Annotated in this window: 54 protein-coding genes (1 of these 54 only partly in view); 24 read left to right on the forward strand and 30 right to left on the reverse strand. The window is 60.7% G+C overall.

The window, feature by feature from the left end:
- On the forward strand, window positions 1–2,483 hold a 2,483-nt coding region (locus NR126_RS09140), incomplete at its 5' end, for an RHS repeat domain-containing protein (protein WP_306218744.1).
- A 465-nt stretch (window positions 2,484–2,948) separates the two neighbouring features.
- On the opposite strand, the gene NR126_RS09145 is transcribed toward NR126_RS09140, so the two are convergent.
- From NR126_RS09145 to NR126_RS09210, 14 genes are all read right to left on the reverse strand, one after another.
- Complete coding sequence (locus tag NR126_RS09145) at window positions 2,949–3,935, reverse strand: amidohydrolase family protein (RefSeq protein ID WP_027619920.1); 987 nt, start codon at window positions 3,933–3,935, stop codon at window positions 2,949–2,951.
- Window positions 3,932–4,504, reverse strand: coding sequence for a 3-hydroxyanthranilate 3,4-dioxygenase (locus NR126_RS09150; RefSeq protein ID WP_027619921.1), 573 nt, complete (start codon window positions 4,502–4,504; stop codon window positions 3,932–3,934). The genes NR126_RS09145 and NR126_RS09150 overlap by 4 nt, the downstream gene beginning before the upstream one ends.
- Window positions 4,505–4,514: 10 nt before the next feature.
- On the reverse strand, window positions 4,515–4,940 hold the full coding sequence (locus NR126_RS09155) for a RidA family protein (RefSeq protein ID WP_027619922.1): 426 nt from the start codon (window positions 4,938–4,940) through the stop codon (window positions 4,515–4,517).
- Window positions 4,941–4,964: 24 nt separating this feature from the next.
- A complete protein-coding gene (locus NR126_RS09160; RefSeq protein WP_027619923.1) occupies window positions 4,965–5,735 on the reverse strand; it encodes a 2-keto-4-pentenoate hydratase in 771 nt (256 codons plus the stop codon).
- Complete coding sequence (gene dmpG, locus NR126_RS09165; RefSeq protein ID WP_027619924.1) at window positions 5,732–6,760, reverse strand: 4-hydroxy-2-oxovalerate aldolase; 1,029 nt, start codon at window positions 6,758–6,760, stop codon at window positions 5,732–5,734. Before dmpG ends, NR126_RS09160 begins: the two co-directional genes overlap by 4 nt.
- A gap of 10 nt (window positions 6,761–6,770) precedes the next feature.
- Window positions 6,771–7,706 carry an acetaldehyde dehydrogenase (acetylating) gene (locus NR126_RS09170; RefSeq protein WP_256830059.1) on the reverse strand — a complete coding sequence of 312 codons (936 nt, stop codon included), beginning with the start codon at window positions 7,704–7,706 and terminating at the stop codon, window positions 6,771–6,773.
- A gap of 11 nt (window positions 7,707–7,717) precedes the next feature.
- Entirely contained in the window at window positions 7,718–8,530 is an 813-nt protein-coding gene (locus NR126_RS09175) for a fumarylacetoacetate hydrolase family protein (RefSeq protein ID WP_027619926.1), read from the reverse strand.
- 14 nt (window positions 8,531–8,544) lie between these two features.
- Window positions 8,545–10,011 (reverse strand): 2-hydroxymuconic semialdehyde dehydrogenase, encoded by a 1,467-nt coding sequence (locus tag NR126_RS09180; RefSeq protein ID WP_105753840.1) that lies wholly within the window; start codon window positions 10,009–10,011, stop codon window positions 8,545–8,547.
- Between the two features lie 104 nt (window positions 10,012–10,115).
- Window positions 10,116–11,078, reverse strand: coding sequence for a LysR substrate-binding domain-containing protein (locus NR126_RS09185; RefSeq protein ID WP_105753839.1), 963 nt, complete (start codon window positions 11,076–11,078; stop codon window positions 10,116–10,118).
- A 72-nt stretch (window positions 11,079–11,150) separates the two neighbouring features.
- Window positions 11,151–11,864 (reverse strand): HNH endonuclease, encoded by a 714-nt coding sequence (locus tag NR126_RS09190; RefSeq protein ID WP_256830060.1) that lies wholly within the window; start codon window positions 11,862–11,864, stop codon window positions 11,151–11,153.
- Window positions 11,865–11,979: 115 nt separating this feature from the next.
- Complete coding sequence (locus tag NR126_RS09195) at window positions 11,980–12,504, reverse strand: Bro-N domain-containing protein (protein ID WP_105753837.1); 525 nt, start codon at window positions 12,502–12,504, stop codon at window positions 11,980–11,982.
- Between the two features lie 367 nt (window positions 12,505–12,871).
- A complete protein-coding gene (locus tag NR126_RS09200; RefSeq protein ID WP_027619933.1) occupies window positions 12,872–14,119 on the reverse strand; it encodes a ribonucleotide-diphosphate reductase subunit beta in 1,248 nt (415 codons plus the stop codon).
- Window positions 14,120–14,511: 392 nt separating this feature from the next.
- Complete coding sequence (locus tag NR126_RS09205; protein ID WP_027619934.1) at window positions 14,512–15,333, reverse strand: HDOD domain-containing protein; 822 nt, start codon at window positions 15,331–15,333, stop codon at window positions 14,512–14,514.
- 37 nt (window positions 15,334–15,370) lie between these two features.
- On the reverse strand, window positions 15,371–16,312 hold the full coding sequence (locus NR126_RS09210) for a folate-binding protein YgfZ (RefSeq protein ID WP_105753836.1): 942 nt from the start codon (window positions 16,310–16,312) through the stop codon (window positions 15,371–15,373).
- Between the two features lie 149 nt (window positions 16,313–16,461).
- Between NR126_RS09210 and NR126_RS09215 the strand changes: the two genes are divergently transcribed.
- Together NR126_RS09215 and NR126_RS09220 are read left to right on the forward strand one after the other, a co-directional pair.
- Window positions 16,462–16,716, forward strand: coding sequence for a succinate dehydrogenase assembly factor 2 (locus NR126_RS09215; protein WP_027619936.1), 255 nt, complete (start codon window positions 16,462–16,464; stop codon window positions 16,714–16,716).
- Window positions 16,700–17,149 carry a protein YgfX gene (locus tag NR126_RS09220; RefSeq protein ID WP_256830063.1) on the forward strand — a complete coding sequence of 150 codons (450 nt, stop codon included), beginning with the start codon at window positions 16,700–16,702 and terminating at the stop codon, window positions 17,147–17,149. Before NR126_RS09215 ends, NR126_RS09220 begins: the two co-directional genes overlap by 17 nt.
- Here the strand turns inward: NR126_RS09220 and nadB are convergent.
- Window positions 17,118–18,734 (reverse strand): L-aspartate oxidase, encoded by a 1,617-nt coding sequence (gene nadB, locus NR126_RS09225; protein ID WP_027619938.1) that lies wholly within the window; start codon window positions 18,732–18,734, stop codon window positions 17,118–17,120. The genes NR126_RS09220 and nadB overlap by 32 nt on opposite strands.
- 558 nt (window positions 18,735–19,292) lie before the next feature.
- On the opposite strand from nadB, the gene rpoE reads away from it, so the two are divergent.
- From rpoE to NR126_RS09245, 4 genes are all read left to right on the forward strand, one after another.
- A complete protein-coding gene (rpoE, locus tag NR126_RS09230) occupies window positions 19,293–19,874 on the forward strand; it encodes an RNA polymerase sigma factor RpoE (RefSeq protein ID WP_019692537.1) in 582 nt (193 codons plus the stop codon).
- A 31-nt stretch (window positions 19,875–19,905) separates the two neighbouring features.
- A complete protein-coding gene (locus NR126_RS09235; protein WP_027619939.1) occupies window positions 19,906–20,493 on the forward strand; it encodes a sigma-E factor negative regulatory protein in 588 nt (195 codons plus the stop codon).
- An 8-nt stretch (window positions 20,494–20,501) separates the two neighbouring features.
- A complete protein-coding gene (locus NR126_RS09240) occupies window positions 20,502–21,458 on the forward strand; it encodes a MucB/RseB C-terminal domain-containing protein (protein ID WP_027619940.1) in 957 nt (318 codons plus the stop codon).
- Between the two features lie 247 nt (window positions 21,459–21,705).
- The gene (locus NR126_RS09245) at window positions 21,706–23,136 is read left to right on the forward strand and encodes a DegQ family serine endoprotease (RefSeq protein ID WP_027619941.1); all 1,431 of its coding nucleotides are present in this window, start codon (window positions 21,706–21,708) and stop codon (window positions 23,134–23,136) included.
- Window positions 23,137–23,280: 144 nt separating this feature from the next.
- On the opposite strand, the gene NR126_RS09250 is transcribed toward NR126_RS09245, so the two are convergent.
- Entirely contained in the window at window positions 23,281–26,175 is a 2,895-nt protein-coding gene (locus NR126_RS09250; protein ID WP_027619942.1) for a ribonucleoside-diphosphate reductase subunit alpha, read from the reverse strand.
- Between the two features lie 728 nt (window positions 26,176–26,903).
- Here NR126_RS09250 and NR126_RS09255 point away from each other — a divergent pair.
- A complete protein-coding gene (locus NR126_RS09255) occupies window positions 26,904–27,629 on the forward strand; it encodes a response regulator (protein WP_027619943.1) in 726 nt (241 codons plus the stop codon).
- Window positions 27,626–29,242, forward strand: coding sequence for an ATP-binding protein (locus NR126_RS09260; RefSeq protein WP_027619944.1), 1,617 nt, complete (start codon window positions 27,626–27,628; stop codon window positions 29,240–29,242). The genes NR126_RS09255 and NR126_RS09260 overlap by 4 nt, the downstream gene beginning before the upstream one ends.
- Window positions 29,243–29,248: 6 nt before the next feature.
- Here NR126_RS09260 and NR126_RS09265 read toward each other — a convergent pair whose 3' ends face one another.
- Window positions 29,249–29,968, reverse strand: coding sequence for a 4'-phosphopantetheinyl transferase (locus NR126_RS09265; RefSeq protein WP_256830064.1), 720 nt, complete (start codon window positions 29,966–29,968; stop codon window positions 29,249–29,251).
- A gap of 155 nt (window positions 29,969–30,123) precedes the next feature.
- Between NR126_RS09265 and NR126_RS09270 the strand changes: the two genes are divergently transcribed.
- The 3 genes from NR126_RS09270 (at window position 30,124) to NR126_RS09280 (ending at window position 32,858) form a co-directional block, all read left to right on the forward strand.
- Entirely contained in the window at window positions 30,124–30,723 is a 600-nt protein-coding gene (locus NR126_RS09270) for a membrane protein (protein ID WP_027619946.1), read from the forward strand.
- Between the two features lie 114 nt (window positions 30,724–30,837).
- On the forward strand, window positions 30,838–31,515 hold the full coding sequence (locus tag NR126_RS09275; RefSeq protein WP_027619947.1) for a response regulator: 678 nt from the start codon (window positions 30,838–30,840) through the stop codon (window positions 31,513–31,515).
- Window positions 31,512–32,858: an ATP-binding protein gene (locus tag NR126_RS09280; RefSeq protein WP_027619948.1), complete on the forward strand. Its 1,347-nt coding sequence runs from the start codon at window positions 31,512–31,514 to the stop codon at window positions 32,856–32,858. The genes NR126_RS09275 and NR126_RS09280 overlap by 4 nt, the downstream gene beginning before the upstream one ends.
- 9 nt (window positions 32,859–32,867) lie before the next feature.
- Here NR126_RS09280 and NR126_RS09285 read toward each other — a convergent pair whose 3' ends face one another.
- Entirely contained in the window at window positions 32,868–33,866 is a 999-nt protein-coding gene (locus tag NR126_RS09285; protein ID WP_027619949.1) for an AraC family transcriptional regulator, read from the reverse strand.
- 335 nt (window positions 33,867–34,201) lie between these two features.
- Here NR126_RS09285 and NR126_RS09290 point away from each other — a divergent pair, with 335 nt between their 5' ends.
- Both NR126_RS09290 and NR126_RS09295 read left to right on the forward strand, forming a co-directional pair.
- Window positions 34,202–35,536, forward strand: coding sequence for a dicarboxylate/amino acid:cation symporter (locus tag NR126_RS09290; protein ID WP_027619950.1), 1,335 nt, complete (start codon window positions 34,202–34,204; stop codon window positions 35,534–35,536).
- Window positions 35,537–35,684: 148 nt separating this feature from the next.
- The gene (locus NR126_RS09295; RefSeq protein ID WP_027619951.1) at window positions 35,685–36,866 is read left to right on the forward strand and encodes a CaiB/BaiF CoA-transferase family protein; all 1,182 of its coding nucleotides are present in this window, start codon (window positions 35,685–35,687) and stop codon (window positions 36,864–36,866) included.
- Between the two features lie 6 nt (window positions 36,867–36,872).
- On the opposite strand, the gene NR126_RS09300 is transcribed toward NR126_RS09295, so the two are convergent.
- Window positions 36,873–37,367 carry a SprT family zinc-dependent metalloprotease gene (locus tag NR126_RS09300; protein WP_027619952.1) on the reverse strand — a complete coding sequence of 165 codons (495 nt, stop codon included), beginning with the start codon at window positions 37,365–37,367 and terminating at the stop codon, window positions 36,873–36,875.
- Window positions 37,368–37,495: 128 nt separating this feature from the next.
- A complete protein-coding gene (locus NR126_RS09305) occupies window positions 37,496–38,098 on the reverse strand; it encodes a Yip1 family protein (RefSeq protein ID WP_027619953.1) in 603 nt (200 codons plus the stop codon).
- Between the two features lie 245 nt (window positions 38,099–38,343).
- On the opposite strand from NR126_RS09305, the gene ttcA reads away from it, so the two are divergent.
- Both ttcA and NR126_RS09315 read left to right on the forward strand, forming a co-directional pair.
- A complete protein-coding gene (ttcA, locus tag NR126_RS09310) occupies window positions 38,344–39,168 on the forward strand; it encodes a tRNA 2-thiocytidine(32) synthetase TtcA (protein WP_027619954.1) in 825 nt (274 codons plus the stop codon).
- Between the two features lie 69 nt (window positions 39,169–39,237).
- Complete coding sequence (locus tag NR126_RS09315) at window positions 39,238–39,909, forward strand: DNA-3-methyladenine glycosylase I (RefSeq protein ID WP_027619955.1); 672 nt, start codon at window positions 39,238–39,240, stop codon at window positions 39,907–39,909.
- A gap of 32 nt (window positions 39,910–39,941) precedes the next feature.
- Here NR126_RS09315 and NR126_RS09320 read toward each other — a convergent pair whose 3' ends face one another.
- From NR126_RS09320 to arsC, 3 genes are read right to left on the reverse strand one after another with little or no spacing between them, the layout of a single operon-like run.
- Complete coding sequence (locus NR126_RS09320; protein ID WP_256830068.1) at window positions 39,942–40,367, reverse strand: DUF2069 domain-containing protein; 426 nt, start codon at window positions 40,365–40,367, stop codon at window positions 39,942–39,944.
- Complete coding sequence (gene wrbA / locus NR126_RS09325) at window positions 40,360–40,965, reverse strand: NAD(P)H:quinone oxidoreductase (RefSeq protein ID WP_027619957.1); 606 nt, start codon at window positions 40,963–40,965, stop codon at window positions 40,360–40,362. Before wrbA ends, NR126_RS09320 begins: the two co-directional genes overlap by 8 nt.
- On the reverse strand, window positions 40,962–41,315 hold the full coding sequence (gene arsC, locus NR126_RS09330; protein ID WP_027619958.1) for an arsenate reductase (glutaredoxin): 354 nt from the start codon (window positions 41,313–41,315) through the stop codon (window positions 40,962–40,964). The genes wrbA and arsC overlap by 4 nt, the downstream gene beginning before the upstream one ends.
- A 117-nt stretch (window positions 41,316–41,432) precedes the next feature.
- On the opposite strand from arsC, the gene NR126_RS09335 reads away from it, so the two are divergent.
- Window positions 41,433–41,900 (forward strand): TlpA disulfide reductase family protein, encoded by a 468-nt coding sequence (locus tag NR126_RS09335; protein WP_027619959.1) that lies wholly within the window; start codon window positions 41,433–41,435, stop codon window positions 41,898–41,900.
- 132 nt (window positions 41,901–42,032) lie between these two features.
- Here NR126_RS09335 and NR126_RS09340 read toward each other — a convergent pair whose 3' ends face one another.
- The 4 genes from NR126_RS09340 to NR126_RS09355 all read right to left on the reverse strand — a co-directional run bounded on the left by NR126_RS09340 (window position 42,033) and on the right by NR126_RS09355 (window position 46,758).
- Window positions 42,033–42,437 (reverse strand): META domain-containing protein, encoded by a 405-nt coding sequence (locus NR126_RS09340; RefSeq protein WP_027619960.1) that lies wholly within the window; start codon window positions 42,435–42,437, stop codon window positions 42,033–42,035.
- Window positions 42,437–42,871 (reverse strand): hypothetical protein, encoded by a 435-nt coding sequence (locus NR126_RS09345; protein ID WP_105753822.1) that lies wholly within the window; start codon window positions 42,869–42,871, stop codon window positions 42,437–42,439. The genes NR126_RS09340 and NR126_RS09345 overlap by 1 nt, the downstream gene beginning before the upstream one ends.
- 81 nt (window positions 42,872–42,952) lie before the next feature.
- Window positions 42,953–43,942, reverse strand: a complete 990-nt coding sequence (locus NR126_RS09350) for a 2-hydroxyacid dehydrogenase (protein ID WP_256830070.1) — start codon at window positions 43,940–43,942, stop codon at window positions 42,953–42,955.
- 65 nt (window positions 43,943–44,007) lie between these two features.
- On the reverse strand, window positions 44,008–46,758 hold the full coding sequence (locus tag NR126_RS09355; protein ID WP_256830071.1) for a response regulator: 2,751 nt from the start codon (window positions 46,756–46,758) through the stop codon (window positions 44,008–44,010).
- Between the two features lie 217 nt (window positions 46,759–46,975).
- On the opposite strand from NR126_RS09355, the gene NR126_RS09360 reads away from it, so the two are divergent.
- From NR126_RS09360 to NR126_RS09390, 7 genes are all read left to right on the forward strand, one after another.
- The gene (locus NR126_RS09360) at window positions 46,976–47,698 is read left to right on the forward strand and encodes a response regulator transcription factor (RefSeq protein ID WP_027619964.1); all 723 of its coding nucleotides are present in this window, start codon (window positions 46,976–46,978) and stop codon (window positions 47,696–47,698) included.
- The gene (locus NR126_RS09365) at window positions 47,685–49,046 is read left to right on the forward strand and encodes a sensor histidine kinase (RefSeq protein WP_033866302.1); all 1,362 of its coding nucleotides are present in this window, start codon (window positions 47,685–47,687) and stop codon (window positions 49,044–49,046) included. Before NR126_RS09360 ends, NR126_RS09365 begins: the two co-directional genes overlap by 14 nt.
- 117 nt (window positions 49,047–49,163) lie before the next feature.
- A complete protein-coding gene (gene cysM / locus NR126_RS09370) occupies window positions 49,164–50,066 on the forward strand; it encodes a cysteine synthase CysM (RefSeq protein ID WP_027619965.1) in 903 nt (300 codons plus the stop codon).
- Window positions 50,066–51,418 (forward strand): 23S rRNA (uracil(1939)-C(5))-methyltransferase RlmD, encoded by a 1,353-nt coding sequence (gene rlmD, locus NR126_RS09375; RefSeq protein WP_256830072.1) that lies wholly within the window; start codon window positions 50,066–50,068, stop codon window positions 51,416–51,418. The genes cysM and rlmD overlap by 1 nt, the downstream gene beginning before the upstream one ends.
- Before the next feature lie 114 nt (window positions 51,419–51,532).
- The gene (relA, locus tag NR126_RS09380) at window positions 51,533–53,776 is read left to right on the forward strand and encodes a GTP diphosphokinase (RefSeq protein ID WP_027619967.1); all 2,244 of its coding nucleotides are present in this window, start codon (window positions 51,533–51,535) and stop codon (window positions 53,774–53,776) included.
- A gap of 138 nt (window positions 53,777–53,914) precedes the next feature.
- Entirely contained in the window at window positions 53,915–54,748 is an 834-nt protein-coding gene (gene mazG, locus NR126_RS09385; protein ID WP_027619968.1) for a nucleoside triphosphate pyrophosphohydrolase, read from the forward strand.
- A 24-nt stretch (window positions 54,749–54,772) separates the two neighbouring features.
- Complete coding sequence (locus NR126_RS09390; RefSeq protein WP_027619969.1) at window positions 54,773–55,315, forward strand: DUF2058 domain-containing protein; 543 nt, start codon at window positions 54,773–54,775, stop codon at window positions 55,313–55,315.
- A 64-nt stretch (window positions 55,316–55,379) separates the two neighbouring features.
- Here NR126_RS09390 and NR126_RS09395 read toward each other — a convergent pair whose 3' ends face one another.
- The 3 genes from NR126_RS09395 to purN all read right to left on the reverse strand — a co-directional run.
- Entirely contained in the window at window positions 55,380–55,568 is a 189-nt protein-coding gene (locus tag NR126_RS09395; protein WP_027619970.1) for a hypothetical protein, read from the reverse strand.
- Window positions 55,569–55,833: 265 nt separating this feature from the next.
- A complete protein-coding gene (locus NR126_RS09400; protein WP_256830074.1) occupies window positions 55,834–56,553 on the reverse strand; it encodes a DUF3108 domain-containing protein in 720 nt (239 codons plus the stop codon).
- 8 nt (window positions 56,554–56,561) lie between these two features.
- On the reverse strand, window positions 56,562–56,838 hold the end of the coding sequence (purN, locus tag NR126_RS09405; protein WP_027619972.1) for a phosphoribosylglycinamide formyltransferase. 371 nt of this gene lie beyond the right edge of the window; the window shows 277 of its 648 coding nt (coding positions 372–648); the start codon falls outside the window, past its right edge — the gene reads right to left on this strand; it ends in the stop codon at window positions 56,562–56,564.

Consider the following 56,838-nt stretch of genomic DNA (forward strand, 5'->3'; position numbering starts at 1 on the left):
ACGGTCTGGGGCGCAGCACCGAAGAAACCGATGCCCTGAGCCGTACCACCCGTTACGGCTACGATGAGTTCGATCGCATGATCAAGAGCACCTTGCCAGACGACGTGATGGTGACACGACAATATTCTCCCCATAGCACTGGCGAGTTACCCATTACGATCCAGGTGACTCCCAACGAAGCCGGACAGCAGCCCATCCGGGTCGGAACACAAACATTCGACGGCCTTGAGCGACTCACTCAGCTCAACGTTGGCCCGCGTGTGGAAACCTATGAATACAGTGGCAGCCAGTTTCAGGTCAGCAAACGCACGACTCCCGCAGGCCAGGCCATCGATTATTTTTATGTGCCTGAACTGACGGAACAGCCGATCCGAATCGAAACCATCGAAGATAAACAATCGCGGTTCCATTACGACCCGAAAACGGCCTATCTGGGTTCATCCAGCAATGGCCAGGGCCAGCACGATTTTGACTATGACAGTGCGGGCAACGTGACAGAACATCGATGGAGGGTGGATGGCAACACCTGGACCAATCACTATCGTCATTCGTTGGGCGGTCGCCAGCTGATTCGCAAAGATGTCGGCGATGTCGATTGCCAATACTTCTATGAAAAAACCACAGGCCGGCTCCACACCCTGGACCACGGGTATATCCAGGCGCAATTCGAGTACGACACCCAAGGCCGCTTGCTGCGTACCACTTGTCGGGATTTGTCGGCCGGGGCCAGCCTGACCACCGAACTTGGCTACGACGATCTGGGCCGCGAGACATTGCGCACCCTCACGCCAAACGACCAGCCGCCGCGCATTCTGCGCCAGACCTGGCAAGCTGACGATCGCTTGCAAAGCCGGCATCTGCAAACAGCGGATGGACGCAGTCTGCTTCTGGAAGAGTTCGGTTATGACCAGCGTGGCCGTTTGGAACTGCACCTCTGCTCGGGAGATGAACTGCCCAGGGATCGCCATGGCAATGAAATCATCGAACAACTTTTCCTGTTCGATGCACTGGACAACATCACGCTGTGCCGCACGACATTCAAGGACGACAGCCGCGACGAGGCCGAGTTTTCTTACAGCAGCGATGATGCCTGCCAATTGTTGAAGGTCACGCATACTCACCCTTCCTACTTGCCGCAGAGCGTAGAGTTCGAGTATGACGCCAACGGCAACATGCTCAATGATGAACAGGGTCGCAGCCTGCAATATGACAGTCAGGGGCGCCTGGTTGCTGTCAGCGATAGACATGGCGTTGCCCTGACCGACTATCGTTATGACCCGCACAACCATTTGTTCGGCGTGAAAAACACCGGGCAGAACGAGACCTTGCGTTTCTATCAAAACGATCGGCTTAGCGACACGGTTCAAGGGCCGACGCACACTCAGTACCTTGCCAGCCTGAGGCAACCGTTGGGGCAGCAGCAACCCGACGACGCTGGACAAACCCTGTTACTGATGACGGATGGCAAAAGCAGCGTGATCGGCGAGACCCAGCAAACCACGCTGCGAACCGAGACCTACAGCGGCTATGGTGAGCGCGATGCAAACAGCACGATGAGAAGCCGAATGGCGTTCAATGGAGAAGTGTGCGAGGACATTACCCAGTGGTATTTGCTGGGCCGCGGTTATCGCGCCTACAACCCCTGCCTGATGCGCTTTCACAGCCCCGATTCGCTCAGCCCGTTCGGGGCTGGCGGGATCAATCCCTACATGTATTGTGCCGGCGACCCCATCAACTTCAGTGACCCAACCGGGCACTTCTTTGATTCCGGGTGGTTCCATGTATTTTTTGGCTTTGTGGAAGCTCTATCCGGGGCGGCAACCGGGAACGCGGTGCAATTACTTGCCGGGACAACCCAGATTTCGGCCGGTCTCGCAATGTTGACTACCGACAGCGACTCGGACAAACAAGCCCTCGGGCAGGTCGCCGGTATGGCTTCAATGATTGGCCTTCTTTCAGGCGTCGGTAGGTCCGGGGTTGTGTCACTGATTAAAAAACCTAAAGCAATCCCAAAAATAACCAATAAATTTTATACAACCAACAATCACTTCAACACCACTATTAACAGACCGCGCAGTGACAGCTCGCCCGCGATCCTGCAACGTGGCAAAGCAGCGACAAGAAACCAATCAACCATGACCGATGTCGCGCGAAGAGCCAGTGCACCCACACTCTCAAACAGCGATGATGTTTTACGCAGAGGCAGCATTTCGGTCTCGAATGATGCCCCCTTCACTACAAGTGAAGCCTATGTCGAGCAGGTTCTTAGTTCGAACAGGCTGCAAGCGCCTACGCCCCCGATTCCTGAGCAAATTGAAAGCTTCACCACGTCAAAACCGATGAAGGGCTTCAAAGCTCAGTCTGAGCTTACGGCCGACGTTCGACAAAACGCATATAGACGATCAGCAGGTCACAGTTACCCCCCGCCGGGCGCCGGCGTTTTTAATGGTGCCGGTGGAACGCTAGCACTTAGGAGGAATTAAGTAAGTCGCACCCCATTAATGCAATGATCTTTATTGCATTAATGGGGATTACTTCGAACACTGCAGGTCAGCCGCAACAACTGAGAGTTATCTCATATCCCCCCCCCTCCCCCCCCCCCCCCCCCGCAACCCCGGCAATTGCCGGGGTTGCGTCTTTTCTCCCGATCCTGGCAATGCGGCGTGAATAACACACCGCCTTCGCGAGCAAGCTCGCTCCCACAGGTACCGCTGAGTCAGACACAAACTCCGCATCCAACCTGCATCTACTGTGGGAGCGAGCCTGCTCGCGATGGGGCCGGCACATCCAACATTTGCATCGCCTGATACACCGCCATCCACCCTGTTCAGTGACTGACACACCGTCTTCGCGAGCAGGCTCGCTCCTGCAGAAGGCAATTGTGAGGCACGAAAAAAAGCCCCCTATCCGCACGCGAACAGGGGGCCAGGTGGCCGAGCCAAAGGAGATCAGAGGCCGAAAAATGCCTGGGCGTTGCCGGCAGTAATACGCTGCTTGTCGCTTGCAGAAAGTGTGGGGTGCTCAAGGACACCCGCACCGATTTGCTGCTCGCCCAGCGGGAAGGGCGCATCGGAGCCGAGCATTACGCGGTCGGTGCCCATCACCTCCACCAGCAGCTTGAGCGCACGCTGGTCGAAGACGGCGGAGTCGACATGGAAGCGCTTGACGTAGCTGGACGGCAGGTTCGGGCAGTCTTCGCGGACAATGTCGCGGTGGTGCCAGGCGTTGTCGACACGGCCGAGCAAAAAGGCGAAGCCGCCGCCGCCGTGGGCGAAACACAGACGCAGGGACTCGGGCAGGGTTTCGAAGGCGCCAGAGAGAATCAGCGAGAGGATGCCGAGTTGGGTTTCCGCCGGCATGGCAACCAGCCAGGGCAGCATCCACTTCTTCATGCGCTCGTGGCCCATCATGTCCCAGGGGTGAACGAGCAGAGGGATGTCCTCGCTGGCGCAATGGTGGAGGAAGGTGACCAGGCCGTCATGATCGAGATCGTGGTTGCCGACGTGGTTGCCGATCTGCACGCCTATGTGTCCGCAGGCCTTGGCACGGCTGGCCTCGCGGCAGGCGGCATCAATGTCCTGCAGCGGAACCTGGGCCAGCACCTTGAGGCGGTCCGGGGCATGGGCGGCCATTTGCAGTGCGCGGTCGTTCATCAATTGCGCCCAGGGCAGGGCGCGTTCAATGGGCTGGTCATAGCCGAACATCACCGGGGTGGCGCACATCACCTGGATATCCAGGCCTTGCTCGTCGAGATGTTCGAGGCGTCGTACCGGGTCCCAGAGCACATCATGTACCGGGCGGAAGGGTTTGTTGCCGAGCATGATCTGCCCGCGCCGACCTTCGGTACGCAGCCACGGCGCGCGCTCCGGGCTTAGGCGGGCAGCTTCCTCCTGGCTGATGGTGGGGAAGAAGTGGGAGTGGATATCGATCTTCATGCAGGGTGGAACTCCTGGAGTGTCTGGTGCCAGGTCTGCCAGTCACGGCCAGGATGAACCTCACCGCATCCCGCGCAGCGGCGCTCTTCGTCTGTTGTGGCGTAGAAGCGTTCGTACACCGGCGGCAGGTCGGCGACGATGCTTTCCAGTTGCATCTCATAGCGTTTGATCAGGTGGCCACAGCGGGCGCACGACCACTGCAGGGCATCGTGGAGGCCGGCCGGGCGCTTGCGCTCGATGACCAGGCACAGGCTGCCGGGCTCGGGGCGCTGGGGCGAATGAATGACATGGGGCGCCATCAGGTAAATGTCGCCCTCCTTGAGGTTGATCCGCTCGTACTGGTTGCGGTCCCAGATGTTCAGATAGGCGTTGCCCTTGAACTGGTAGAAAAACTCTTCCACCGGGTCGTCATGGAAATCGGTGCGCTGGTTGGGACCGCCAACCACCGTGACCATGAAATCGCTGCCTTGCCAGACCTGCTGGTTGCCCACCGGTGGCTTGAGCAGGTGGGCGTGGTCTTCGATCCAGCGATTGAAGTTGAGTGGCGGGCTGAAGTGGTGCTTGTCCATTATTATTCTCTCAGCGTAAGCGCGGCGCGTAGGCGATGGCCTTGATCTCGATGCGCAGGTGTGGGTGCGGCAGTTGGTGGACGGCGACCGTGGTGCGGGTCGGCCCGGTTTCGTCGAAGTATTCGGCATAGACCTGGTTGTAGCCGCCGAAGTCGTTTATATCGACCAGGAAGGTGCTGATCTCCACCAGGTTGTCGAGACTGGCGTTCTCGCTGGCGAGAATGTCACGGATGTTCTCGATCACCGCGCGGGTCTGCGCGCGGATGTCCAGGTTGGTGGTGCCCATCTCGTCCACTTCGACGCCGACGAAGCTGTTGTCCGGGCGGCGCGAGCTGGTGCCGGAGACGAACAGGAAGTCGCCGGCGCGCTTGATGTGGGGGAAGCGGCCGCGAGGCTTGGCCTTGCCGGCGACCACGGTGGCGCGATTGTCACTCATGATGAGGTTCCTTGTGAGTTCGGCTCAGGCGCGCACACTGAAGCTGCTTTCGCCCAGGCCCTGGATTTCGACGCTGACATGCATGCCCGGACGCAATGCTTCGGCGGCGGTAGCTGCTCCGGCCATCACCAGGCTACCGGCGGGCAACACCCGTTCGGCGTCGTGCAACAAACGCGAGGCCTGCACCAGGCTGCGCAGCGGTTGGCCGAGGATCGCGGCAGTGGAGCCGACCTGCACTGCGCGGCCGTCCAGGCGCATGACCACGCCGGCGTTGGCCAGCGCGGAAAAATCCCGCGACCAGGGGCCGACGGTCAGGCCGGAGGAGGAACAGTTATCCGCCACCACGTCCTCCAGGCTGAACTTGAAGGCCTGGTAGCGCGAGTCGATGATTTCCAGTGCCGGTGCCACGGCCTCCACGTAGTCCGCCGCCTCCAGCAGGGTCAACGGGCGGTCGATATCCCGGCGGGTGAGGAAGCACACCTCCGGTTCGGCGCGCGGGTGAATGTAGCGCGACAGGTCGACCAGGCCGCCGTCCTCTTCCAGCATGGCATCGGTAAGCCAGCCCCAGATCAAGCTGTCGACACCCATCTGGACCATCTTGGCGCGGCTGGTGAAACCCAGCTTGATGCCGATGCAGCGTTCACCGTCGTCGTAACGGTGCTGCATGGCGCCGAGCTGGATGCGGTAGGCGTCTTCCAGCGAGAAAGGCGTCTCGAGGCTGAACTGGGCCAGCGGTCGAGCACGCCGTGCGGCCTGGTCGAGTGCGCTGGCGATGCGGGCGATATCGGTGTTCATGGGCGGTTCTCCGGGCGCTGGGCCAGCAGATCAAGGGCGACGTCAACGATCATGTCTTCCTGGCCGCCGACCATCCGCCGCTTGCCCAGTTCGACGAGAATGTCGAGGGTCTTCAGGCCGTATTTGGCAGCGGCCACTTCGGCATGGCGCAGGAAGCTGGAATAGACCCCGGCATAGCCGAGGCCGAGGGTTTCGCGGTCGACCCGCACCGGACGGTCTTGCAGCGGGCGCACCAGGTCGTCGGCGGCGTCCATCAGGCGGTACAGATCAGTGCCGTGGTTCCAGCCCAGGCGATCCGCAGCGGCGATAAACACTTCGAGAGGTGCATTACCGGCGCCGGCGCCCATGCCGGCGAGGCTGGCGTCGATGCGGTCGCAACCTTCCTGCACGGCGACGATCGAGTTGGCCACGCCGAGGGACAGGTTATGGTGCGCGTGCATGCCGGTCTGGGTGTCGGGCTTGAGCAGGGCCTTGAAGGCGCGCATGCGGTCGCGAATGTCATCCATGTTCATCGCGCCGCCGGAGTCCGCCATGTAGATGCACTGCGCGCCGTAGCGCTCCATCAGTTGTCCCTGCCGGGCCAGTTCTTCGGCCGGGATCATGTGGCTCATCATCAGGAAACCGACGGTGTCCATGCCCAGCGTGCGGGCATATTCGATGTGCTGCCGGGCAACGTCCGCTTCGGTGCAGTGGGTGGCCACCCGCACCGAACGCGCGCCGGCGTCGTAGGCGGCTTTCAGGTCGTGCACGGTGCCGATGCCGGGGAGCAACAGCACGGTGAGGCGGGCGTGCTCGATGACGTCGGCCGCCGCCTCGATCCATTCCAGGTCGGTGTGGGCGCCGAAACCGTAGTTGAAGGACGAGCCTTGCAGGCCGTCGCCGTGGGTCACTTCGATGGAATCGACGCGGGCCTGGTCGAGGGCGCGGGCAATGGCCTGGACCTGTTCGAGGCTGTACTGGTGACGGATCGCATGGCTGCCATCACGCAGGGTGACGTCGGAGATATACAGCTTCTTGCCGTTCATGGGGCGTTCCTCAGGCGTTCAGCAGCGATTGCGCCATGCGCTCGGCGGTGGCCAGCGCGGCGGAAGTCATGATGTCGAGGTTGCCGGCGTAGGCCGGCAGGTAATGGGCGGCGCCTTCCACCTCGAGGAAAATCGAGGTCTTCAATCCGCTGAAGCGGCCATGGCCGGGGATGTTCAGTGGCGCCGACTCGGGGATCAGGTCGAACTGCACCTTTTGCTTCAGACGGTAGCCCGGCACGTAGGCCTGCACGGCGACGGCCATTTCCTCCACGCTGGCCTCAATGCGCGCCTGATCGGCGGCCTCGGACAGCACGAACACAGTGTCGCGCATCATCAGCGGCGGTTCAGCCGGGTTCATGACGATGATCGCCTTGCCCTTGGTGGCGCCGCCTATGACTTCGATGGCCTTGCTGGTGGTTTCGGTGAATTCGTCAATGTTGGCGCGGGTGCCAGGGCCGGCGGATTTGCTGGCGATGGAGGCGACGATCTCGGCGTAATGCACCTTGGCCACCCGCGACACGGCCGCGACCATCGGGATGGTTGCCTGGCCTCCACAGGTGACCATGTTGACGTTGAGCGCCTGCAGGTGCTGTTCCAGATTGACCACCGGCACGCAGTAAGGACCGATGGCGGCCGGGGTCAGGTCAATCAGGCGCAGGTTCGGCTTGTGGCTTCGCAGCAAGGCGTCGTTCTTCACATGGGCGCTGGCGCTGGTGGCATCGAAGACGATGTCGATCTCGTTGAAAACCGGCAGCCGGGTCAAGCCCTCGACGCCTTCGTGAGTAGTGGCCACGCCCAGGCGTGCGGCGCGGGCCAGGCCGTCCGACACCGGGTCGATGCCGACCATGGCGCCCATTTCCAGGTGCTGAGCATTGCGCAGCACCTTGATCATCAGGTCAGTGCCGATGTTGCCGGAGCCGATGATCGCGACTTTGAGTTTGCGCATGGGGACTCCTCTCAACTGCGGCTGGCAAAGGCGGCGCTGACGCTGCCCAGGCCCTGGATATGGGCGGTGAAGTGATCGCCCGGCTGGGCTGCGACCATCGGGCCGAGCGCGCCGGTCAGCAGGATGTCGCCGGCGCGCAGCGGCTCGCCGAGGCGGGCCATGGTGTCGGCGAGCCAGACGGCGGCGTTCAGCGGGTTGCCCAGACAGGCCGCACCGGCACCGACCGATACCGGATCACCGCGCAGGGTCATGCTCATGCCGCAGCGCACCAGATCCAGGCGGTCCAACTGCACGGGGCAAGTACCGAGCACGAACAGGCCGGACGAAGCGTTGTCGGCGATGGTGTCCACCAGCCGGATGTCCCAATTGGCGATGCGGCTGCCGACGATCTCAATCGCCGGCAGCGCAAAGGCGGTGGCGCGGATGAGGTCGGCCACGGTGTGGCGTTCGTGGGGCAGGTCGTGCTCCAGCACCAGGGCGATCTCGGCCTCGACCTTGGGTTGGGCGCAGTCCGCCCAGTCGATTGGCTGGCCATCGCCACGAGCCATGTCGGCCAGCAGCAGGCCGAAGTCGGGCTGGTCGACGCCCAACTGGGCTTGCACCGCCGGACTGGTCAGGCCGATTTTTCGCCCCACCGGGCGGCGCCCGGCGGCTATCGCGAGTTGATTGTTATGGCGCTGCACGGCGTAGGCCAGAGCCATCGCGTCGGCATCGGGCTGGTCGGCCAGGGCGGCGGCGATCAACTCGCGAACCGCTGGGCAGGGTTGGCCGCTCAGTTGCGCCTGGCGCAGGCTTTCAGCGGCTTGGAGGAGGGCTGCATGCATAGGAATTCTCCTGCTCAGGCGTTAACGCAGACGGTGGTGGCTTGGGAGTAGAAGTCCAGTGAGTGACGGCCACCCTCGCGGCCCAGGCCGGAGAGTCGTGCCCCACCAAATGGGGTGCGCAGGTCACGCAGGAACCAGGTGTTGACCCAGACCATGCCGACGCGCAACTGGCCGGACACCTTGTGCGCGCGCTTGAGGTTGGTGGTCCAGACGGCGGCGGCCAGGCCGTAGGCGGAATCGTTGACGCGGCGGATCACCTCATCGTCGCGGTCGAACGGGGCGACGTGACAGACCGGACCGAAAACTTCCTCACGCACGCAGTGGGCGTCATCGGACAGCCCGGTCCAGATCGTCGGTTGCACATAGGCACCGTTGTCGCGGGCGTCGCCGAAGTGCGGCACACCGCCACCGGTGACCACCGTCGCACCCTCGCGGCGGGCCAGTTCGAAGTAGCCGAGCACCTTGTCGCGGTGCTGGTGGGAGATCAGCGAACCCATGTTCACGCCGTCCTCGTCCGGGTAGCCGATCTTGAGCTTTTCAGCGCCCTCCTTGAGGGCGGCAACAAAGCGCTCGAAGATCGGTCGTTCGACGTAGACCCGTTCCGAGCACAGGCAGACCTGGCCGGAGTTGGTGAAGCTGGAGCGCAGCACGCCTGCGACGGCGGCGTCGAAGTCGCAGTCGGCGAAGACCACGGCGGCGTTCTTGCCCCCCAGTTCGAAGGACACTTCGCGCACGCCCTCGGCGGCCGCTTTCATGATGGTGGCGCCGGTGCGGGACTCGCCGGTGAAAGTAATGGCATCGACATCGGGGTGACGGGTGAGGAATTCACCGGCCGAGTTGCGCCCCAATCCATGCACCAGATTGAACACGCCGGCCGGCACGCCGACTTCCTGCATGACTTCAGCCAACAAGGTGGCGGTGCTGGGGGATTCTTCCGACGGCTTGACCACCACCGAGTTGCCGCACGCCAGCGCAGGCGCGACCTTCCAGGTCAGCAGCAGCATCGGCAGGTTCCACGGTGAGATGATCGCGACCACGCCGTGAGGTTTGCGCAGGGTGTAGCTGAAGACGTCGCTGGCGTCGGCGGTGCGCATCTCGTAATACTCGCCGCCCGCTTGGCGAATCAGTTCGGCGAAGGTGCGGAAGTTGTGCACGCCACGGGCGATATCCAGGGTCCGGGCCTGCTGGACGGGGCGACCGGTATCGGCCACCTCGGCGGCAACGAACTCCTCGAAGCGACGCTCGATGCCATCGGCAATGCGCACCAGCACATCCGCCCGCTGATCGGCGCTGTAGCCGGCCCAGGGACCGTCTTGAGCCGCTTTGGCCGCAGTGACCGCACTGTCCACCAATGCTGCGTCGGCCTTGCAGACCCGGGCCAGGGTTCGACCGTCGATGGGAGAAACCTTGTCAAAGGTCGCGGCGGTCGCAACGAACTCGCCGTTCACGAAATGGCGCAGCAGGGGCAGGGGATGGGTCACAGTAACCTCCGATTCTTGGATTTTCGGAGGAGTCTATGGGGTCTTTCTATTAGCGAGTAATCAAATGATCGCTGTCAGATATTAGTGATTGGAATAGTCATTGCTCAATCCTGCGGTGCGCCATGTTGCTCTTGAGCGGCCTGCTCCAGACACTCGCGGAACAACCGTGCGGCCGGCCCCAGTTCGCGGTTGCGAGCATGGAAATAGCCGATGTCGCCGAACTGCAGATGGGCGCCCAGGTCCAGGGTGGCCAGCAGCCCGGCTCCGGTGAATTGACGGGTGGCGTCCAGGGGCATGACCGCGATGGTCTGCTGGTCCTGCATCAGACTGATGTTGGTGAGAATCGACAACGACTCGACCACGTTGGGGGGGGCGGTTAATCCGGCGTTGTCGAAAAGACTGTCGACGGTGCGGCGCAGCAGCGAATCGCGGGTCGGCAGCACCCAGGGATAGTCGAGCAAGGCCTCGAGTTTGACCGGGTCCTGGCCCGCCAGCGGGTGGTTCGCGCCAGCAACGACGGCCAGCTCCTCACCATAAAGCACCTCCGCCGCCAACTGAGACGATTCGTGATACCAGCGCCAGTCATCCGGGACACGCCCCACCACCAGGTCGACCTCGCCCACGGTCAGGGCCGGGAACAACTGATCCATCTGGCCGACCCGCAGTGACACCAGCACCTTCGGCGCCCGTTGCTTGAGCAATTGCAGGGCGCGCGGCAGCAGCGAACTGGAGGCGGAAATCAGCGTGCCCACCAGCACCTGCCCCGAAGTGCCCTCCTGGTAGGCATTCACCTCGTCGGTCAACGAACGCAACTCGGCCAGCAGCGACTTGCTGCGCCGCGCCACCAACTCACCCAACGCCGTAGCCCTGACCCCCCGATTCCCCCGCACCAGCAAGGGCGCGTCGAAATAGGATTCCAGCTCGTGAATGATCTTGGTGACGGCGGGTTGAGTCAGGCTCAACGCCTGGGCAGCGCGCAGCAGGGAGCCACTCTGAAGGACCTGGTCAAACACCATCAACTGATAGAACTTGAGTTTGCGTGCGACGGACAGATGGGTGAACTGCATGCTAGACCTTCGAGTGACGGACTTTTTGTGGGGCGCAGCATTGCATATTTGGGGTGGGGGGGTTCAAGCCAACTACTCGGGTCTTAACCGTTTCACCTTAAGATAAAGCGAAGCGGTGAACGCATCCCGATCACTGGAATAGTGACAACGTCGGTGACAGTTCGGGCATAGCGCTACCGCATTGCTCGGACGATCGGAACCGTCCTGTGCCAAATGCCTAACGTGATGAACCTCGAGAAAGGGTTGGCCGGACTTTTCAAACGGAGCCGGTTCGCCGCAGCCTTGGCATATACCTTTAGCCTGTTGGCGCACCCACGCCCTCACTCCGGGATCGCGAACGAACGATTTACCGTTGGACTGAGTTTGCTCCGGTTTCTCAATGCCCTTTGGCTCGACTTCAATCGGTCGTCGCTCAAGCTTTAAAGCGCGCAGCTCCAGCGTTGCCTCGTCGGCTGTCGGGACCAAGTCCTCGGGAGTGATAGGGCCTGGAGCATTGAGGGCTTCACGAATGATCTTGGTAACGCGGGGGCCGACATTCTTGGCGGGTTTGTAGCCCTCAATGGGGCGACGCCCGAGTTCTTCCAACACGGTGGAAATGTTCTGCATCCGAAACTCAACAGAGCTTTTGGTCCGACCGGCCAAAGCGCCTTCGCGCAAGACGCGATTTTCATGAGCCTTGTTGATCGCCTGACCAGCTTGCTCGCGAGAAAGCATGTTGAGGTAGGCATCGACGGCAGCTTGAATTTCTACCTCAGTCCAATCGCTGTTGCTCTTTTTCGTATCCATACAATCGCCGAGGGTTAAATTCCCTCGGACGATACTGAGTGGCCACTACGGCTGTCTACGAAAATTCCTACATCAAGAAATGAGAAATCTCGCAAGTGGTCCTACAAGCTGCCGTCTAACCCATAGACGACTGAAACACGCGCGCAACCTTCTGCCACCAAGGCTTCGATGCAGGCATTCGCTGTTGTGTGTGATCGAGCAATAGATACGGCATGTCGCGCAGCCGAATCCAAGCTTCATCCTGCCAATGCAGCAGACTTAGCGACATCTGCGGCCAATCCAACACACTCAACAGCGGCCGATCCGTATTGTCCGACTGCTCCGCATCACGTAAGGCCGGGACCACTTGATGGGTAATCCACTCACGCAGCAACCGATTGGCGGGTGCGTAGTGATACACCAACAGCGCATACACACCAGACTCGCTGAGCATCAACTGCTGTTCCGGTTGCCGGTAATACTCAATACACAGTGTGCGGTGTTGGTCTTTGTCGAGCTTGTTGACCATGCGTTCGCTCAGATGGAAACCCATCAAGCGGCCGATATCCCGGGCGCAGAACCATGGTTGGTTTTCTAGGAGGAGGGCGTGGAGGGGGAGGTTGTGGCGGGTGAAGGCTGTTACAGGCAAGGAATCAGGCATATCCATTAGCTCTACGTATAGGTTTTTGAGAGCCTGACCCCCAACGTAGATTGGACTTAAGAAACTCCAACGAACAAAGCCTTTGCATGTCGATCGATAAATCACCGAGGTGATTGCGCGTCTTTGCAATTGGCTAAGCTTTCTACGTTGGGCGTTTCTTAGGCACCTGCGATAGAGGTTAGAGGTGCATCGGAAGTGCATCAATTCGGAGGTTGCCGTAAGTGCCGTAGGGCTTGTAGCGTTATGGTGTAGGGATGAAAAATGTTCAATCCCTCCCAATAAAAACAAAGCCCCGATCAGATCGGGGCTTTGTTTTTTTCGTTTTGACGATTCAGGTTTAACCGTCAAATCGGGATGAACTAGGCAATCAATCCCAGCTCAAAGCACCACCCGTTTGATATTCGATTACCCGAGTCTCAAAGAAATTCTTCTCTTTCTTCAAGTCCATGATCTCGCTCATCCAAGGGAACGGGTTAGTGGTCCCTGGGTACTCTTCCTTCAAACCGATCTGCGACAGGCGACGGTTGGCGATGAATTTGAGGTAGTCCTCCATCATCGCGGCGTTCATGCCCAGTACGCCGCGTGGCATGGTGTCGCGTGCGTATTCGATTTCCAGTTGGGTGCCTTGCAGGATCATTTGCGAGGCTTCTTCCTTCATTTCGGCGTCCCACAGGTGTGGGTTTTCGATTTTGATCTGGTTGATCACGTCGATGCCGAAGTTCAGGTGCATGGATTCGTCGCGCAGGATGTACTGGAACTGCTCGGCGACGCCGGTCATTTTGTTGCGACGGCCCATGGACAGGATCTGGGTGAAGCCGCAGTAGAAGAAGATGCCTTCCAGAACGCAGTAGTAGGCGATCAGGTTGCGCAGCAGTTCCTTGTCGGTTTCGACGGTGCCGGTTTCGAACTTCGGATCGGAGATCGAACGGGTGTATTTCAGGCCCCAGGTGGCTTTTTTCGCGACCGATGGGATCTCGTGGTACATGTTGAAGATTTCGCCTTCATCCATGGCCAGCGATTCGATGCAGTACTGGTAGGCGTGGGTGTGGATCGCCTCTTCGAAGGCCTGGCGCAGGATGTACTGGCGGCACTCCGGGTTGGTGATCAGGCGGTACACGGCCAGGACCAGGTTGTTGGCAACCAGGGAGTCGGCGGTGGAGAAGAAGCCCAGGTTGCGCATCACGATGCGGCGCTCGTCGTCGGTCAGGCCTTCCGGGTTTTTCCAGAGGGCGATGTCGGCGGTCATGTTGACTTCTTGCGGCATCCAGTGGTTTGCGCAGCCGTCCAGGTACTTCTGCCAAGCCCAGTCATATTTGAACGGGACGAGCTGGTTGAGGTCGGCGCGGCAGTTGATCATGCGCTTTTCGTCGACTGCGACGCGGGCGGAGGCGCCTTCCAGTTCAGCCAGGCCTTCGGCGATATCGAGTTTGTCGAGGGCGGCCTTGGCGCGAATGATCGCGGCCGAGTCGGTGGCGGTTACCGCGCGCGCTTCGAGCGCGGCAGCACCACCGGCGCTGTCGAGGCGGTCCATGTTGGCTTCGGTTGCGTGGCCAGCATTGGCGCCTTTGGCGACAACTTCGCCGTCTTCTTTATCGAATTCGTCCCAGCTCAGCATGACGTGTCGTCTCCTGCGTGAGGGCCAATCGCCCGTGTGAAAACTCTGATGGTCGGTTATTCACACGGTCGGTTGGCCGCGTTGGATCTAAAGGAATCGTTTTGTTGCAGCAGCAGTACTACGCAGGCAAAAAACAGAAATGTGTACGGGTGTTCTGTAGCCGCTGAAGCCTGGAGGCGACGGGGTCGGTTCCGTCGCGGGCGTCAGCATGGCGTTTCCTCTCATGTAAGGAGGTATTGCAGGCCCGATTGACCGGCGCATTATAGGTGGTTTTTCAGGCTTGTGGTGCGGCTTAGTGGCTCAGCAAGCCGGCTTTTTCGGACAGAAGCCAGCGTTTATAGGGCTTTGCTCGCTATAGATTTTTTTACCGCGACCAGCGGATATTTCGCCGGTCAATAAAACATCGAACGCGAGTCTTCCAGTTCGGCGCAGGTGATCGGCTTGTCGGGGCTTATGCCCAGACGCTTGAACGCCGGCAGCGTCGACAGGTCGATCTGTCCCAGCGGGTGGTAGCTGCCCTGATGGCTGTGGACGGTGGCCACTTGCACCAGGTCCACGTAGTCGACGAATTCGTTCTGGCGCTGCAGGTCCAGGTACTGGCCCGGCATATTGACCAGCATCTCCGGAAACTCCCAAACGTGCAGCAGTTTGTCGCCCAGCAGCGGATGGATGCACTCGATCACGTGGTTGAGGCAAACCGGGTCCGACAACAGTTCGTTGTGGTCTTCGGCGTAGGTGAGGATCGGCAGCACGCCAATCTGGTGTACCAGCCCGGCGAGGGCTGCCTGGTCGGGCTTGAGTTGGGTGTGGCTGCGGCACAGTGCATAACTGATACCGGCTACTTCCTGGCTCTTGCGCCAGACATCGCGCATTTTTTGACCGACGACGTCGGAGCGGGCGTGGAAGATCTGTTCCATCACCAGCCCGATCGCCAGGTTGCTGCTGTAGTTGATGCCCAGCCGCGTGATCGCGGTGTGCAGGTCGGTGACTTCCTGGGTCGAGCGCAACAGCGGGCTGTTGACCACTTTGATCAGGCGCGCCGATAGCGCGGTATCGCGACCGATGACTTTGCTCAGGGTGGTGACGCTGATGTCCGGGTCTTCGGCGGCCCGGCGAATCTGCAGGGCCACTTCCGGTAACGTTGGCAGAACCAGGTCATCGTTATCGATGGCCTCAACCAAATCCTGTTGGACCTTTTCCGCCAGCTTGCTCATTTCGTTTCTCTAGGTGTTGCAACAAAAGTACTGCGGATTAACGCTGGATCTCGCGATCGCGATCCAGTTGGTAGGGCAGGTCGAGCAATTGCAGAGCCGGGCCTTCGAGCGTGCCCAGGTGCAGGTCGCCGCTTTCGGCGGCCTCGGCTTGCAGTACCGCGAGCAATTCAATGCCGGTCTCGGCGCGGGCGGCAATCACCACCTCGCCAATGGAACTGGCATGGGTCGGGGAAAACAGTGCAGTGCCGGGCTCGGGCAGTTCGCCAGCCGGTAATTGCAGGCGGTACAAACGGCGTTTGAGTTTGCCCAGGTACTGCATGCGGGCGACGATTTCCTGGCCGGTGTAGCAGCCTTTCTTGAAGCTGACGCCACCCACGGCCTGCAGATTAAGCATCTGCGGAATGAACAGTTCGCGGGTTTGCGGCATGACCTGGCCGATACCGGCACGGATCTGACCGAGCAGCCAGTCGTTGAGCGTACCTTGTGCGAGGCTGGCCGAAAGTTTTGCGCCCAGTTCCTGCGCCTGATCGGCGGCGGCCCACAGTTCACTGCGCCCCGGCGACACGCGAATGGCGATCAGGCCGGCATGGCGGGCCACTGCATCGGTGCTTTCCGGCAGCTCAAAGCCGAGGCTGGCCAGCGCTGCATCGGCGTTGACCAGACCGAAACGCACCCAGGCCGCGCTTTCATCCGTCAGTTTGGACTTGGAAAACACCGCGTATTTTTTCAGGTCCGCCAGTTGCGGCTCGAGCAGCTCGCTGGCCATGGCCAGCAACACCCCGTCGCCTTCCAGCAGGATGCGAAAGCTCGATTGCATGCGACCTTTCTGGGTGCAGCGGGCGCCCAGACTGGCCTGGGTGTCGCTCAGGTAGTTGAGGTTGCAGGTCAATTGTCCCTGCAGAAACTTGCTGGCATCGGAGCCGCGGACGGCGAGCACGCCTTCGTGGGACAAGGTGCAGAAAAAAGCGGAATCAGCCATGGGTCATCGCAGGGTAAAAAGTCTGGGGGACATCATAAGGGTGCGCTGTTGAAATGGGTAGTTCACAAAAGGATCGCGGTGCCCGACCAAAGCCGACTGTTCTACCCAGGCCTGGGCTGTATACTTGCGCTCTATTTGAGGAGCGCTCCATGGTCGAAGATGTTGAACTGAATCGCCTCTACTGGCACAGCCGCCGCGGCATGCTTGAGCTTGACGTGCTGCTGGTGCCCTTTGTCAAAGAGGTTTACTCGCAGCTGAACGAGGTTGATCGCGCTTGCTACGTCAGGCTGCTGGAGTGCGAGGATCAGGACATGTTCGGCTGGTTCATGGAACGCTCCGAGTCCGAAGATCCCGAGCTGCAGCGTATGGTCCGGATGATTCTGGATCGTGTCCAGCCCAAGTAGTTTCGAATGCCGCTGGCATGCCTCAGGGCAGTTGCTGGCGGCGTATCTGCTTGCCCAGTTGTTCGCGCTGGGGTCGTTATTTCTACTTGATATTCCCCTCTGGGCCAGCCTTGCGGGTGCTTTGTCGTGCCTGGCGCATGCTGCCTGGGTCGTGCCGCGACGAATACGTTTGAGCCATCCTCGCGCGTTCTGTGGCTTGCGCCGCGATGCCCTGGGTTGGCATCTGTGGAATGCAGTGGACGGGTGGCAGGCTGTGCAATTGCGTCCTGACAGCCTGGCATTGCCCTTGATCGTGGTGCTGCGGTTTCGCCTGCATGGCCAGCGCCGCGTGCGCTCAATCTGCGTGCCCCGCGACACACTGGCGCCGGATGTTCATCGGCGCCTGCGCGTGCGGCTCAAGTTCAGTCGGCGTAGGTGGGCGGCACCAGAATAGTGTCCAGTGCTTGCGGCAACATATTCGGGTAGTCCAGCGTGTAATGCAGGCCGCGGCTTTCCTTACGGGCCATGGCTGAGCGAATCATCAGTTCGGCCACTTGCGCCAGGTTGCGCAACTCAATCAAGTCGCGACTGACCTTATAGTTGCTGTAGAACTCATCGATCTCGTCCAGCAGCAGACGCACCCGATGCTCGGCGCGCTGCAAGCGCTTGTTGGTGCGCACGATGCCGACGTAGTCCCACATGAACCGCCGCAATTCGTCCCAGTTGTGCGCGATGATCACGTCTTCATCCGAGTCGGTCACCTGGCTCGCATCCCAGGCCGGCAGCGCGTTGGGGATCGCCACGTGGGGCAGTTGCTCAAGGATGTCGGTCGCCGCCGAGCGCGCGTAAACGAAGCATTCCAGCAGCGAATTGCTGGCCATGCGATTGGCGCCGTGCAGACCGGTGAAGCTGGTCTCGCCAATCGCATAGAGGCCGGGCACGTCGGTGCGACCCTGCTGGTCGACCATGACGCCGCCGCAGGTGTAATGCGCAGCGGGTACCACCGGGATCGGTTGTTTGGTGATGTCGATGGAGAACTCGAGGCAGCGCTCATAGACAGTCGGGAAGTGCGCCTTGATGAAGGCTTCGGGCTTGTGGCTGATGTCCAGGTAGACGCAGTCGATGCCCAGCCGCTTCATCTCGTGGTCGATGGCGCGGGCAACGATGTCGCGCGGCGCCAGTTCGGCCCGTGGGTCGAAGCGTTGCATGAAGCGCTCGCCGTTCGGCAGCTTGAGATGCGCACCTTCGCCACGCAGGGCTTCGGTCACCAGGAAACTCTTGGCTTGCGGGTGATAGAGGCACGTGGGATGGAACTGGTTGAACTCCAGGTTGGCAACCCGGCAGCCCGAGCGCCAGGCCATGGCGATGCCATCACCGCAAGCGCCGTCGGGGTTGCTGGTATAGAGGTAGACCTTGGCCGCACCACCGGAGGCAAGGATCACGAAGCGTGCGCCGTAGGTGTCGACTTCGCCGGAGTCGCGATTGAGCACGTAGGCGCCGAGGCACCGATCGCCATCCAGGCCCAGGCGTTTTTCGGTGATCAGGTCGACGGCGACCCTTTGCTCCAGCAGTTCGATGTTTGGACGCTGCCGTGCTTGTGCCAGCAAGGTATTGAAGATGGCCGCGCCGGTGGCGTCGGCGGCATGGATGATGCGCCGATGGCTGTGGCCACCTTCGCGGGTCAGGTGGAACTCGAAGCCGCCGTCCTCTGTGCCGGACTGTTCGTCGCGGGTAAAGGGCACGCCTTGATCGATGAGCCATTGAATGGCCTCGCGGCTATGCTCGACGGTAAACCGCACCGCATCTTCGTGGCACAAGCCACCGCCAGCATTGAGGGTGTCATCGACGTGGGATTCAATGGTGTCAGTGTCATCCAGCACGGCAGCGACGCCGCCCTGGGCCCAGTAAGTCGAACCGTTGGCCAGGTTGCCCTTGCTCAGTACGGCAATGCGCAAATGATCAGGCAGTGTCAGGGCCAGACTCAAACCGGCAGCGCCGCTGCCAATCACCAGAACATCGTGTTGAAACTGTTGGCTCATTTCAGGATTCCGCTCAAAGCGACCCGGGACGGGGTTGGCGCAAGACACCTGAATCGGCGAGTCGAGACAGCCACACAGCGCACTAGTATATAGAGGGGTGGATCGGCACAATAGCCGAGCCTTCGTGGCAATGTGAAACTACTGTGACGGAGAGGTCTGACCCTGCTGTAGGGGGAATTACCTCATGAATCGCGCTGGAGGTGGCGTTTTCGCCGACAAATAGCGCTTTTTCGCCCCGGTTTGTACGGTAATGGTTTCTTCCGGCTATAAAGTTTGGGAACTTTTGCCAAGCGCCCAAACTCAATAGAAGGTTGCCTGAAACGAGGGTCAGCGTCGGTTTCACGCAGGGATCTGTGTTCCGCTCACTGCGTCTGGACTCGACAACAGGATTATTCGCGCAGCCGGCCCAGCCGGTGCTGCGTTTTTCGTGTGTGCCAAATCAGAGCGCGCAGGAAACTTGCTTGGAGGGGGAGAACTTTTGCGAAAAGCCCGAGTCTATGTTTGCAAGCCTGATCAATTAGTTTTGCAAGCCTCCTCCGAGCTTATCGAGGAGTGTTCATGCTAACCCAGGAAGAGGATCAGCAACTGGTCGAACGCGTTCAGCGCGGCGACAAGCGTGCTTTCGATCTGCTCGTGCTGAAATACCAGCACAAAATTCTCGGGTTGATCGTGCGTTTTGTGCACGACACCCATGAAGCCCAGGATGTTGCCCAGGAAGCCTTTATCAAGGCCTATCGAGCACTTGGAAATTTTCGCGGCGACAGCGCGTTTTATACGTGGCTCTACCGCATCGCCATTAACACGGCGAAGAACTATCTGGTTTCACGCGGCCGCCGGCCGCCGGATAGCGATGTCAGTTCCGAGGATGCGGAGTTCTACGACGGCGATCACGGCCTCAAGGACCTCGAATCACCAGAGCGTGCATTGTTGCGCGATGAGATCGAAGGCACTGTTCATCGAACCATCCAGCAATTGCCAGAAGATTTACGTACGGCGCTAACTTTACGTGAGTTTGATGGTCTGAGTTACGAGGACATTGCGAGCGTCATGCAATGTCCGGTGGGTACCGTGCGCTCCCGGATTTTCCGCGCTCGGGAAGCCATCGATAAGGCCCTGCAACCGTTGTTGCAGGAAAGCTGAGACAGCGGCGTCAGCCAAGAGAGGAACCGCCATGAGTCGTGAAGCCCTGCAGGAATCGCTGTCCGCAGTGATGGATAACGAAGCGGACGAACTGGAATTGCGTCGGGTATTAAATGCCTTTGACGATGTTGAAACCCGCGAAACCTGGGCGCGTTATCAGATCGCTCGGGCGGTGATGCACAAGGACTTGCTGATCCCGCGTCTGGATCTGGCTTCGGCCGTATCCCAGGCCCTGGCGGATGAAGCCGCACCGGCGAAAGTGAGCCGTGGCCCTTGGCGTAGCCTGGGTCGTCTGGCCGTTGCTGCCTCGGTGACTGTGGCTGTGTTGGCGGGTGTGCGTTTGTACAACCAGGATGAGATCGCCGGTGTCGAATTGGCCCAGCAATCTACTCAACCAGGTCTGGCCGTTCCTCAAGTAAAAGGCCCAGCCGTTTTGGCAGGCTACAATGAGAGTTCGCAAGCCACAGGTCCGATGGCCAATGGTGTCTTGCAAGGTCAGCCAGGTTGGCACGATCAGCGTCTGCCAGGTTATCTGCGCCAACACGCTCAAGAAGCTGCACTCAAAGGCACTGAAAGTGCACTGCCTTACGCTCGTGCAGCGAGCCTGGAAAACCGTTAAGGGGGATCATGCGCGCCATACCTCTACTTACGCTGTTGCTGAGCGGCTGGTTCGTTGTCCCAGCCCAAGCTGATGAGGCTCAGGATTGGTTGAACCGTCTGAGCCAGGCCGAGCAGCAGCAAAGCTTTCAGGGCACTTTCGTCTACGAGCGTAACGGTAGTTTTTCTACCCATAACATCTGGCACCGCGTCGAGGACGGCAAAGTCCGCGAGCGTTTGCTGCAGCTTGACGGCTCGGCCCAGGAGGTCGTGCGCATTGACGGCAGTACGCAATGCGTCAGCGGTACTCTGGTAGCAGGTCTGGGAGCCACTCCCGACTCGGCAAAGCGTGCCCTCGATCCGCAAAAACTCAAGAGTTGGTACGACCTTGCCGTCATCGGCAAGTCGCGTGTGGCTGGGCGACCGGCAGTTATCGTCGCGCTGACACCTCGTGACCAGCATCGTTATGGATTCGAACTGCATCTGGATCGGGAAACCGGTCTGCCTCTGAAGTCCCTGTTGCTCAACGAAAAAGGCCAGTTGCTGGAGCGATTCCAGTTCACCCGGCTGGATACCCGCGATGTGCCGTCGGACGATGAGCTGCAAGCCAGTGCCGACTGCAAGCCGGTGGTGCTAGGCAACGATAAGGCGACAGCAGTGAAGGCGGCTCAGGCCTGGCACTCGGATTGGCTGCCACCGGGGTTCGAGCTGACCAGCAGCAGCGCCCACAAGGATCCGGAAACCAAGGCCCCAGTCAGTAGCCTGATGTATGACGATGGCTTGGCGCGCTTTTCGGTGTTCCTCGAGCCACTCAACGGCGCAGTCGTCACCGATACTCGCACGCAGTTGGGCCCGACCGTCGCGGTTTCTCGGCGCCTGACCACACCAGACGGCGAAATGATGGTGACCGTTGTGGGTGAAATCCCTATCGGTACGGCCGAACGGATTGCGCTGTCGATGCGCACCGATACGCCAGCCAAGCAGTAAATTGCCCAGTGCTGCTGACTGATCGACAGGGTTGTCGGGAAAAGGTCAGCCTTGGCGCCTCGCTGCGTCAAGAAGTCGAAATGTTTGGTGAGCATTTCAATTTGCAAAACTTCTTAAAATTTTCTATAGGTCAGGGTCCCTCGGCTCTGGCCTTGTATAGTTGTTCCCGGAACAAAAGTATCGGCGCCTGTTCCCCGGTGTTTGTTGTTCCATATCGCTTAACCATGCTCGTCGTAACGGGAGCCGTATGTCGATACCACGCTTGAAATCCTACCTGACAATCTTTGCTACCGTACTGGTGCTGGGTCAGGCCGTCTCAACCCAGGCGGCCGAGTTGCCTGACTTCACCCAATTGGTCGAGCAGGCCTCGCCTGCGGTGGTCAACATCAGTACCACGCAAAAGCTGCCGGACCGCAAGGTCTCCAACCAGCAGATGCCTGACCTCGAAGGTTTGCCGCCGATGTTGCGGGAATTTTTCGAGCGTGGCCTGCCACCGCAACAACGTTCTCCGGGCGGCGGTCGCCAGCGTGAGGCGCAATCGCTGGGTTCGGGCTTCATTATTTCGCCTGATGGCTACATCCTGACCAACAACCACGTGATTGCCGATGCCGATGAAATTCTCGTGCGTCTGGCTGATCGCAGTGAACTCAAGGCCAAGCTGATCGGCACCGACCCGCGCTCCGACGTGGCGCTGCTGAAAATCGAAGGCAAGGACCTGCCGGTCCTCAAGCTTGGCAAATCCCAGGACCTGAAGGCCGGGCAATGGGTGGTGGCGATCGGTTCGCCGTTCGGCTTTGACCACACTGTGACCCAAGGCATCGTCAGCGCCATCGGTCGTAGCCTGCCGAACGAAAACTACGTCCCGTTCATCCAGACCGACGTGCCGATCAACCCGGGCAACTCCGGCGGCCCGCTGTTCAACCTGGCGGGCGAAGTGGTGGGGATCAACTCGCAGATCTACACCCGTTCCGGTGGATTCATGGGCGTGTCGTTCGCCATTCCTATCGACGTTGCGATGGACGTGTCGAACCAACTGAAAAGCGGCGGCAAGGTCAGCCGTGGCTGGTTGGGGGTGGTGATCCAGGAAGTGAACAAGGATCTCGCCGAGTCCTTCGGTCTGGACAAGCCAGCCGGTGCGTTGGTGGCGCAGATTCAGGACGACGGTCCGGCCGCCAAGGGTGGTTTGCAGGTCGGTGACGTGATCCTCAGCATGAACGGCCAGCCAATCGTCATGTCGGCTGATCTGCCACACCTGGTGGGCGCGCTCAAGGCGGGTGCCAAGGCCAATCTGGAAGTGATTCGTGACGGTAAGCGCAAAAATGTTGAGCTGACCGTTGGCGCCATCCCGGAAGAAGGCAAGGAGCTCGATACGCTGTCGCAATCCGGCGTCGAGCGCAGCAGTAACCGCCTGGGCGTTGCCGTGGTTGAGCTCAGTGACGAACAGAAGAAGACATACGACCTTAAGGGCGGCGTGGTAATCAAGGAAGTGCAGGATGGTCCTGCTGCCCTGATCGGCCTGCAGCCAGGCGATGTGATCACTCACCTGAACAATCAGGCGATCTCGTCGGCCAAGGAGTTCACCGACATTGCCAAGGCATTGCCGAAGAACCGTTCGGTGTCGATGCGCGTCCTGCGTCAGGGTCGCGCCAGCTTCATCACCTTCAAGCTGGCTGAGTAACAAGGCCGGTCACTGAATAAAAAACCGCCTCGATCGAGGCGGTTTTTTTTTGTCCGCGGATGGCGGGCAAAAGAAAACCCCCGGCAAACCCAGAGGGTCTGGCGGGGGTTGGGATGAGCGCCGAGCGGCGCTCATCGGCTCAGCTTATTGGCAAGCTTCGCAATCCGGCTCGTCGATGGCGCAGGCCTTCGGCACTGGAGCAGGGCCGGCAGGGGCGGCCAGGACCGAATCGTCACCGTGGTTGCCGCCGCTGGAAACAGCGTTCAGCTTGCCGGTGTTGATGGTCGACTTCTCGGTGCTGGTCGCGGCCAGTGCACGGAGGTAGTAGGTGGTTTTCAGGCCACGGTACCAGGCCATGCGGTAGGTCACGTCAAGCTTCTTGCCCGATGCGCCAGCGATGTACAGGTTCAGCGACTGCGCCTGGTCGATCCACTTCTGACGACGGCTGGCGGCGTCAACGATCCACTTGGTGTCCACTTCGAAGGCGGTGGCGTAGAGCGCTTTGAGCTCGGCCGGGATGCGCTCGATCTGCTGCACGGAACCGTCGTAGTACTTCAGGTCGTTGATCATGACCGAGTCCCACAGACCGCGAGCCTTGAGGTCGCGAACCAGGTACGGGTTGATCACGGTGAATTCGCCCGAGAGGTTCGATTTCACGTACAGGTTCTGATAGGTCGGTTCGATCGACTGCGATACGCCAGTGATGTTGGCGATGGTCGCGGTCGGTGCGATGGCCATGATGTTGGAGTTACGAATGCCTTTCTGTACACGGGCACGAACCGGTGCCCAGTCGAGGGTTTCGTTCAGATCGACATCAATGTATTTCTGACCACGCGCTTCGATCAGGATCTGTTGCGAATCCAGCGGCAGGATGCCCTTGGACCACAGCGAGCCCTGGAACGTCTCGTACGAACCGCGCTCGTCCGCCAGGTCGCAGGATGCCTGGATGGCGTAGTAGCTGACCGCTTCCATCGACTTGTCGGCGAACTCGACGGCAGCGTCGGAACCGTAAGGAATGTGCTGCAGGTACAGCGCGTCCTGGAAACCCATGATGCCCAGGCCGACCGGACGGTGCTTGAAGTTGGAGTTCTTCGCTTGCGGCACCGAGTAGTAGTTGATGTCGATCACGTTGTCGAGCATGCGCACAGCCGTGTTCACGGTGCGTTGCAGCTTGGCGGTGTCGAGCTGGCCGTTGACGATATGGTTCGGCAGGTTGATCGAGCCCAGGTTGCAGACAGCGATTTCGTCCTTGTTGGTATTCAAGGTGATCTCGGTGCACAGGTTCGAGCTGTGGACTACGCCGACGTGCTGCTGCGGGCTGCGCAGGTTGCACGGGTCTTTGAAGGTCAGCCATGGGTGGCCGGTTTCAAACAGCATGGACAGCATTTTACGCCACAGGTCTTTGGCCTGAATGGTCTTGAACAGCTTGACCTTGCCTGGGTACTCGGTCAGGGCTTCGTAGTACTCGTAGCGTTCTTCGAAGGCCTTGCCGGTCAGGTCGTGCAGGTCCGGAACTTCGGATGGCGAGAACAGGGTCCACTTGCCGTCATCGAAGACACGCTTCATGAACAGGTCAGGGATCCAGTTGGCGGTGTTCATGTCGTGGGTACGACGACGATCATCACCGGTGTTCTTGCGCAGCTCGATGAACTCTTCGATGTCCATGTGCCAGGTTTCCAGGTAGGCACATACGGCGCCTTTGCGCTTGCCACCCTGGTTAACGGCGACAGCGGTGTCGTTCACTACTTTGAGGAACGGTACAACGCCCTGGGATTTGCCGTTGGTGCCCTTGATGTACGAGCCCAGCGCACGAACCGGAGTCCAGTCGTTGCCCAAGCCGCCAGCGAATTTCGACAGCATGGCGTTGTCGTGGATCGCGTGGTAGATGCCCGACAGGTCGTCCGGCACGGTGGTCAGGTAGCAGCTCGACAGCTGTGGACGCAGGGTGCCGGCGTTGAACAGGGTCGGGGTCGAGGCCATGTAGTCGAAGGACGACAACAGGTTGTAGAACTCGATCGCACGGGCTTCGCGGTCTTTCTCTTCGATGGCCAGGCCCATGGCCACACGCATGAAGAAGATCTGCGGCAGTTCGAAACGCACGCCATCCTTGTGGATGAAGTAACGGTCGTACAGGGTTTGCAGGCCCAGGTAGGTGAACTGCTGGTCGCGCTCGTGGTTGATTGCCTTGCCGAGCTTTTCCAGGTCGAAACTGGCCAGCTCAGGGTTCAGCAACTCGTATTCGATACCTTTGGCGACGTAGGCCGGCAGGGCCTTGGCGTACAGGTCGGCCATCTCGTGGTGAGTGGCGCTCTCGGCGACTTGCAGGAAGCTCAGGCCTTCGGCACGCAGGGTGTCCATCAGCAGGCGAGCAGTCACGAACGAGTAGTTCGGTTCGCGTTCAACCAGGGTGCGGGCGGTCATCACCAGGGCGGTGTTGACGTCGGTCAGGGCCACGCCGTCGTAGAGGTTCTTCAGGGTTTCGCGCTGGATCAGCTCGCCGTCGACTTCTTCCAGACCTTCGCACGCTTCGGTGACAATGGTGTTCAGGCGACCCATGTCCAGTGGCGCCAGGCTGCCATCGGTACGGGTGATGCGAATCGACGGGTGAGCGTTGACCGCTTCTACGGCCGGTGCGTGGGCAGCGCGTTCTTTCGAACGACCGTCACGGTAGATCACGTAGTCGCGAGCCACTTTCTGCTCGCCGGCACGCATCAGGGCCAGTTCGACCTGGTCCTGGATTTCTTCGATGTGGATGGTGCCGCCCGATGGCATGCGACGCTTGAAGGTCGCGGTGACCTGTTCGGTCAGGCGGGCCACGGTGTCGTGGATTCGCGACGAGGCAGCAGCGGTGCCGCCTTCAACTGCGAGAAACGCTTTGGTGATGGCGACGGTGATTTTGTCATCGGTGTAAGGAACGACAGTGCCGTTACGCTTGATCACTCGCAGTTGACCTGGCGCGGTGGCGGACAGATCCGAAGTCGAATCAGCGGCCTGCGGCAAGGTGCCCTGCGGGTTCTCGCGAGTTGTGTCGGTTTGCATGGGTGTCTCCACATTCTATGTTTGTTTGGGCACCACGAAGGTGCCCACCGTTCCGTCCTGAAGCACTACAACCGGCGAGTGCCGGGCATAACAACTTCGGGACAGGAGGAAGGGGGCTGTAGGGCGCCGCTTCCATGCCGAAGTCTTTGGTCTCAGGCCAGGGGCCGAGAACCGAATTCCGTGGGGTGACAGTAAGTGACTGCAACACCCGTACCGTTTTCGCCACATTTGGCCGGAAAACGGTAGCCATCCGCAGGCGCGGTTTGGGCTACTGAAAAAGCGTTTGGTTCAACCCGGAAACGGCAAGAAAAGCACTTGAGTTTCTGGTCTGATTGGTGTTCGGGTTTGGGGTGAAAACCCTATATGTAGGGTTTTTCAACGCGCGAGCTACAAGATAATGCGTTTTGGGGAGTGATTGCAACGTACTACCTGTGGATAAGGCTGTGCGTAAAATGTGTATGAAACGGCCAATCGTCGTGTAGGCCGCGACCCTGCTGGATTAGACCGTTTGTCACTGTTTTTTACCCTGAAAATAGCCTGGGTGGTTTTTCGCGGGCGCGAACCCTACCACAAAAAATCTCCCTGACCGAGCGCATTTGCCCGCTTGTGTTGATAAGGGTTGGCGTTGCTACAATCGGCCGCTGTCTATGCAGTCTTATCCACTCAAATAGTTACAAAAATACCAGTGGATCCTTCCTTATTAGTGTTCTGGCAAGCAGAGGTCACCCGTGGAGCAAGAAGCCTGGCAGGTATTGATTGTCGAGGACGACCAGCGCCTGGCTGAGTTGACCCGTGAATACCTTGAAAGCAATGGATTGCGCGTCGCCATCGAGGGTGATGGCGCGTTGGCAGCGGCGCGTATTATTGCCGAGCAACCGGATCTGGTGATCCTTGATCTGATGCTGCCAGGGGAAGACGGCCTGAGCATTTGCCGCAAGGTGCGTGACCAGTATGACGGTCCGATTCTGATGCTGACCGCCCGCACCGATGACCTCGACCAGATCCAGGGCCTGGACATGGGGGCTGATGATTATGTCTGCAAGCCCGTGCGTCCACGCCTGTTGCTGGCGCGGATCCAGGCCCTGTTACGCCGCAGCGAGCCGCCGGAGCCAGCGGTGCCGGAGAAACTTCGGCGCCTGCAGTTCGGGGCGCTGGTGGTTGACAATGCGCTGCGTGAGGCCTGGTTGCAGGACCAGGGTATCGAACTGACCAGCGCCGAATTCGACCTGCTGTGGCTGCTGGTCGCCAACGCCGGTCGCATCCTTTCGCGCGAGGAGATCTTCACCGCCCTGCGCGGGATAGGTTATGACGGCCAGGACCGCTCCATCGACGTGCGAATTTCGCGAATCCGCCCGAAAATCGGCGACGACCCGGATCACCCGCGCCTGATCAAGACCATTCGCAGCAAGGGCTATCTGTTCGTTCCTGAAGCCTGCGTAGACCCGTCCCTGTGAATTCGATCTTCCTGCGCATTTACGGAGGCATGTGCGCCGCCTTGATCCTGGTGGCGGCGCTCGGCGTGCTGGCCCTGCACCTGCTCAACGAAGTGCGCAGCGAGCAGTACCGCGAACGCCTGGCTCACGGCACGTTTTCGCTGATGGCTGACAATCTGCAGCCGATGAACCAGACCGAGCGCCATCGGGCGCTGGTGGTCTGGGAGCGTCTGCTGGGTATTCCCATGAGTCTGCAGACGTTCAGCCAGACCGCACTCGATCTCGGCCAGCGCACGCGCATCCTGCGTGGCCAGGCATTGGTCGAGCAGACAGGGCCGCACGCCGCAAAGGTCTACCGGCTGGTCAGCGAAAAAGAGCAACTGGTGCTGACTGGCGAGGTGCAGCAGATCAGTGAGCAGTTGGCGCGGGCAACTATTTATCTGTTGGCCGATGAATTGGTGCGTTACCCGGTCGCCGAACAACCCCGGCGGTTGGCAGAGCTGAAGAAAGACAAGGGCTTTGGTTTCGAGTTGCAATTGGTCACCGTGGATCAGGCCGACATGGACGAGGACCAGAGCCGCCGGGTGTCCGAAGGCGACACGGTCATGGCGCTGGGAAAGGGCGGCGATTCGATCCGGGTGTTTGCCGGCATGGTCGGGACCCCTTGGGTGCTTGAGATTGGCCCGCTGTACCAGATGAATCCCTATCCGCCGGAGTGGCTGGTGTTGATCGCCACATTGGGGTTGAGCCTGATCGGCTTGATCGTCTATTTATTGGTGCGCCAACTCGAGCGTCGGCTCAGTGGCCTGGAGTCGGCGGCGACGCGAATCGCCAAGGGCAGCCTGGAGACCCGGGTGCCGGCGCGCGGCGCGGACTCGGTTGGACGGCTGGCGGCGGCGTTTAACGGCATGGCCGAGCATTTGCAGCAACTGCTGGCGATTCAGCGCGAATTGGTGCGCGCGGTCTCTCACGAACTGCGCACGCCCGTTGCACGCCTGCGATTTGGCCTGGAGATGATCAGTTCGGCAAGCACCGACCAGGCTCGGGAAAAGTACCTGATCGGTATGGATCACGACATTCAGGACCTCGACGGCCTGGTTGACGAAATGCTGACCTATGCGCGGCTGGAGCAAGGCTCGCCAGCGCTGAACTTTCAGCGGGTGGATCTGGATGCCTTGGTCAATCAGGTGATCAACGAGTTGGCACCGTTGCGCGCCAATGTCAGGGTGCAACGCGGGCTGTGCCTGTCGGCCGCCGATTGTGACGGGGCCTGGGTCGAAGCGGAGCCGCGCTACCTGCACCGGGCGCTGCAAAACCTGGTCAGTAATGCCATGCGCCATGCCCAGGGCCAGGTTTCCATCAGCTATCAGGTCGGCCAGCAGCGTTGCCGTATCGATGTCGAGGATGATGGTCCGGGGGTGCCGGAAAGTGCCTGGGAAAAAATCTTCACGCCGTTCCTGCGCCTCGACGACAGTCGAACTCGAGCCTCGGGTGGGCACGGGCTCGGCTTGTCGATTGTGCGGCGGATCATCCATTGGCATGGCGGTCGCGCGCTGATCGGCAAAAGCCGCAACCTTGGCGGTGCTTGCTTCAGTTTGAGCTGGCCACGCAATCAGGAAAAGCCCGAGCGCTGAGCGGGCTCAAGCCGGGATGCTGACCAGGCTCAGCAACTGGCCGTCCTTCACTGCGAACTGAGCATCCAGTTCCACGCCGATGCGCCACTCGCTGGACAAGTCCGTCAGCAGTCGTAGGCGGACCCGGCCATCCAGCGTCCACTCCACGACTTCGGCATGCTCGAAATAAAAGCGCTGCTGGACGATGGGGTAGAGCGCCTTGAACAGGCTCTCCTTGACCGAAAAGGTCAGGGTCACCAGCAGGGCCAGTTGCTCGCGATCGCCTGCCGCCATGCGCTGCAGTTCCGGCGGGGTGAGGATTTCTCCCGCCAGACGCTCGGCGCGTGTGCTTTCGAGCAAGTTTTCCAGATCCATGCCCAGCCCGCGCCAGTGCTCCTTGTGCGCGACAATCGCTGCTGCCCGTCCGGTGGTATGGGTAATCGAACCACAAACATCAGTCGGCCAGACCGGTGCCCGATCTTCGCCAATCGCCGGAATGCACGCCAGGCCCATCAGGTGCTGGAGCGCGGCGCGGGCGCACAGACGGCCGGCAAGGAATTCAGCCTGACGTTTGGCCACCGAGCGCTGGATGCTCGCCGGTGGATCGATGTTGCAGCCACGAAAATCCTCGGGCGCTAACAAGGCGGGATCGAAGCGGGTGCTGAGCAGGACGCTGTCGGGTAGCGCACAAGGCGACGGCCAATCGGCATCGAGCGGTGTGCAGAAGGCGGGTAGGGGCGAGTTCATGCCAGCATTTTGCCGATTAGTCGCCCGACTGGGTAGTGGTGAGGCATGTTCGGCTCGTTCAGGTCAGGTTCAGTGCGTGTTCAGGGGGAGTTCAGTGGCCGGTGGGTAACCTGCACGCATCAACCAAAAGCACGCTGCGAAAGAGGAAACTCAACATGACTACCTTCAAAAAAATCATGCTTGCGATGACTGTCCTGAGTGCCAGTGCCGTAGCGCAGGCCGCCGACGAGAACTTCGCCAGCATCACGCTGGGCCAGACCAGCGACAAGGTCAAAAAATCCAGCTTGTTGAACAGCAATCTCGATCACCCCAATGCCAATGGCGTCATCAGCAAGGACACCACCTACGGTGTGCGTCTCGGTCAACAGAACAATGATCGTCGTTATTACGCCACTTATGACAATGTTTCCGGTACCCACAACGGCATCAAATTGCGCCAGGAGAACCTCCTGGGTAGCTACGACCTGTTCCTGCCCGTGACCAGCAGCACCAAACTGTTTGGCGGTGCCACTGCCGGTGTGACCAAGCTGTCTCAGGAATCCTCGGGTTATAGCCGCGATACCGACATCGGTTATGCCGTGGGTCTGCAGACGGGTGTCCTGCAACAGGTTTCGAAAAATGTCTCGGTTGAAATGGGCTACCGTTACCTGCGTAGCAACGCCAGCACGGAAATGAGCGCCCAAGGTACCAAGCAAGGATCTCTGAGCCTCAACAGCAGCGCCCAGACCTACCTTTCCGCCAATTACGCTTTCTAAACAATGACCAGATTTTCCCTGCGCCGGATCAACCTTAGGGTGATCCGGCGCAGGCATGTCGGTAAGCTGGGTGCGAGGCACCCGTGGAGTGGTTGATTTGCCTGGGAGAGCGTTATGAAATTGTTGGTCGTTGAAGACGAAGCACTGTTGCGTCACCACCTGCACACCCGCCTGACAGAAGGTGGCCATGTGGTGGAAGCAGTCGCCAATGCCGAAGAGGCGTTGTACCAAGCGGGTCAATACAACTATGACTTGGCGGTGATCGATCTTGGCCTGCCGGGCATCGGCGGATTGGACCTGATTCGCCAACTGCGCTCGCAGGGCAAGACTTTCCCGATCCTGATCCTGACCGCCCGCGGCAATTGGCAAGACAAGGTCGAAGGGCTCGCTGCTGGTGCCGATGACTACGTGGTCAAACCGTTCCAGTTCGAGGAGCTGGACGCGCGCCTCAATGCGTTGCTACGTCGCTCCAGCGGATTTACCCAGTCGACCATCATCGCCGGTCCCTTGCTGCTGGACCTCAATCGCAAGCAGGCGACGCTCGATGATCAGCCCTTGGCGCTCACCGCTTATGAGTACCGGATCCTCGAATACCTGATGCGTCATCATGAGCAGGTGGTCGCCAAGGACCGTTTGATGGAGCAGCTCTATCCAGATGACGACGAGCGCGATCCAAATGTCATCGAAGTGCTGGTCGGTCGTCTGCGACGCAAGCTCGAAGGGCCCAACGGGTTCAAACCGATCGAGACGGTGCGCGGCCTGGGTTACCTGTTCAACGAGCGCTGCCAGTGATTCGCTCCCTGCGTTTGCGGCTGATGTTGGCCGCTACCACCCTCGCTGTGCTGTTCATGCTGGCACTGCTGCCGGCCATGCAGGGAGCGTTCAGCCTGGCGCTGCAAGACTCGATCGAGCAGCGCCTGGCGTCGGATGTCACCACCCTGATTTCCGCTGCGCGCATCGAAAACGGCCGCCTGGTCATGCCTTCTCAATTACCCGATGAGCGATTCAATCTCGCCGACAGCCGCCTGCTGGGCTACATCTACGACCGCGAAGGGCAGTTGGTCTGGCGTTCACGGGCGACCCGGGATGAGCACATCAATTACAAACCCCGGTATGACGGGCGCGGCAACGAATTTGCGCGGATCCGCGAGGCCAGCGGCCAGGAGTTCTTCGTCTATGACGTCGAGGTCAAACTGCTTGGCGGCAAAAGTGCAGCATTCAGTATTGTTGCCCTGCAACCGGTGCGTGAGTATCAGCAGACACTGGAGGGCGTGCGGGAAAATCTCTACCTGGGTTTCGGCGCCGCGTTGCTGGTGTTGTTGGCGTTACTCTGGGTCGGCTTGACCTGGGGACTGCGGGCTTTGCGGCGCTTGAGTCAGGAACTCGACCAGATCGAAAGCGGTGCCCTTGAGAGTCTCAGTGAAGAACATCCCCGAGAGTTGTTACGCCTGACGGGCTCGCTGAACCGGCTGTTGCGCAGCGAACGGGAGCAGCGCACGCGCTACCGGGACTCACTGGACGATCTGGCCCATAGCCTGAAAACACCGCTGGCGGTTCTGCAAGGGGTCAGTGAAGACATGGCCCAGCGTCCGGAAGAGCGTGAGCAGGCGTGGGTCCTGCAATCGCAGATCGAGCGGATGAGCCAGCAAATCAGCTACCAATTGCAGCGTGCCAGTTTGCGCAAAAGTGGTTTGGTACGCCATCAGGTGGCGTTGCAGCCGGTGCTCAAGAGTCTATGCGACACCCTGGACAAGGTGTATCGCGACAAACGAGTGCGCGCTCGCTTCGACCTCCCTGAGCCTTGTTACGTGCCTATCGAGCAGGGCGCCTTGCTGGAAATGCTCGGCAACCTGTTGGAAAACGCCTATCGACTGTGTCTGGGTGAAGTGCGGGTCAGCCTGCGCCAAACCGTTGCGGGTATCGAGTTGTGCGTCGAGGATGACGGACCGGGCGTGCCGGTGGACCAGCGGGCGCGGATTCTTCAGCGTGGCGAGCGTCTGGATCGCCAGCATCCGGGACAGGGCATTGGCCTGGCAGTGGTTAAGGACATCATCGAAAGCTACGGTGCGCAGTTGACGCTGGGCGACTCGCCGATGGGCGGGGCGGCGTTCCGCATTCATTTCCCTGCCGCCTGAGACCAGGGCTCAAAGCGCTTGAGCCCGGTACGCCCCCGGCGTCAGCCCGGTCCACTTCTTGAACGCCCGGTGAAAGGCCGAAGGCTCGGAAAACCCCAACTGCTCGGCGATTTGTTGCAATGACTGATCGGCACGGTTGAGATGATAGATGGCGATGTCGCGGCGCAGTTGATCCTTCAATTCCTGAAAGCTCGAACCTTCTTCCCGCAGATGCCGGCGCAAGGTCTGCGGGCTGACGTGCAGTTGCGCGGCCACGGTTTCCAGGTCGGGCCAGTGGCTGCTGTCGCGCCCCAGTTGGCGCCGCAATCGGCTGCACATGCTGTCGCCCTCATCCGGGCGGGCCAGCAAATCGGCCGGTGAGCGTTCGAGGAAATGCTTGAGGGTGCGTTCGTCCTGCAAGAGCGGCATGCTCAGGTAGCGGCTATGAAACAGCAGGCTGGTGCACTCCGCGTCGAATGCCAAGGGGCAAGAAAACATCAGCTCGTATTCGGCGCCATGGTCGGGTTCGTTGTAGCGGAAGCTGGCCTGTTCGAGGCGGATTCGCTGGCCGATCAACCAACTGCCCAAGCGGTGCCAGGTCACCAGCAGGCTTTCGCTGAGGAAGTGGTCGGGGTCGGCCAACCGGGCATCATCCAGGCTCAGGCGCACCCATTCGTCTTCCCGACTCAGCGTCAGGCGCGGACTGTGCGGGAAAAGGCTATAGAAGAGTAAGCCGCGACTGAATGCTTTTTCCAGGGTACGGCAGTGAATCAGCGCGTGGCACATCATGGCGAAGGTGCCACATTTGCTCTTGCCTTCGGCGAGCCCCAGATACTCGTCGTCCAGTGCCAGCCACAGGCCCTGGAGCAGGGCGGTGAATTGCTCGGGCGTAATGCGCGCGCGGGGTTCGTCGAGCCATTCGGGGCTGATGCCGAGCGTGTGCAGCAAGCCTGAATAGTCATGCCCGAGGCGGCGCGCACCGCCGGTGGCTGCCCGGGCAAAATGGCTGGCGATGGTGCGGTCGCGCATGGCAAGTCATCCGTCCATTGATGGGCGGATCTTAGCCAGCTCCTCGGAGCGGGACAAGGCGGATATCCGCCATTTGGCGGGAGTGGTTCTGGGTAATGGGCGGAAATCCGCCAAGACAAGGGGGCAGTCAATGTTGTGGCCCTGGCCTGAGGCCCCTCTAATTCGGGGTCTTTGACGAATCTGGCAAAGGTGGCACGGGCTCTGCAATAGAACCGACAGACCTGCCAGCACGCAGTTCGCCACAACAAATCCCTCCAGTGCAGGAGGGTTCGCACTTTAGGTGTCGCTTGCATCGGATGGACGATTGCAACGCGGTGCTCTTGAGGAACTTAGCAATGACGACTCGTCAGCCAATTTACAAATCCCTGTATTTCCAGGTAATCGTTGCCATCGTTATCGGCATCTTGCTCGGTCACTTTTATCCGCAGACCGGGGTGGCGCTCAAGCCGCTGGGTGACGGGTTCATCAAGCTGATCAAGATGGTCATCGCACCGATTATCTTCTGTACCGTCGTCAGCGGCATTGCTGGCATGCAGAGCATGAAATCGGTCGGCAAGACCGGTGGTTACGCGCTGCTGTACTTCGAAATCGTTTCCACCATCGCCCTGCTGATCGGCCTTGTGGTAGTCAACGTCGTGCAACCGGGCGCCGGCATGCACATCGATGTCTCGACTCTGGATGCCTCGAAAGTCGCGGCTTACGTCACGGCTGGCGCTGACCAGAGCATCGTTGGCTTCATCCTCAATGTGATCCCGAACACCATCGTCGGCGCGTTCGCCAACGGCGACATCCTGCAGGTCCTGATGTTCTCGGTGATCTTCGGTTTCGCCCTGCATCGCCTGGGTGCCTACGGCAAGCCGGTGCTGGACTTCATCGATCGCTTCGCCCACGTGATGTTCAACATCATCAACATGATCATGAAGCTGGCGCCCATCGGTGCGCTGGGCGCCATGGCCTTCACCATCGGTGCCTACGGCGTCGGCTCCCTGGTGCAGTTGGGCCAGCTGATGATCTGCTTCTACATCACCTGTGTGCTGTTCGTCGTGCTGGTGCTGGGTGCGATCTGCCGCGCTCACGGCTTCAGCGTGCTGAAACTGATTCGCTACATCCGTGAAGAACTGCTGATCGTGTTGGGTACTTCCTCGTCCGAATCGGCGCTGCCACGCATGCTGATCAAGATGGAGCGCCTGGGTGCGAAGAAATCGGTGGTCGGCCTGGTAATCCCTACCGGCTACTCGTTCAACCTCGACGGTACTTCGATCTACCTGACCATGGCCGCCGTGTTTATCGCTCAGGCGACCGACACCCACATGGACATCACCCACCAGATCACCCTGCTGCTGGTGCTGCTGCTGTCCTCCAAAGGTGCGGCAGGCGTGACCGGTAGTGGTTTCATCGTGCTGGCGGCGACCCTGTCGGCCGTAGGCCACCTGCCGGTTGCCGGCCTGGCGCTGATCCTCGGTATCGACCGCTTCATGTCCGAAGCTCGTGCCCTGACCAACCTGGTCGGCAACGCCGTGGCAACTCTGGTCGTGGCCAAGTGGGTCAAGGAGCTGGACACAGACAAACTGCAGGTCGAGCTGGCTTCTGGCGGTCGCGGTATTTCCGACGAGCGTGAAGTCGATGACCTGGGCGTGGCTGAAGGCCCGACCCCGGCTTCGGTGAAGTAATGCGCCAAGGCTGATGAAAAAAACCCGCTGCGGCGGGTTTTTTCTTGCTCGCGATTTGAGCGCAAATGTCACCTCTGCCGTTGTTTAAAGTTATTGCCGCCACGGCATCCGCTGCCTAGTCTGGATGGATCGTCCAAGGAGAAGACTTATGCAGGGGCCACTGGCATCACTGAAAGTTCTGGATTTTTCGACACTGCTGCCAGGGCCGTTCGCCTCGTTATTGTTGGCGGACATGGGCGCCGAAGTGCTGCGTATCGAGTCGCCGACCCGCATGGACCTGCTGCGAGTCCTGCCGCCCCACGACCAGGGCACCTCGGCCAGCCACGCCTACCTCAACCGCAACAAGCGCAGCCTGGCGTTGGATCTCAAGCAGCCGCAGGCGCTGGAAGTGGTCAAGCAACTGTTGCAGGACCACGACATTCTCCTCGAGCAATTCCGGCCCGGTGTCATGGAGCGCCTGGGCCTGGGCTACGAAGCCTTGAAGGCGATCAATCCGCGGCTGATCTACGTGTCGATCACCGGCTACGGCCAGACCGGCCCCTACAAGGATCGCGCCGGGCACGACATCAACTACCTGGCGCTGGCCGGTCTGGCGAGTTACACCGGACGCGAGGACAGTGGGCCGTTACCCCTGGGTATCCAGGCCGCCGACATTGCCGGCGGCTCCCTGCATGGGGTGATCGGCCTGCTGGCAGCCGTGATTGCCCGTCAGCACACGGGGCAAGGCCAGCATCTGGACGTGAGCATGACCGACTGCGCGTTCAGCCTGAATGCGCTGGCCGGGGCGGGGTATCTGGCGTGTGGCGTGGAGCCGGGGCGGGAAGAGCAGATGCTCAATGGTGGCAGCTTCTACGACTACTACCGTAGCCGCGATGGACGCTGGATGTCGGTGGGCAGCCTGGAGCCGAACTTCATGCAACAGCTGTGCGCGGCGTTGGGCCGGCCCGAGTTGGCAGCTCAAGGCTTGTCGCCTCGACCCGAGCAGCAACAAGCCTTGAAGCAGGCGCTGCAGATCGAGTTCGAAAAACGCGACTACAGCGAGCTGTGTGCGCTGTTCGGCGTGATCGATGCCTGCGTCGAGCCGGTTCTGAGTCTGTCCGAGGCGGTGGCGCATCCCCAGCTTCAGGCGCGCCAACTGGTGACGCAGGTGCCGCGCGCGGACGGCACGACTCAGGCGCAGATGGCTTGCCCGCTGAAGTTTTCTGGCGGCTTGCCAGCGCCAAAGCACATTGGCGCAGCTGTCGGTGCCCATAGCGATCAGGTACTGGCCGAGTTGGGCTACAGCGTCGAACAGATCGCTGAATTGCGGCGGGCCAAGGCAATCGCCTGAGGCTGTTTATTCGACACGCGACTCGCCGGTGAACACCAGGGTTTGCCGGCAGCGCCGACACAGGTAACGCCGACCCTGGCGGACCAGGCTGTGGCGCTGGGCCGAGAACGGGAAGTCGCTGTCGGCACAGGGGCAGCGGTAGATGTAGCGAGTCACGCTGCGGCGCTTGATTGCGTAGGTGTGGCAGCGGTTGGGCGGCAGCTCGTAGACGCCGCGCATGATCAACTGCCACTCCTCACCGTGGGGTGCGATGCGGTCCCCAAACAGCTGGTGGGCGATCAGGTGCGCGACCTCGTGGGCCACGGTCTGCTTGAGGAAATCTTCGGTATTTTCGCGGTACAGCTGTGGATTGAAGCGCAGCAGGTTTTCATGCAGGTGTGCCACACCGGCCTTCTGGCCGCGCAACTTGAGGCTGACCACCGGACGTTTGAAAGGGCGTTTGAAAAAGGATTCAGCCAGTTGGAAACAGTCTTCGACGCGGGTATTGAGTTGCTCGGGCATGCTTAACGGATCTCCAGAGGCGTCAAGTATGCGGTAAACCCCGGGCATTGCGAATCGCCCGGCCGCCCAATGGTCGTCGCCACATGAAAAGGCCGCCTTGCGGCGGCCTGTTGGTACAGCATCCAGCGCTAGTTGGTATAGACCGGGCCGACGCCCAGGCCCCAGACGATCACGGTGAATGCCATGATGGCCACCAGCACCACCAGCCCTACGGCCAGGACCGAACTGGAAAACAGAAAACCCTCGTCGGATGGAATGTTCATGAAGGTCGGCAGGCCCACGTAAAGCAGGTACACCGTGTAGCAAATAGCTGCCGTGCCGACGATCATGCCCAGCCACATGTGTGGGTAGAGCGCCGCCAGACCGCCGATGAACAGCGGGGTTGCGGTGTAGGTGGCGAATGCCACACAGCGCGCCAGACTCGGTGTGGCGTCGTATGTACGGGCCATCCAGTGAATGAAAGCGCCCATCACCGCGACACCGCAGAGCATCGCCAGGTACGACATGATGGTCATCCACAGGGCGCTTTCGTGGGTCAGCATGACCGGTGCTCGGCTGCCGATCACCCAGCCCACCTGGGTCGTGCCGATAAACGCTGAAACAGCGGGAATTGCCGCCAAAATCAGTGTGTGGGTCAGGTACATGTGGCTGATGCTTTCCTCTTGGTCGCCACGAATCTCCTTCCATTCTTGATCGGGGTGGGTAAAGAGTCCCACGACGTGATGGATCATAGTCAGTCACTCCTTCGTGATTGCTATCGCCCCCCAACGGAGCGCCTACCGGCCAGTGGCCAAAGGTCTAGAGGTGTGTACGACCTTATGTCGCAGTATAGAAAGGACTGAATCGCGCCGGTACGCTGCCTTTAGAGCAAATCGCGCTGTAAAAACCGACGTTAATCGCAGATGGATAGCTCGCCCGTCCGGCGTTTTTGCGTAAAATGCCGGCCTTTCGTCACACCTCGCGGATTTCAAGCGCCATGGGCACTCTTACGGTCAACCAGAACAAACTGCAGAAACGTCTACGCCGGCAGGCCGGTGAGGCCGTTGCCGACTTCAACATGATCGAGGACGGCGACAAGGTCATGGTTTGCCTGTCCGGGGGCAAGGACAGCTACACCATGCTCGACGTGCTGCTGCACCTGCAGAAGGTCGCGCCGATCAAGTTCGAGATCGTTGCCGTCAACATGGACCAGAAGCAGCCAGGTTTTCCCGAGCATGTGTTGCCGGCGTACCTCAAGGAGTTGGGGGTCGAGTACCACATCGTCGAGAAGGACACCTACTCGGTGGTCAAGGAGCTGATTCCCGAGGGCAAGACCACCTGCTCGCTGTGCTCGCGCCTGCGTCGCGGTACGCTCTACACCTTTGCCGATGAAATCGGCGCGACCAAGATGGCCCTCGGGCATCATCGCGACGACATCGTCGAGACGTTCTTCCTCAATATGTTCTTCAACGGCTCGCTCAAGGCCATGCCACCGAAGTTGCGTGCCGATGACGGGCGCAACGTGGTGATTCGCCCGCTGGCCTACTGCAACGAGAAGGACATTCAGGCCTACTCGGACCTCAAGCAGTTCCCGATCATCCCGTGCAACCTCTGTGGCTCCCAGGAAAACCTGCAGCGCCAGGTGGTCAAGGAGATGCTTCAGGAATGGGAGCGCAAGACCCCTGGGCGCACCGAGAGCATTTTCCGCAGCCTGCAGAACGTGATCCCGTCGCAACTGGCGGACCGCAATCTGTTCGACTTCACCAGCCTGACCATCGACGAAAGCGCGGCGTCGCGCTTCGTCAATGTGGTCAATCTCTGACCCCCTGTCACCGGTTGGGTCTGACGGCGCTCGCGGGCGCCGTTTCCATTTCTATGCTCAGGAGAGGGCATGCACGATTACAAGTGGCTGCACGAGTATTGCCTGAACCGCTTTGGTTCGGCATCTGAACTGGAAGCCCATCTGCCCGTTCCCAAGACCCCCGACCAACTGCGCCAGATCAGCGATGATCGCTACCTGTCGACCCTGGCGCTACGGGTCTTTCGCGCCGGTCTCAAGCACAGCCTGGTGGATGCCAAATGGCCGGCCTTTGAACAGGTGTTCTTCGGCTTCGACCCGGAAAAGGTTGTGCTGATGGGGGCCGAGCACCTTGAGCGATTGATGCAGGATGCGCGGATCATCCGCCACCTGGGCAAGCTCAAGAGCGTGCCGCGCAATGCGCAGTTCATCCTTGATGTGGCAAAGGAGAAGGGCAGTTTCGGCGAATTGATCGCCGAATGGCCGGTGACCGATATCGTTGGCCTGTGGAAGTACCTGGCCAAACACGGCCACCAATTGGGCGGCCTGTCGGCGCCACGCTTTCTGCGGATGGTTGGCAAGGACACCTTCGTGCCCAGCTATGACGTGGTCGCGGCGCTGAACGCACAGAAGATCGTCGACAAGGTGCCTACCAGCCTGCGGGACCTGGCCACCGTGCAGAACGCCTTCAATCAATGGCACGCCGAGAGCGGCCGGCCGATGTGCCAGCTATCGATGATGCTGGCGTTTACCGTCAATCATTGAGGGTTTGGCGCCGCCAGCATCGGCGGCGCCTGTCACGCGGCAGCGGGTTCGCCTTCGCCGGCCAGCTTGCGATTGAGCTGGAAGCGCCAGCGCACATACAGCAGCGCCGAGCAGAATACCGCCAGGCTGGCGGCCATCTCCAACAGGCCGAATACCTGGCGATTGGGGTCGAACGCAGCAATCGCGCCCTTGATGAAGTACAGGTTGACCACAAAGCACATCCACGAATGGCCGCGTGGGCTGCCGCTGATCATTCCCGGTGCCAGCAGCAACAGCGGCACCAGTTCGATCAGCAGGATCACCCAGGGCCGGGCGCCGTGCAGGTCGGCAAACACCAGGTAATAGGCGCAGAGCAAACCGATTAGACCGGAAAAGCAAAGCAGGCTGGCTGCACGGCTGATACGTACGCGGGGTTCGAGCCAGTCGATGGAGGGCAGGATCTTCGGCTTTTTAGCCACGGTCGCTCTCCAGCTTTTGCGCGGTTTTTCCCAGGCGCAGGCCGAGGGCCCGGCACAGGGCGATTTCATGTTCGTTCAGACCGCTCTTGCCGTCCGCTCCGGCGTGATGACTGGCGCCGTACGGCGTACCACCGCCACGGGTTTCCAGCAGGGCCGATTCGCTGTAGGGCAAGCCGGTGATCAGCATGCCGTGGTGCAGCAGCGGCAGCATCATCGACAGCAGGGTGGTTTCCTGGCCGCCGTGGAGGCTGGCGGTCGAGGTGAAGACCCCCGCCGGCTTGCCCACCAGCGCACCGGTCAGCCATAGGTTGCTGGTGCCGTCGAGGAAGTACTTAAGCGGCGCCGCCATGTTGCCGAACCGGGTCGGGCTGCCCAGGGCCAGACCCGAGCAGTGCTTGAGATCGTCGAGGCTGGCGTACAGCGCGCCTTCGTCGGGAATGCTCGGCGACACGGCTTCGCATTCGGTGGAGATGGCCGGCACCGTGCGCAGGCGTGCCTCCATGCCGGACTGTTCGACGCCGCGAGCGATCTGCCGGGCCATTTCGTTGGTCGAGCCGCTGCGGCTGTAATACAGAACCAGAATGTACGGCGCACTCACGGCAGCAGCTCCAATACATTCTCCGGTGGCCGGCCGATGATGGCTTTGTCGCCGACTTCGAGAATCGGTCGCTCCATCAGCTTCGGGTGGGCGGCGATGGCGGCGATCAACTGCGCCTCGCTGAGTCTGGCGTCGGCCAGATTGAGGGATTTGTACTCGTCTTCGCCTGTGCGTAGCAGTTGCCGGGCGCTGATCCCCAGTTTGCCCAGCAGGCTTTGCAGTTGCGTGGCGTCGAGTGGGGTTTCCAGGTAGCGCACCACGGTTGGTGTCAGGCCACGGGCTTCGAGGAGTTCCAGCGCACCGCGGGATTTCGAGCAGCGCGGATTGTGATAAAGCGTCAGATCGGTCATGTGCGGGTCGCATCTTGCGTAAGGTGGCGGCTATTCTACCTGTGTGGCGAGCAGTCCAGAACCTCGCGAGGCAATGGGTCGCAAGCAGTACCTTTTTATTTAGTAAGGATCAGCCCCATGACAAGGCGATTGACCGCAGTACTGGCACTTTTCGCAACCTTGCTGCTGGGGGGCTGTGGTTACGACTACGGCACCGACCAGTTGGGACAGAAAGTGGCTTCCGAACGCCTGGATGGCCAATGGTTCGTGCTCAATTACTGGGCCGAGTGGTGCGGTCCGTGTCGCACCGAGATTCCTGAACTCAATGCCCTGGCCGAGCAGCTCAAGGGACAGAAGATCGGTGTTTTCGGTGTGAATTTCGACGGCGTGCAGGGCGAAGAACTCAAGAGCGCCAGCAACAAGCTGGGGATCGCGTTCACCGTGTTGGCTCAGGATCCGGCGGAGCGCTTCGAGCTGCCGCGCAGCGAAGCGTTGCCGGTGACCTACATCGTCGACGACAAGGGCAAGGTGCGTGAGCAGTTGATGGGTGAGCAGACGGCGGCGGGGGTGATGGCCAAGTTGCAGGCGTTGCAGGCGAAGAATTGAGTGGGAGAGGCGCTCTGCTTGCTTCTTGTAGGAGCGAGCTTGCTCGCGAAGGCGTAACAGGCGAAGGGTATTGCCTGGATTAACGCGTTATCGTTAACGTCCTTCGCGAGCAAGCACGCTCCAGGAAGCGGATCAGCCCTCTTCCAGCCACCAGCGCAACGGCTTGCCTTCGGCCGGCCAGAAGCGCATTTGCTCGATCGGCGAGACGTCCCAGCGTTGCACGGTTTCCAACGCTTGCAGGAAGCGTTTTTCCTGCTCCATCAGCGCCGGCGCGCACATTTTGCGGGTGCTGCCGACTTTGCCGAAGCTCAACTTGTCGCCGTCCAGGGTATAGGGCGCGAACCAGTGGTTGCAGCCGCCGTTGCCGTAGGCGCGACCGTCTGTACCCAGGGTGATGGTCAAGTGGCTATAGTCGATCAACGGGCGCTCGCCAATCCATTCCAGAATATAGCTGCGGTCCTGCTGCAGCTTCACCGGCTCGGCGGCGCAGCCCAGCAGAGACGCAGCCGCCATCCCGGCCAGAACCAGGTGTTTCATTACGCGGACTCCTGGCACTTCGGGCACAGGTGTTTGTCGCCGACGGTTTTCCAGCCCAGCTCGGCAATGCGCGCGGTGGCCGCTGGTTTTTCAGCCTTGTTACCGAGTTTGGCATCGACCGCGAACTCAAAACTCAGCTCTTTGGCGCAGCTGTCGCAGTTGACTTGCCAGGTATGAATCGCCAGTTCGCCAAACACCGGACCGGTGGCTACGGCAACCCACTGGCCCATGGGCTTGAGCAGGTGACGCACGTTGTCGACGGTCAGGCGCATGGACAAGTCCTTGCTGCCTTTGAGGGTCACCAGCAGAACATCGTTGGCACGAATCGAGCCACCGTTGCCGGTGACTTGATAGCGTCCCGGCGTCAGTGCGCGGCATTCGGTCAGGGTGTGTTGCGGGTTCATCAGGGTGTAGCGGAAATCGTGTTCGACCATGGGTCCTCCAAATATGGCCGATATGCTAGCACGCGAAGCACTGGCTCATGGCCCACGGATGTGACCTTCGATCCGGCAGAATCAGCCTTCGACCCGGTTTTGCGGGGTGCCAGCGGCCCAATCGGCAATGTTCTGCAACGTAGTCGCGGCAATCGCGGCCAGGGCCTCACGGGTGAGGAAGGCCTGGTGGGCGGTGACGATCACGTTGGGGAAAGTCAGCAGCCGGGCGAGCACGTCGTCCTGCAGCGGGAGGTCGGAGCGATCTTCGAAAAACAGCTGCGCTTCCTCTTCATAGACATCCAGGCCCAGATAGCCCAACTGACCGGTTTTCAATGCCTCGATCAAGGCCGGTGTATCCACCAGCGCGCCACGCCCCGTGTTGATCAGCATGGCGCCGGGTTGCAGGTCGGCCAGTGACTGGCTGTTGATCAGGTGTTTGCTGTCGGCGGTCAGCGGGCAGTGAAGACTGATGATGTGCGATTGCGCCAGCAGCTCCGGCAATGGCAGGTAGCGACCGCCGAGGGCTTCGACCTGCGGATTGGGGTAGGGGTCATAGGCCAGCAACTGGCAGCCGAAACCGGCCATGATTTTCGCGAAGGTAGCGCCGATTTGCCCAGTGCCGACCACGCCCACCGTCTTGCCGTACAGGTCGAAACCGGTCAGGCCATGCAGGGTGAAGTCGCCCTCGCGGGTGCGGTTGTAGGCGCGATGCAGGCGGCGGTTGAGGGCCAGGATCAAGGCCACCGCGTGCTCTGCCACGGCGTGGGGCGAGTAAGCCGGGACGCGGACGATGCTCAAGCCCAGACGATGCGCCGCAGCCAGGTCGACATGGTTGTAGCCAGCCGAGCGCAAGGCGATCAGGCGAGTGCCGCCGACCGCCAGCTTTTCCAGGACCGGGGCGCTGAGGTCGTCATTGATAAAGGCGCAGACCACCTCGAAGTGCTCAGCCAGGGCGACGGTGTCGAGGCTCAGGCGTGCGGCCTGGAAGTGCAGTTCGTTGGCGCCAGATTGCGCGGCGGCGAGAAAGCTGTCGCGGTCGTAGGTCTGGCTGCTGAAGAGAAGGGTGCGCATGGTCTCATCCTTATTCTGGGTGCACTGAGTCTACAGATCGTGGCACCGCCGGCCATTGCCCTGGATCAGGCGCTGATGCGGGCCTGCAGGGCTAGGCGATTGATCGCTCGTTCGAGATCTTCCAGGGCGGTGTGGGCCTTGGGGTCCTGTTGTTTGAGCAGGGTTTCGCTCCGCTGGCAGGCGGCGCGCAGTTGCGGGACGCCACAATAGCGGGTCGCCCCGTGCAGGCGGTGGACGCGCTCGATCAGGGCATTGTGGTCATGGTTTTCGCGAGCGGCGCGAATCGCCTCGCGATCGGCCTCCAGCGATGCCAGTAGCATGGCCAGCATGTCGGCGGCCAGATCGGCCTTGCCGGCGGCCAGGCGCAAGCCCTCATCGGGGTCGAGCACCAGCAGCTCGTTGGCCTGGCTCGGGCTGTCACTGCGTTCAGGAGTGTGATTGCGCAAGGCGAGTCCGGTCCACTTCAATACCACCTGGGCCAATTGGCGTTCACTGATGGGTTTGGTCAGGTAGTCGTCCATGCCGCTTTGCAGCAAGGCGCGCTTTTCATTGGCCATGGCATGGGCCGTGAGGGCGACGATGGGCAGGGGCGTGTTCTGCCGGGTACTTTCCCACTGGCGAATGGTTTCGGTGGTTTGCCGCCCGTCCATGCCAGGCATCTGCACATCCATCAGCACCAGATCGAAGGTCTCGGTCTGCACCGCCTTGATTGCGGCGTAGCCACTTTCGACCGCCAGCACCCTGGCACCCATGTCTTCGAGCAGGGTCTGCACCAGTAGCAGGTTGGCCGGGTTGTCATCCACGCACAGCACTTTCGGCGCGCGGCTCGAGAGCGGTTCGTTGGGTTCGTTGCGCACCGGGCGCGGGCTGACCAGGTCGGACAGCGCCCGGCGCAGCTTGCGAGTACAGGCCGGCTTGGCCTGCAACTGACTGTGGGGGTTGGGCACCGAGAGGTGGTACAGGGTCTGTTCGGTGGTCGGGCACAGCACCAGCACCTTGCAGCCCAAGTGTTCGAGATCCCAGATGTGCTGGTTGAGGCGCTCCGGTGGCATGTCGTTGGAGGTCACGCCGAGCACCGCCAGGTCAATTGCCTGCTCGGTCTGCAAGGCGCTGGTGACCCCGTTGGTGAGGCTCTCCAGGGTGTTGAACGGGGTGACCTGAAGGCCGCAGTCTTCCAGTTGATGCTGCAGCGCCTGACGTGCCAGTTCGTGGTTTTCCAGCACCGCGATACGTCGGCCCAGCAACGGCGCGAGTGGCAGGTCTTCGACATCATCGCGGGTTTTCGGCGGGCTCAGGCTGATCCAGAATTCCGACCCTTCGCCCGGGGTGCTGTCGACCCCGATCTCGCCACCCATCTGTTCGATCAGGCGCTTGGAGATCACCAGGCCCAGGCCGGTGCCACCGGGTTGGCGGGACAGCGAATTGTCGGCCTGACTGAAGGCCTGGAACAGCGCACGCACGTCCTGGTTGGACAGGCCGATGCCCGTGTCCTGAATGCTGATGCGCAGTTGCACACTGTCCTCATGCTCATCTTCGAGCATGGCGCGGGCAACGATGGTGCCTTCGCGGGTGAACTTGATCGCGTTGCTCACCAGGTTAGTGAGGATCTGCTTCAGACGCAGCGGATCGCCGATCAGCGACAGCGGGGTGTCGCGATACACCAGGCTCACCAGCTCCAGTTGTTTGGCGTGGGCGGCGGGGGCGAGGATGGTCAGGGTGTCCTGCAGCAGATCGCGCAGGTTGAACGGAATACGGTCGAGCACCAGCTTGCCAGCCTCGATTTTCGAGAAGTCGAGAATCTCGTTGATGATTCCCAGCAGGCTGTCGGCGGACTTTTCGATGGTGCCCAGGTAGTCGAGCTGACGCGGCGTCAGTTCGCTTTTCTGCAGCAGGTGGGTGAAGCCCAGGATGCCGTTGAGCGGTGTGCGGATTTCGTGGCTCATGTTGGCCAGGAATTCGGATTTGATCCGACTCGCTTCCAGGGCCTCCTTGCGCGCCAGGTCCAGTTCGATGTTCTGGATCTCAATGGTTTCCAGGTTCTGGCGTACGTCTTCGGTGGCCTGGTCGACGCTGTGCTGCAATTCTTCTTGGGCGTTCTGCAAGGTACTGGCCATGCGGTTGATGCCCGAGGCCAGTTCGTCCAGTTCCTGGCTGCCCAGTGGCGGCAGGCGGGTTTCCAGGTGGCCGTCCTTGAGCTGGGCCACGGCCTGCTTGATGCTGGTCAGCGGGTTGTTGATGGTGCGGCCCATGCGCAGGGCGAGGAGGGCGGTGCAGATCAAGCCACCACCAATCAGCATCAGGCTGGCGAACAGACTGCGATAGCCAGTCAGCAGCATGCCGCTGTGGGACAGTTCCAGCTCGACCCAGCCGAGCAGGCGGTCGTCTTCCCCCGGAATCACCTCGCCCGCCAGGTTGCGATGTTTGCCGAAGACTGGCAGCAGGTAGCGCGTCGCGTCGTTGCCGGTTCGGCGCAGCAGGTGCGTGCTGTCGCCGATCGGCGCCTGGTTGAGCATCAGTGGTCCGGCATGCGCCAGGAGGCTGCGGTCCGGGGCCAGGAACGACACCGCTCGCACGTCCGGTTGCTCCAGCGATTGTTTGGCGATGCGTTCGAGCAGGTCGGCGTTGCTGTGCGCCAGAGGCGGCGCCACCAAGGGTGCCAGCTGTTCAGCGATCATTTCGCCGCGTGTCATCAACTGGGCCTGCAGATCAGTCTGCTGCATCCAGGTGAAATACCCACCCAGGACCAGCGCCATCAGGCTGGTCGGCAGCAAGGTCAGCAGCAGGACACGACCCTTGATCCCGAGTTTCTTCAGCACGCCGCTCTCCCGTCAACACGCGGTTCATCGATGCGGATGCGCACATCCGGCGCGCAACACCTGGCCAGTGTAGCGATTTGCTTGCGGGCAATCCTGGCTAATTACCCGGGGGCGAGTCTGCCTTCCATCGTGTCGCCAGGCCATGGCCCAAGTCACGGGTTGCTCAAGGACAGACAATCTTGAATAATCAGTGATTGAGAATTACTTGCAGAAGCTAATGACTCCCGTATCTGCTGGCCTTCCCCGCATTCTGACCATTGAAGATGACCTCGTACTCGGTGCTTATGTGCATGAGCACTTGGGCCGTTGCGGTTTTCAGGTGACCTGGTGCCAGAACGGCCGGGAAGGTCTGGAAATGGCTCGTGCCCAGGCCTTCGATGTGGTGCTGATGGATATTCTGCTGCCGGGCATGGACGGTCTGGCTGTATTGACCGACCTGCGCTCCTGCGACTCGACGCCGGTATTACTGATGTCGGCGCTGGGCGCCGAGGCCGACCGCATCAGCGGTTTTCGCCTGGGCGCCGACGATTACCTGCCCAAGCCCTTCAGCATGGCCGAACTGCGGGTACGCATTGAAGCCATACTGCGTCGGGTAGCCCTCGACCGGCGGCACGTCGCCCCGGCCGTCAGCAGCGACACCCATAGCCTGCGCTTCGATGACGAACTGTCTGACGTTTATTACGGTCAGGGCTGGGCCGGGTTGACCCGCAGCGAGTATCGCCTGCTCGATACGCTCAATCGCAACGGTGAAGAAGTCCTCAGCAAGGCGTTCCTCTACCAACACGTCCTGCAGCGCGGCTACGCGCCCCACGACCGTAGTCTGGACATGCACATCAGCCAGATTCGCCGCAAGCTCAAGGCCATCGGCTACAGCGAGCGCGAAGTGCGCACGGTATGGGGCAAAGGCTATGTATTGAGCGCCGCCGATGAAGTGGTCTGACGTCCCGGGCCGCCACTCGCTGTTCTGGAAGCTGGCGCTGCTCCTCGTTGCCTTCTGCCTGCTGATGATCTGGCTGAGTTGGTCCTGGGGCCGCTACATGGAGAAGCAGGACCAGTTTCTCTCGCCAGAGGCGCGCGCCACTCTGTCACGCTATGCCGCCGAGGCCGAGCAGGCCTGGTTGAGTGGTCGCCACGAAGGCGTCGATGGCTTTTTGCAGGGCCTGCGCAAGCGTGAAAAAGGTTGGGCCGACGTCGTCGGCGCGGACCTGCAATCCCTCGGCACCCAGCCCTTGAGCGAGCAGCAGGTCGAGCGCCTGACTTTTCTGCGCAACCTCGATTGGCCCATTCATAACAAGCGCCTGCCCGGACTGCGCCTGCCGTTTCCCGGTGATCCTGCAGCCGGCAGCCTGGTGATGGAACTGCCCCAGCGTTTCATGCCGGGGCGCAATCAGTTGTTCTGGCGGGTGATCACCAATGGCGTGATTCCCGGATTTATCACGCTGCTGTTGTGTGTCGGGCTGTACCGCTTGCTGGTGGTTCCGCTCAACAGCCTGCGTGAACAGGCCAATGCCTGGCGTGCCGATCAGTTGGGGGTGCGCCTGTCGAGCCAGACCATCAGCCGTCAGGATGAGCTGGGCGAATTGGGGCGGGCATTCGATCACATGTCCGAGCGTCTGCAGAGCACCGTGGCGCTGCAGCAACAGTTGCTGCGTGACTTGTCCCATGAACTGCGCACCCCGTTGAGCCGGCTGCGGGTGGCCAGCGAGAGTGAGCAGGACCTGGCGCAACTGCGCGAACGCATCGGCCGTGAGGTCGATGGCATGCAGCGCCTGGTCGAGGACACACTGCAACTGGCATGGCTCGACACCGAGCGCTCGCCGCTGCCGGATGAGGCGATCCAGGTCCAGGCGCTGTGGGAAATGCTCAGCGAAAATGCCTGCTACGAAAGCGCCTGGCCGAGCACTCAATTGCAATGTTCTGTGGATGCCGAGTGTTGGGTGCGCGGCAACCTCAATACCTTGGCCCAGGCCTTGGAAAACATCCTGCGCAATGCCATCCGTCACTCACCGGCCGGCGGCCGTGTCAGTCTCGGCGGGGGGCGCGATGGCGATTACTGGCACCTGTGGCTGGAGGATCAAGGCGGGGGTGTGGCCGAAGCCGATCTCGAACGGATCTTCCTGCCGTTCACCCGTCTCGACGGCTCGCGTCCCGGCAATGGCGGCTTCGGCCTGGGACTGAGCATCGCCAGGAATGCCGTACAGCGCCAGGGTGGGTTTATCTGGGCGCAGAACACAGGCAGTGGATTACGCTTGAACATTCGTCTGCTGGCTCACGCTGGGGCGGCTTGAATCGCCCGGTCTGCGGCCTTATAGCGTTGAGCCATAAGCTCCTTACTTTGCGTGATATGGCCCGCGCACGTTTGCCGGTATGATGGGCGCCCCCGCAGTCCGGATTGCGAATACGCCATGACTTTGCAGTACCCAACCATCGCCGATTGCGTCGGCAACACCCCGCTGGTCCGTCTACAGCGCCTGCCTGGCGTGACCAGCAATACCCTGCTGCTCAAGCTCGAGGGGAATAACCCGGCGGGTTCGGTCAAGGACCGTCCGGCGCTGTCGATGATTACCCGTGCCGAACTGCGTGGGCAGATTCATCCCGGCGATACCCTGATCGAGGCAACCTCCGGTAATACCGGGATTGCCCTGGCCATGGCCGCGGCGATCAAGGGTTACAAGATGATCCTGATCATGCCTGACAACTCCAGCGCCGAGCGCAAAGCAGCGATGACCGCCTACGGTGCCGAGTTGATCCTGGTCAGCCAGGAAGAAGGCATGGAAGGCGCGCGCGACCTTGCTCAGCGCATGGAAGCCGAAGGCCGTGGCAAGGTGCTGGATCAGTTCGCCAACGGTGACAACCCCGAGGCGCACTACACCACCACCGGCCCGGAAATCTGGCGCCAGACCCAGGGCAGCATCACCCATTTCGTCAGTTCCATGGGCACCACCGGCACCATCATGGGGGTGTCACGCTACCTCAAGGAACAGAGCCAGGACGTGCAGATCGTCGGCCTGCAACCGATGGAAGGCGCGGCGATCCCGGGGATCCGTCGTTGGCCCGAGGAATACCTGCCGAAGATTTATCAAGCCGATCGGGTCGATCGCATCGTCGACATGGCCCAGGCGGAAGCCGAGGATGTCACCCGGCGTCTGGCTCGCGAAGAAGGCATCTTCTGTGGGGTGTCGTCCGGTGGTGCAGTCGCGGCCATGCTGCGACTGTCGCAGGAGCTGGAAAATGCGGTGATCGTCGCGATCATCTGTGACCGTGGCGACCGTTACCTGTCGACCGGCATTTTCGACGCGCCCAACTGATGGCCAAGCAACCGAGAGGCCTGCGCTTCCAACCCACGGGTGGCAGCAAGGCCCCGCAAGTCCCGACCGGCAAAAAACAGCGCTTGAGCATTGAGCGCCTGGCCAACGACGGTCGCGGTATCGCGTTTTTCGAAGGGCGTACCTGGTTCGTCATGGGTGCCCTCGCGGGTGAGGAAGTTGAAGCCCGTGTTCTTGGCGCCCACGGTAAGGTGGTGGAGGCGCGTACCGAACGGGTATTCGTCGCCAACGAGCTGCGCCGTCCTGCACCTTGCGCCCATGCCGGGCGTTGTGGCGGTTGCAGCGTGCAACACCTGCCCCACAACGAACAGCTTGCCCTGAAACAGCGCATGCTCGCCGAGCAGTTGTCGCGGGTCGCCGGTGTCGAACCCGAGTCCTGGGCCGAGCCGTTGAGCGGGCCGGAGTTCGCCTACCGCCGCCGTGCCCGGGTGGCCGTGCGCTGGGACCTCAAGACGAAGAAGCTGGAAGTCGGCTTCCGTGCCGCGGGTAGCCAGGACATTGTCGGCATCGACCAGTGCCCGGTGCTGGTACAGCCCTTGCAGCCGATCATGAGCCGCTTGCCGGACATGCTGCGACGCCTGAGCAAGCCGCAGGCGCTGGGGCATGTCGAGTTGTTTGCTGGTTCGTCATTGGCCGTGTTGCTGCGGCATATGGCGCCGTTGTCCGAGGCTGACCTGGTCATTCTCAAGGAATTCTGCGCCTTCCATGAAGCCCAACTGTGGCTGCATGGCGAGGGCGAGCCGCAACCGGCGGACAGCGAGCAAGTGCTGGGCTATCGCCTGGAGCGCTGGAACCTGGACCTGGCGTACCGGCCGGGTGACTTTGTGCAGGTCAATGCCGGGGTCAACGAGGCGATGGTGGCTCAGGCGCTGGACTGGTTGCAGCCCGGCAGCGAGGAGCGCGTGCTGGATCTGTTCTGCGGCTTGGGTAACTTTGCCTTGCCGCTGGCCCAGCAGGTTCGCGAAGTGGTGGCGGTAGAAGGCGTGCAGACCATGGTCGAGCGCGCGGCAGCCAACGCCACTAGCAATAATTTGCATAACGCGAAGTTTTTTCAGGCCGATTTATCCCAGCCTTTGGCGGATGCCAAATGGGCCGAAGAAGGCTTTTCTGCGGTACTCTTGGACCCACCGCGTGACGGTGCTTTCGAGGTGGTGCGCAACCTCGCAGCGCTCGGCGCCAAGCGTCTGGTGTACGTGTCGTGCAACCCGGCAACGCTGGCGCGCGACACGCTCGAATTGGTCAAGCAGGGCTACCGGTTAAAACGTGCCGGGATCCTCGATATGTTTCCTCAGACGGCACATGTCGAGGCCATGGCGTTATTTGAAGCGAGCTAGGATGCTCGTCTGGTCCGACTGGACCGCCCGTGCAGGATTCGCCGCGAGCGTGCACGGGCAACCAAGGTCAGCGATTTGACGCATTGAATCTGCGTCGTAGGGAAGGTAAGCAAGATGGTACAGGTGAGAGCACACCAGCCGATCAACACCGACGGCAGTATCAACCTCGAGGCTTGGCTCGATCATGCGGTCAGTGTCGATCCGGCACTGGATCGCGAAGCCTTGAAGGAAGCCTGCGAGTTCGCTCGTCAGGCTGAACAGCAGGACAATGCCGCGAAAAATCTGTGGGCCGAAGGCACTTCGAGTTTTCGCACCGGCCTTGAGATCGCCGAAATTCTCGCCGACCTCAAACTCGATCAGGACTCCCTCGTCGCCGCGATCCTTTACCGTGGCGTGCGCGAAGGCCAGATCCAGTTGCCGGCCGTCAGCCAGCGTTTCGGCCCGGTAGTCGGCAAGCTGATCGATGGCGTGCAGCGCATGGCCGCGATCAGCGCCAGCCTGAGTCCGCGCCAATCGATGGTCATGGGTACCCAGGGTCAGGTGGAAAACCTGCGCAAGATGCTGGTGGCCATGGTCGATGACGTCCGCGTCGCGCTGATCAAGTTGGCCGAGCGCACCTGCGCGATTCGTGCGGTGAAAACCGCCGACGATGAGAAGCGCAACCGGGTCGCCCGCGAAGTCTTCGATATCTATGCGCCGCTGGCGCACCGCCTGGGCATCGGCCATATCAAATGGGAGCTGGAGGACTTGTCCTTCCGTTACCTGGAGCCTGATCAGTACAAACAGATTGCCAAGCTGCTGCACGAGCGACGGCTGGATCGCGAGCGCTTCATCAGCGACGTGATGAACCAGTTGCAGAGCGAGTTGCAGGCGACCGGCGTCGATGCCGACATCAGCGGCCGGGCCAAGCACATCTATTCGATCTGGCGCAAAATGCAGCGCAAGGGCCTGGCCTTCAGCCAGATCTATGACGTGCGTGCGGTACGCGTGCTGGTGCCGGAGATGCGCGATTGCTACACCGCGCTGGGTATCGTCCACACTTTGTGGCGGCACATTCCCAAGGAGTTCGACGACTACATCGCCAACCCCAAGGAAAACGGCTACCGCTCGTTGCACACGGCGGTGATCGGCCCCGAGGGCAAGGTGCTGGAAGTGCAGATCCGTACCCACGCCATGCACGAAGAGGCCGAACTGGGCGTCTGCGCGCATTGGCGCTACAAGGGCACTGACGTCAAATCGGGCTCCAACCATTACGAAGAGAAAATCTCCTGGTTGCGCCAGGTGCTCGAGTGGCACGAAGAGCTGGGGGATATCGGCGGCCTGGCCGAGCAGTTGCGGGTCGATATCGAGCCGGATCGGGTCTATATCTTCACCCCTGACGGGCATGCCATCGACCTGCCCAAGGGCGCGACCCCGCTGGACTTCGCCTACCGCGTGCACACCGAAATCGGTCACAACTGCCGTGGCGCGAAGATCAACGGGCGTATTGTCCCGCTCAACTACAGCCTGCAGACCGGTGAACAGGTCGAGATCATCACCAGCAAGCACGGTACGCCGAGCCGTGACTGGCTGAACCCGAACCTGGGTTACATCACCACCTCGCGGGCGCGGGCGAAGATTGTCCATTGGTTCAAGTTGCAGGCGCGGGACCAGAACGTCGCGGCGGGCAAGACCCTGCTCGAACGCGAACTCAATCGCCTCGGCCTGCCGCAGGTGGATTTCGAAAAGCTGGCCGACAAGGCCAACATGAAAACCGCCGAGGACATGTTTGCGGCCTTGGGTGCGGGCGACCTGCGCCTGGCGCAGTTGGTCAATCTGGCGCAGCAACTGGTCGAGCCGGAACGCGGCAACGAACAGCTGGAGCTGATTCCGCGCAAGGCCGCTGGCTACAAGCCAGGCAAGCGTGGCGATATCCAGATCCAGGGCGTGGGCAACCTGATGACCCAGATGGCCGGCTGCTGCCAGCCGTTGCCGGGCGACGCGATTGTTGGCTACATCACCCAGGGCCGTGGTGTGAGTATCCACCGCCAGGACTGCGCTTCGGTGCTGCAACTGGGCGGGCGCGAGCCGGAGCGGATCATCCAGGTCAGTTGGGGGCCAGTGCCGGTGCTCACCTATCCGGTGGACATCATCATCCGTGCCTACGACCGTTCCGGTCTGCTGCGTGACGTTTCTCAGGTATTGCTCAATGAGCGGATCAACGTACTGGCAGTCAACACCCGTTCCAATAAAGAGGACAACACCGCGTTGATGTCCCTGACCATTGAAATTCCGGGGCTGGATGCGTTGGGGCGGTTGTTGGGGCGTATCTCCCAGTTGCCGAACATCATTGAAACCCGGCGCAATCGTACGCCTTGATCGGATGTTCAGCGCCGATCCACTGTGGGAGCGAGCCCGCTCGCGAAGAGGGTATGTCAGCCGACATCAATGGCGTCTGACACACCGCTTTCGCGAGCAGGCTCGCTCCCACAAGGGATTTTGCAGTGAGAGAGATTGATGTACACACTCCAAGACCTGCTGCACCTGATGAATCGCCTGCGCGACCCGCAGTACGGTTGCCCGTGGGACATCAAGCAAACCTACGCCAGCATCGTTCCCCATACCCTTGAAGAAGCCTATGAGGTGGCCGACGCCATCGAGCGCGGTGACTTCGATCACCTGCAGGGTGAGTTGGGCGATCTGCTGTTTCAGGTGGTGTATTACAGCCAGCTGGCGCGGGAAGAAGGGCGCTTCGAGTTCGCCGGGGTGGTCGACAGCATCACCCGCAAACTGGTCCGCCGGCATCCCCATGTATTTCCTACCGGTGACCTGTACGCGCCGCTGGATGTCCCACGGCTGAGCGAAGAACAGGTCAAGCAGCGCTGGGAAGAGATCAAGGCCGAAGAGCGGGCGGAACAATCCGCGGCGCCCGAGCAGCTGTCTTTGCTCGACGATGTGCCAGCGGCCCTCCCGGCGCTGTCGCGGTCGGCCAAGTTGCAGAAGCGTGCCGGACAGGTCGGCTTCGACTGGCCGGATGCGTTGCCGGTGCTCGACAAGGTCCGTGAAGAGCTGGATGAAGTGCTCGAAGCCATGGCCGACAATGACCCGATCGCCATCACTGATGAGATCGGTGACCTGTTGTTTTCCGTGGTCAATCTGGCCCGCCATCTCAAGGTCGATCCGGAAGCTGCGTTGCGCGGAGCCAACGGAAAATTCGAGCGACGTTTCCGATTTATCGAACAGGCATTGCGCGACACCGGCCGTCCCATGGAAGATTGCACCCTCGAAGAGTTGGACACCCTCTGGGGTGAAGCCAAACGCCAGGAAAAGAATTTGCCCAACTGCGGTTGAGCAGTTGCCTAAGTGAGTAAGCACATGAGCATTTCCCTTCGCGACCAGTTGCTCAAAGCAGGGCTGGTCAACCAGAAGCAGGCCAAGCAGGTCGGCAAAGAGAAGCAGAAACAGCAACGCCTGGCCCACAAGGGGCAGATCGAGCTGGACGACACCCAGCAGCGCCAGGCGCAAGAAGCCATGGCCGAGAAGGTCAAGCGCGACCAGGAACTCAACCGTCAGCAGCAGGAGAAGGTCGAGCAGAAAGCCCGTGCCGCGCAGATCAAGCAATTGATCGAAGTTTCGCGCCTGCCGAAGCTGACCACCGAGGACTACTACAACTTCGTCGATGACAAGAAGGTCAAGCGCCTGTCGGTCAACACCCTGATGCGCAACAAGCTCAGCAGCGGTTCCCTGGCGATCGTGCATCACGCTGGCGGCTACGAAGTCATCCCGCGCGAGGCCGCTCTGAAAATCCAGGAGCGCGACCCCAAGCGTATCGTGCAGATGAACGAGAAGGTCGAAGAGGTCACTGCCGAGGACGATCCGTACGCGGCCTATCAGATTCCTGATGACCTGATGTGGTAAGCCGTCAGGCGCTGTAAACACGAACCCCGCCAATTGGCGGGGTTCGTTGTTTTCAATGCTGTGCTCAGGCGGAGCGGGTCGCTCGCTGTTGTTCCTGGGCTTCGAGTTCGATCCTGTAACTGTGGGCGTCACTTTCAGAGTGGAACATGCCCACCAGCAGGTCCTGCTGATGCACATCCCAGATGTGAATGCCGGCGGCTACGGCTTCATGGGACATATGTGAATCATCGCGTTCAGTTACTTTTACAGTCATCGGCTGGCTCCAATCTCAATTGATCTGCAGCAAGGCGTGTGCAGGCCTTTGTTATATGTTTTGATAGCTTGCTAAGTAAATCCACAGAATCGGTAACGGTCTGTTGCAGAAATTGAGAGAATCCTGCAGCCCAGGCAGGCCGCGACATTCAGTCGCAGGGCGAAAGGTTTCATGACATTTGTTTCATGGTTTCAAGGGCGTTGCGGGCAAATTCGAGGCGAAAAAAAGCCCCGCATTCGCGAGGCTTTTCGAGTATTGCTCAGGCTTATTGGCCTTTGACCGCCTTACCGTCGACCTTACCGTCCTGGAGCATGATGTTGTACTCCTTGCCGTCGGTTTCCACCTGGCGCAAGGCAACGAGCACGTAGCCCCAATCCTTGGCGAACCACATTTCAGTGATGCGCTTGTTGCCACTCTCGGCCGGAGGGCGTACACGCTCGACCTTGATTGCATCGATAGTGCCGACCTTGGTGCTGACCTTTTCGGCGCCCAGCACGCGGAAGTCGTAGGTGTCGCTGTCTTCACCCTCGACCACCTGGTAGCTCATGCTTTTCTTGCCAGCCGCCACGTCACGCTGCAAGGCCAACTGGTAAGTGGACTTGTCAAGCATGCCTGTGTTGAGCGGGACCTTGACCGGGTCGCCGCGATCGGTACCGGTGACCATCTTGGTGGTCCAGTCGAAATCCAGGTCAACCTTCTTGGCTTTGCCCAGGCCGCCGCGCTCAAAATGATACGACTGCGGAAGCAGGGTGTCCTTGTCGAGCTTGAGGGTGCTTTCTTCCGTCAGGCTGGCAATCATCATCGATGCCTTGAAATGCAGCTTCCAGGCACCGTTGGCGTCTTTGGTCAGGCTGCGTTCAGCGGTGCCGCTCATGGGCAGTTGCTTCCAGTCGGCGGTGTAGCTGGCGGAGAACGGTTGAAGGTCTGCGGCCTGCGCAAGCGGCAGGGCGAACAGAGCACAAGCGAAGAGCAGGGCGCGACGCATAAAATCTCCTAGTTACGAATCAAGTGACCGCTGGCCCCAAGAAGCTGGCCATCCAGTAAAGCACCTTCTTCGCCAAGGCTCAGGCGGCCCTCGGCAAACCAGCGTACGGCCAACGGATAAATCTGGTGTTCGCGTACGTGTACGCGTTGCGCCAGACTTTGCGGCGAATCGTGTAACTCTACCGGTATTACTGCCTGTACGACCAGTGGGCCGCCATCGAGTTCCTCGGTAACGAAGTGCACGCTGCATCCGTGTTCAGTGTCGCCGGCCTCCAGCGCTCGCTGA

Origin of the sequence: Pseudomonas sp. Pse1 (assembly GCF_024519635.1) — a bacterium.
Classification (GTDB): Bacteria; Pseudomonadota; Gammaproteobacteria; order Pseudomonadales; family Pseudomonadaceae; genus Aquipseudomonas.

Bases quoted from the DNA above. Each gene is read 5' to 3' on its own strand.
- NR126_RS09145 (WP_027619920.1), bottom strand. From the start codon at position 3,935: ATGAAGATCGATATCCACTCCCACTTCTTCCCCACCATCAGCCAGGAG.
- NR126_RS09150 (WP_027619921.1), bottom strand. From the start codon at position 4,504: ATGGACAAGCACCACTTCAGCCCGCCACTCAACTTCAATCGCTGGATC.
- NR126_RS09155 (WP_027619922.1), bottom strand. From the start codon at position 4,940: ATGAGTGACAATCGCGCCACCGTGGTCGCCGGCAAGGCCAAGCCTCGC.
- NR126_RS09160 (WP_027619923.1), bottom strand. From the start codon at position 5,735: ATGAACACCGATATCGCCCGCATCGCCAGCGCACTCGACCAGGCCGCA.
- dmpG (WP_027619924.1), bottom strand. From the start codon at position 6,760: ATGAACGGCAAGAAGCTGTATATCTCCGACGTCACCCTGCGTGATGGC.
- NR126_RS09170 (WP_256830059.1), bottom strand. From the start codon at position 7,706: ATGCGCAAACTCAAAGTCGCGATCATCGGCTCCGGCAACATCGGCACT.
- NR126_RS09175 (WP_027619926.1), bottom strand. From the start codon at position 8,530: ATGCATGCAGCCCTCCTCCAAGCCGCTGAAAGCCTGCGCCAGGCGCAA.
- NR126_RS09185 (WP_105753839.1), bottom strand. From the start codon at position 11,078: ATGCAGTTCACCCATCTGTCCGTCGCACGCAAACTCAAGTTCTATCAG.
- NR126_RS09190 (WP_256830060.1), bottom strand. From the start codon at position 11,864: ATGGATACGAAAAAGAGCAACAGCGATTGGACTGAGGTAGAAATTCAA.
- NR126_RS09195 (WP_105753837.1), bottom strand. From the start codon at position 12,504: ATGCCTGATTCCTTGCCTGTAACAGCCTTCACCCGCCACAACCTCCCC.
- NR126_RS09200 (WP_027619933.1), bottom strand. From the start codon at position 14,119: ATGCTGAGCTGGGACGAATTCGATAAAGAAGACGGCGAAGTTGTCGCC.
- NR126_RS09205 (WP_027619934.1), bottom strand. From the start codon at position 15,333: ATGAGCAAGCTGGCGGAAAAGGTCCAACAGGATTTGGTTGAGGCCATC.
- NR126_RS09210 (WP_105753836.1), bottom strand. From the start codon at position 16,312: ATGGCTGATTCCGCTTTTTTCTGCACCTTGTCCCACGAAGGCGTGCTC.
- NR126_RS09215 (WP_027619936.1), top strand. From the start codon at position 16,462: ATGGTCGAAGATGTTGAACTGAATCGCCTCTACTGGCACAGCCGCCGC.
- nadB (WP_027619938.1), bottom strand. From the start codon at position 18,734: ATGAGCCAACAGTTTCAACACGATGTTCTGGTGATTGGCAGCGGCGCT.
- rpoE (WP_019692537.1), top strand. From the start codon at position 19,293: ATGCTAACCCAGGAAGAGGATCAGCAACTGGTCGAACGCGTTCAGCGC.
- NR126_RS09235 (WP_027619939.1), top strand. From the start codon at position 19,906: ATGAGTCGTGAAGCCCTGCAGGAATCGCTGTCCGCAGTGATGGATAAC.
- NR126_RS09240 (WP_027619940.1), top strand. From the start codon at position 20,502: ATGCGCGCCATACCTCTACTTACGCTGTTGCTGAGCGGCTGGTTCGTT.
- NR126_RS09245 (WP_027619941.1), top strand. From the start codon at position 21,706: ATGTCGATACCACGCTTGAAATCCTACCTGACAATCTTTGCTACCGTA.
- NR126_RS09250 (WP_027619942.1), bottom strand. From the start codon at position 26,175: ATGCAAACCGACACAACTCGCGAGAACCCGCAGGGCACCTTGCCGCAG.
- NR126_RS09265 (WP_256830064.1), bottom strand. From the start codon at position 29,968: ATGAACTCGCCCCTACCCGCCTTCTGCACACCGCTCGATGCCGATTGG.
- NR126_RS09270 (WP_027619946.1), top strand. From the start codon at position 30,124: ATGACTACCTTCAAAAAAATCATGCTTGCGATGACTGTCCTGAGTGCC.
- NR126_RS09275 (WP_027619947.1), top strand. From the start codon at position 30,838: ATGAAATTGTTGGTCGTTGAAGACGAAGCACTGTTGCGTCACCACCTG.
- NR126_RS09285 (WP_027619949.1), bottom strand. From the start codon at position 33,866: ATGCGCGACCGCACCATCGCCAGCCATTTTGCCCGGGCAGCCACCGGC.
- NR126_RS09290 (WP_027619950.1), top strand. From the start codon at position 34,202: ATGACGACTCGTCAGCCAATTTACAAATCCCTGTATTTCCAGGTAATC.
- NR126_RS09295 (WP_027619951.1), top strand. From the start codon at position 35,685: ATGCAGGGGCCACTGGCATCACTGAAAGTTCTGGATTTTTCGACACTG.
- NR126_RS09300 (WP_027619952.1), bottom strand. From the start codon at position 37,367: ATGCCCGAGCAACTCAATACCCGCGTCGAAGACTGTTTCCAACTGGCT.
- NR126_RS09305 (WP_027619953.1), bottom strand. From the start codon at position 38,098: ATGATCCATCACGTCGTGGGACTCTTTACCCACCCCGATCAAGAATGG.
- ttcA (WP_027619954.1), top strand. From the start codon at position 38,344: ATGGGCACTCTTACGGTCAACCAGAACAAACTGCAGAAACGTCTACGC.
- NR126_RS09315 (WP_027619955.1), top strand. From the start codon at position 39,238: ATGCACGATTACAAGTGGCTGCACGAGTATTGCCTGAACCGCTTTGGT.
- arsC (WP_027619958.1), bottom strand. From the start codon at position 41,315: ATGACCGATCTGACGCTTTATCACAATCCGCGCTGCTCGAAATCCCGC.
- NR126_RS09335 (WP_027619959.1), top strand. From the start codon at position 41,433: ATGACAAGGCGATTGACCGCAGTACTGGCACTTTTCGCAACCTTGCTG.
- NR126_RS09340 (WP_027619960.1), bottom strand. From the start codon at position 42,437: ATGAAACACCTGGTTCTGGCCGGGATGGCGGCTGCGTCTCTGCTGGGC.
- NR126_RS09345 (WP_105753822.1), bottom strand. From the start codon at position 42,871: ATGGTCGAACACGATTTCCGCTACACCCTGATGAACCCGCAACACACC.
- NR126_RS09350 (WP_256830070.1), bottom strand. From the start codon at position 43,942: ATGCGCACCCTTCTCTTCAGCAGCCAGACCTACGACCGCGACAGCTTT.
- NR126_RS09360 (WP_027619964.1), top strand. From the start codon at position 46,976: ATGACTCCCGTATCTGCTGGCCTTCCCCGCATTCTGACCATTGAAGAT.
- NR126_RS09365 (WP_033866302.1), top strand. From the start codon at position 47,685: ATGAAGTGGTCTGACGTCCCGGGCCGCCACTCGCTGTTCTGGAAGCTG.
- cysM (WP_027619965.1), top strand. From the start codon at position 49,164: ATGACTTTGCAGTACCCAACCATCGCCGATTGCGTCGGCAACACCCCG.
- rlmD (WP_256830072.1), top strand. From the start codon at position 50,066: ATGGCCAAGCAACCGAGAGGCCTGCGCTTCCAACCCACGGGTGGCAGC.
- relA (WP_027619967.1), top strand. From the start codon at position 51,533: ATGGTACAGGTGAGAGCACACCAGCCGATCAACACCGACGGCAGTATC.
- mazG (WP_027619968.1), top strand. From the start codon at position 53,915: ATGTACACACTCCAAGACCTGCTGCACCTGATGAATCGCCTGCGCGAC.
- NR126_RS09390 (WP_027619969.1), top strand. From the start codon at position 54,773: ATGAGCATTTCCCTTCGCGACCAGTTGCTCAAAGCAGGGCTGGTCAAC.
- NR126_RS09395 (WP_027619970.1), bottom strand. From the start codon at position 55,568: ATGACTGTAAAAGTAACTGAACGCGATGATTCACATATGTCCCATGAA.
- NR126_RS09400 (WP_256830074.1), bottom strand. From the start codon at position 56,553: ATGCGTCGCGCCCTGCTCTTCGCTTGTGCTCTGTTCGCCCTGCCGCTT.